Origin of the sequence: Streptomyces sp. NPDC005794 (assembly GCF_042871445.1) — a bacterium.
In the GTDB taxonomy this organism is placed as follows: domain Bacteria; phylum Actinomycetota; class Actinomycetes; order Streptomycetales; family Streptomycetaceae; genus Streptomyces.
On record NZ_JBIAIN010000026.1, the window covers coordinates 56,018 to 112,592 of the forward strand.

Consider the following 56,575-nt stretch of genomic DNA (forward strand, 5'->3'; position numbering starts at 1 on the left):
CCCGTGGCGATGTAGAGGTTGCCCTTCGAGTCCCAGGCCATGCCGCCGCCCGCGTGGCAGCAGCTGTGGATCTGGACCGGCCAGTCCAGCAGCACCTTCTCGGACGCCAGGTCCAGCTTGTTCGTGGTCCGGTCGAAGGTGAAGCGCGAGACCTGGCGCACCGCCATCCGCTTGTCGCGGTCGATCTTCGCGTGCGGGGTGTAGTGCAGATACACCCAGCCGTTGGCGGCGAAGCCGGGGTCCAGCTCGATCCCGAGCAGGCCCTCCTCCACCTTGTTCAGCTCGTCGCCGCCGCCTTTGTTGCCGAAGACGCTCAGCTTGCCGGCGAGGGTGACCTTCTTGGTCGCGGGGTCGTATACATGGACTTCGCCCTCGCCCTTGCCGACGTTCGGGTCGTTCCAGTCGGTGACGACCGGCACGCTGCTGTCCGCGCCGCCGCGTCCGATGTAGAAGACCCGCCCGTCCTTCGCGGTCACCAGGCCGTGCGGCTCGCCGATCTGGTCGTTCTGCCCGGGCTGATTGGGCTGGGTGAGCCGCTCGGCCGTGTAGGCGGAGTCGATGGTGGCCTCGCAGTCGGCCTGCGAGAGACGGCTCGTCCAGGCCAGCGCACCGCGCAGATGGTCGCGGAAGTCGGTCTCGGCGTAGCTGGCGGCCGTACCGCCCATGGCGGTGTAGAAGGACCGGCCGCCGTCGTAGTCACGGCACCAGGAGACCGGATGGTCCCAGCCGTTGGCACTCTTGCCCGGCGTGTAGGTGAGCTCCCGGACGCGGGCCACGGTGTGCACCTCGCCCGACGGGTTGTCCTTCCAGTTCAGCCACTTGTCCGGGCGCTTCCACTCCAGCGGGAGGTTCTTCGTCGCGGGGTGCTGCCGGTCGCCGATCTCCACGGTGGCGCGCTGGACGCCCGTGGGGCTGTCCGCAGCCGGACGGGCGCCGACGAGACCGGTGAACCAGTCGGAGTACGGTTCGGCGCGCGCCGCGTCGTGGACGCCGAGGAAGCCGCCGCCGGCCTCCATGTACGCCTCCAGACCTGCTTCCTGCTCCGGGTCGAGCACATCGCCGCCGCCGGTCAGGAAAACGACCGCGTTGTACTTACCGAGCTGCTTGCCGTTGGTGAAGACCGCGGCGTCGTCGGTGGCGACGGTCCTGAAGCGCCCGGCCTCAGGGCCACTGAGGCCGATCTTCTCGATGGCCGCGATGCCCGCGTCCACGGTCGGCGGCTCCTCGCCGGCCGAGGCGTGGAACACCAGCACCCTGACATCGGCCCCGCCTGGGGGCGTGGGCAGGGACAACGTTGTCGCCATCCGCTCCTTCAGCCCCGGATCCGGATAGGGGCTGGCGGTGGCCGCGTTGCCGCCGAGCAGGGACGCGGTCAGGGCGCCCGCCGCCACGGCCGCCGCGAGACCGCGGCGTGATCTGGACCTGTGATGTGGTGTGCGCTGCATGTGGTCACCCACCCTTTTTGGTCACTTCTCCGGTCACTTCTCGTCACCGCACCGCTGTGTTCACTGCGACAGCGCATGAAGCTAGACCTCTTTTCGCGACTCGCCAATAGGTATGGCAGCAATCGAACGAACTTTGTCCTGAGTGTGGATAAACTCTCGGCCCCCGTCTACCGTGTGGGCCGTCCAGGGGAGCAGCGCGTCAGTTCCCCTCTCGCAGTGGGGAGTTCGACATGGACCGAAGGACCTTCAACCGCAGGATGCTGGTGGGCGGCGGGGTTGCGGCGGCCACCGGAGTGACATCGATGTCACTCGGCGCGGTGCAGGCCACCTCCGCGGAGAACCCGGCGAAGACGGCCCCCGCGGGCGGAGCCGTGCGTCATCTGAAGCTGTACGCGGAGAAGCTGGCGGACGGTGAGTTCGGTTACGGCTTCGAGAAGGGCAAGGCGTCGATCCCCGGGCCGCTCATCGAGATCACCGAGGGCGACACGCTGCACATCGAATTCGAGAACACCACGGACGTCGACGCCAGCCTCCATGTCCACGGTGTCGACTACGACATCGCGAGTGACGGAACCCGTATGAACCGCAGCCATGTCGAACCCGGCGGAACCCGCACGTACACCTGGCGGACCCATGTCCCGGGCCGTCGCAAGGACGGCACCTGGCAGGCGGGCAGCGCCGGCTACTGGCACTACCACGACCACGTCGTGGGCACGGACCACGGCACGGGGGGCATCCGCAAGGGCCTCTACGGGCCGCTCGTCGTCCGGCGCAAGGGGGACGTGCTGCCGGACCGGACGATCACCATCGTCTTCAACGACATGACGATCAACAACAAGGCGGCCGACGAGAGCCCGAACTTCGAGGCCACGGTGGGCGACCGGGTCGAGGTCGTCATGATCACGCACGGTGAGTACTACCACACGTTCCACATCCACGGGCACCGCTGGGCGGACAACAGGACGGGGCTGCTCACCGGGCCCGACGACCCGAGCCGCGTGGTCGACACGAAGATCTGCGGCCCCGCCGACTCCTTCGGCTTCCAGATCATCGCGGGCGAACACGTGGGAGCCGGCGCCTGGATGTACCACTGCCACGTCCAGAGCCACTCCGACATGGGGATGGCCGGTCTGCTGCTCGTCGCCAAGGCGGACGGCACGGTTCCGGGGTACGGCCCGCCGCACCACGCGGCAGGCGAGGCGGAGGGGCACGCACACTGAGGCGGCGCCGGCCGGATCGTCGGTGAGCCGAGGCCGCTCCGCCTCGAGCGGGGCGGGTCACGGCACGGCGCGGACTGCGGTGGTGGGTGCCTGGTGCCAGACTCGGAGACATGCGGCATCTCCGTGTCCGACCAGACGAGCGAGCCGACGCGACTCGCTGAAGGAGCACACCATGCTCGACCCGGCTTTCGTTACCGGCGCCCCCAACTGGATCGACCTCGGCACCCCCGACATCGAGGCGGCCACCACCTTCTACGGCGGTCTCCTCGGCTGGGAGCTGGTGCCCGGCGGTCCCGAGACCGGTGGCTACGGGATGTACCAGCTGCGGGGCAAGACCGTCGCAGGGGTCATGACGGTGCCGGAGGACCAGGGGCGGCCCGCCTGGTCCGTCTACTTCCAGACCCCCGACGCCGACGCCACCGCACGTACGGTCGAGCAGGCCGGAGGCACCGCGGCGTTCCCTCCGATGGACGTCCTCGACTACGGGCGCATGGGCGGTTTCACGGACAGCACCGGCGCGTACTTCGGCGTCTGGCAGCCCGGGACGAACACGGGCCTCGGTATGATCATGGAACCGGGCGCGCTGATCTGGGCCGAGCTGTACACCCCGGACGTCCCGGCGGCGGCCGCGTTCTTCCACACCGTCTTCGGATGGCGGACCGATGACATGCTGTATCCCGGTGGTTCCTACACGATGATCCGCCCCGGCGGGAGCGACGACGCCGACTCCTCCTTCGGCGGGATCGTGCCCCTGGACGAGGTGCCGAGCCAGGCCGAAGCCGGGCCGCACTGGCTTCCGTACTTCGCCGTGGACGACACCGACGCGACGGTCGCCGGTGTGGAACGGCTGGGAGGCAGGGTGACCATGGCCGCCACGGACGTGCCGGAGGTCGGCCGGATCGCCACGTTCGCGGATCCCGCCGGAGCGGCGTTCGCGGTGATCAAGCCGGCTCCGATGGAGTAGGGCGAGTCGCGCGTCCGGGCCGGCAGGACCCACCGGCCCGGACGTTGAATCATCGTTGATCACTTGTTTATCGGGACAGGGCACCGTGTGACCCATGCCGATCAACACCATGACCGACGAGCTCGCCTGGCAGGAGACCGCGTTGTGTGCGCAGGCCGGGCCCGAGTTCTTCTTCCCGGCGCCGGGCAGTTCCACCCGGGAGGCCAAGCAGCTGTGCAACGCCTGCGAGGGCCGGGTGGCCTGCCTGGAGTTCGCACTCGCCAACGACGAGCGCTTCGGTGTCTGGGGCGGGCTCTCCGAGAAGGAGCGCGAACGGCTACGCAGAGGGCGGCACGGCCGCCGCTGACCAGCCGTCCTTCTCGTCGCCGCCCTCGGCAGCCGTGTCCGCCGCTGCCGTCGCGGCGTCGCGGATGTCGCGGATGCCGTGCCTCGGACGCAGAGTGGCGGGGGGGGGGGGGGGGGGGGGGGGGGCGGGGGCCCGGGGGGGGGGGGGGGGGCCGCGGGCGGGGGGGGGGGGGGGGGGGCGGGGGGGGGGGGGGGGGGGGGGGGGGGGGGGGGGCGCCCCCCGGCCGCGGCCCCCCCCGCCACTCTCCGCGGGTCGGGGAGCGGATCCCGAGCCTTACCGGGCGGACTGCGGGCGGATCAGCCCTGGGCGGCCCGGGCCGCCATGCGCGCCTTGCGGGTGGCCAGCTTCTCGTCGAACTTCGAGGCCTCGCTGTCCAGGCCGTTCATGTACAGCCCGAGCTCGTCCTGCGCCTTGAGGCCCTCCGGGCCCAGGCCGTCGATCTCGAGGACCTTCAGGTACCGCAGGACGGGCTGGATCACGTCGTCGTGGTGGATCCGCATGTTGTAGATCTCGCCGATCGCCATCTGCGCGGCGGCCCGCTCGAAGCCGGGCATGCCGTGTCCGGGCATCCGGAAGTTGACGACGACGTCGCGCACGGACTGCATCGTGAGGTCCGGGGCCAGGTCGAAGGCCGCGCCCAGCAGGTTGCGGTAGAAGACCATGTGCAGGTTCTCGTCGGTCGCGATCCGGGCCAGCATCCGGTCGCAGACGGGGTCGCCCGACTGGTGGCCGGTGTTGCGGTGGGAGACGCGGGTCGCGAGCTCCTGGAAGGCGACGTACGCCACGGAGTGCAGCATGGAATGCCGGTTGTCGGACTCGAAGCCCTCCGCCATGTGCGCCATGCGGAACTGCTCCAGCTTGTCCGGGTCCACGGCGCGCGAGGTGAGCAGGTAGTCGCGCATCACGATGCCGTGCCGGCCCTCCTCCGCGGTCCAGCGGTGCACCCAGGTGCCCCAGGCGCCGTCGCGCCCGAAGAGGGAGGCGATCTCGTGGTGGTAGCTGGGAAGGTTGTCCTCGGTCAGCAGGTTCACGACGAGGGCGATGCGGCCGATGTCGGTGACCTTGGACTGGCTGGTCTCCCACGCCTCCCCGTCCTCGAAGAGGCCGGGGAAGTTACGGCCGTCGGAGAACGGCACGTACTCGTGGGGCATCCAGTCCTTGGCGACCTTGAGATGGCGGTTGAGTTCCTTCTCCACCACCTCTTCCAGCGCGTACAGCAGCTGGGCGTCTGTCCACGCCTTCGAACTGCCGATGTGGGGAGAGGCGATCGTCACGGGGGCTCCTGGGGACGGGAGAATTACCTACGGCTTCGTAGGTTACGTGACCGTAGGTTAAGGCGGCGGTAAGGCCGAAGCCAAGCCGGGCCCTCGCAGTCCGTGCTCACCCACCGTTATTCATGCAGGTCAAATGGGTTTACGAGGGGACAGGTCGGGCATCATCGTCCCCGATTCCCGGCAGCCGGCCGGGCGCGATGTCCCGGAGTCCGTCCGCGTCCAGCAGCAGCCACCGGGTGATCCCCAGTGACTTCAGGAACGGTACGTCGTGGCTCGCCACGATCAGCGCGCCCTCGTACGCCTCCAGCGCCGACGCCAGGCGGCGTACGCCGGGCATGTCGAGGCTGTTCGTCGGCTCGTCCAGCATCAGCAGCCGGGGAGCCGGTTCGGCGAGCAGCAGCGCCGCCAGCGCGGCCCGGAAGCGCTCCCCGCCCGAGAGCGTGCCGGCCGGGCGGTCCGCCCCCGCACCCTTGAAGAGGAAGTGCGCCAGCTTCGCCCGGATTCCGTTGCCCGTGGCTCCCGGTGCGACGCGTGCCACGTTGTCGACGAGGGACAGCGCGTCGTCGAGGACGTCGAGACGCTGCGGCAGGAAGCCCACCGGCACCTGGGCGGTCGCCTCACCGGACACCGGGTCCAGCTCACCCGCGATCGTGCGCAACAGCGTCGTCTTCCCCGCGCCGTTGCGGCCGACCAGCGCGATCCGCTCCGGACCGCGCAGATCCCACTCGCCCCGCACCCGGGCCCCGTAGGCCAGTTCGAGATCCCTGAGCACCAGCACACCACGGCCCGGATGCACCCGGGTGTGCGGCAGCTCGATCCGGATCGCCTCGTCGTCCCGCACCGCCTCGACCGCCTCGTCGAGGCGCTCCTCCGCGTCCGCCAGCCGTTCGGTGTGCATGACGCGGTGCTTGCCGGCCGATTCCTGGGCGGTCTGCTTGCGCTGGCCCATCACGGCCTTCGGCTCGCGCTTGGTGTCCCACATCTTCTGCCCGTACCGCTTGCGCCGGGACAGCTTGACGTGTGCGTCGGCGAGTTCGCGCTTCTGCCGCCGTACGTCGGCCTCCGCGACCCGCACCATCCGCTCGGCGGCCTCCTGCTCCACGGCCAGCGCCTCCTCGTAGGCCGACAGGCTGCCGCCGTACCAGGTGACGGCGCCGTCGCGGAGATCCGCGATCCGGTCCACCCGCTCCAGCAGCTCCCGGTCGTGACTGACCACGACCAGCACGCCCGTCCAGGCTTCCACGGCGTCGTACAGCCGCCCGCGGGCGTACAGGTCGAGGTTGTTGGTCGGCTCGTCCAGCAGCAGGACGGAGGGGCGTGCCAGCAGCAGCGCCGCCAGGCGCAGCAGCACACACTCGCCGCCGGACAGCTCGCCGATGGTCCGGTCGAGACCGATACCGGTCAGGCCCAGCTGGTCGAGCACGGCGCGGGCACGTTCCTCGACGTCCCAGTCGTCCCCGACCGCGGTGAAGTGCTCCTCGGCGGCGTCGCCCGCCTCGATGGCGTGGAGCGCCGCCCGCGCCGCGGCGACACCCAGCGCCTCGTCGACCCGCAGCGCGGTGTCCAGGACGAGGTTCTGGGGGAGGTGGCCGACGTCGCCGGCCGTCCTGATGTGTCCAGCCGTCGGGGTGAGTTCACCGGCGATCAGCCGCAACAGGGTCGATTTACCGCACCCGTTGAGCCCGATCAACCCGGTCCGGCCGGGACCCACGGCCAGTTGGAAGCCGTCGAAGGCCTCGCTCCCGTCGGGCCAGGCGAACGAGAGGTCGGAGCAGAGGATATGCGTGGTGGATGCAGGCACAAGGGCCTCCCTATTGCGTCGAGGAATCACGAAGAACGGCTCGGACACCGGGGTCACGCAGGGGCACGCGCGTCAGGGCACGCGGCGCCGTGTGCGGACACCTCAGATGTGGAGCAACGTCCTTCTCCGATCGACGACGACAGGGACACCGCAGACGTTACGAGCGGTCCCGCCGCCACGCAACCGAATTCGGCTCGTCCCGAGTCCAGGAGGTCACGCGCAAGAGGTGCTCAGGACGGCCCGTCCAGCAGATCCGTCAGATCGCCGTCCAGATCCATGAAGCGGTACTCGTCTCCCACCGGGACCAGCTCCTGCGCCCGCTGCAGGAAGCGGCGCAGCTCGGACGTGCGGACATGCACCATCGCGATGCCCTCGACGGCGTGGAACTCCAGCACCGTACGGTCGTACCCGAACGGCCGGACCCGGACGTCGCCGACGCCGGCCGGCGCGTCCATGCCGGTGGCGAGCAGCTCACGGGAGAACTCCCAGGACACCTCGGTGCCTTCGAGGGTCGCCGGGCCCGGGAACGCCATGCGGACGGCGAAAGGGTCCTGGCGGTCGTAGTGCAGAGTGGCGGGCAGGGTCTCCATACGCGGCGCGGACGCGACCATACGGGCCTGCACTGACTGCTCGATAACGCTGGACAAGACCTGCTCCCTCTCGCCTCGGACGAACGGTTCCCGGCATTGGAGTAGACGACGGAACGCCTCCATCCGTGCACCGGCGTACGGCGTGAGCTGCGTCACCGACCCCCCGCTTTCTCTGATCAACTGCCCCGTTTCGCGTGGCGCACCCTGGACGGGTGTCCACCGGTGGGTTAGCTTCCGGCGCCATGAGGGCCATGAGGAAGATGAGACGGCTGCTGGCACCGGTGCTGTGCGGCGCGGCGTTGACCGCCGTGCCGGCCGCACCGTCGGCGCAGGCCACGGCGGGCGGGCCCGAGCACCGGGAGCCGCGCTGGACGCTCACCGTGACGGGAACGGACGCGCGCTTCCGCGGCCTTGCGGCCGTCGGCCGCGACGCCGCCTGGGTCGCGGGCTCCGGGGGCGCGGTCCTGCGAACCACGGACGGGGGACGCCACTGGAGCGATGTCTCGCCGGCCGGCGCGGCCGGGCTGGAGTTCCGTGACATCGAGGCGTTCGACCGGCGGCGTGCGGTGGCGCTGGCCATCGGCGAGGGCGAGGCATCCCGGGTCTTCCGTACCGAGGACGGGGGCGCGTCCTGGACCGAGGCCTTCCGCAACCCGGACGCCCGGGCCTTCTACGACTGTCTGACCTTCCTCGACAGCCGTCACGGGCTCGCGATGAGTGACCCGGTGGACGGGAAGTTCCGCATCCTGTCGACCTCGGACGGTGGGCGGAACTGGCGGGTGCTGCCCGATGCCGGGATGCCCGCCGCGCAGCCGGGCGAGGCCGGGTTCGCGGCGAGTGGACAGTGCCTCGTGAGCGCGGGCGGCCAGGACGTCTGGCTCGCCACCGGCGGTGCGGCGACCGCCCGGGTGCTGCACTCCGGCGACCGCGGCCTGACATGGACGGCAGCGGCGTCGCGGATCCCGGCGGGGGATCCGGCGCGCGGCGTGTTCGGCCTCGCGTTCCGGGACCGTACGCACGGCATCGCGGTCGGCGGCGACTACCGGGCGGACCAGGCGTCGACGGACGCCGCGTCCGTCACCGGCGACGGCGGCCGGAGCTGGCGGGGCGCGGCCACCCCGCCCGCTGCCTACCGGTCCGGGGTCGCCTGGCTGCCGCACGGCCGGCGGTCGGCGCTCGCCGTGGGGCCGAGCGGAACCGACGTCACCCGGGACGGCGGGCGCACCTGGCGGACCGTGGACACCGGTTCGTACGACACGGTCGACTGCGTGCCGGACGGCGGCTGCTGGGCCGCGGGCGAGAAGGGACGGGTCGCGCGGCTGGGGTAGCGGCGGCCCGGTCGCGGCAACAGCGTGCCGCCGCATCCTTCAGAGACGCGCGGCGGTGCGGACGAGGCCGGCGACGGCCACGGACCGGCTCTGCGGCGGCCAGGCGATGACGGTCGTGATCGACGGCGCGTCCAGCACGGGCACCGCGGCCAGGTCGCTCCCGAGCTGAGCCCTGCACGACTCGGGCGCGATCATGACAGCACGGCCCAGCGCGACCAGCTGGAGCAACTGCGTGTGGTCACGAACCTCCGGACCGCTACCGTCCGGATACGTCCCGTCCGCACGCGGCCACCGCGGCATCGGCAGCCCGGCCAGGGCGGAGACCTCCGCCATGTGCACGCCGGACCGCCCGGCCAGGTCGTGCCAGGCCGGCAGGACCGCGATCTGCCCCTCCGTGGACACGTCCTCCGTGTCGAACCCGGCCGCCGTGTCGAACGGCCGGTGCAGCAGGGCCACATCGGCCCGGCCGTCCCGCAGCAGCTGTTCCTGCTCCCCGATCCCGCACAGCAGCAGATCCACGGCCACCGCATCGGGCTCCGCCGCGTAGGCGTCCAGCAGCTTCGCCAGGAACTCGCTCGACGCACCCGCCTTCGTCGCGAGCACGACACCGGCCTGGCCGGGCGCGGCGGGCGCGGCCCGACGGGTACGGCGCTCCGCCGCTTCCACCGCGTCCAACGCCGCCCGCGCCTCCCGCAGCAGCACCGCCCCGGCCTCCGTCAGCGTGACCGCGCGGCTGCTCCGCTCCAGCAGCACCGCCCCCAGACGACGCTCCAGCTTGCCGATCGCCCGTGACAGCGGCGGCTGCGCCATCCCCAGCCGCTCCGCCGCCCTGCCGAAGTGCAGTTCCTCGGCGACAGCGACGAAATACCGCAACTCGCGTGTCTCCATGCCCGCAGCGTACCGGGGTCCACGAGGCGCCCACCTGGTACCGATACCCGTACGGTATCGCCGCCCACCTGATCGGTGTTGGCGGACTTCGACCGCGCCCGAACACGATGGACGCATGAGTGGACAGAAAACCGCGCTGGTGACCGGCGCGAACAAGGGAATCGGGTACGAGATCGCGGCCGGGCTCGGTGCCCTCGGGTGGAAGGTCGGGGTCGGCGCCCGGAACGAGGAGAGGCGCGAGACAGCCGTGAAGAGGCTGCGCGAGGCCGGCGTGGACGTGTTCGGCGTACCGCTCGACGTGACCGACGACGCGAGTGTGGCCGCCGCCGCCGGGCTGACCGAGGCAGCAGCCGGCGGCCTCGACGTGCTCGTCAACAACGCCGGGATCACCGGCGGCGGACCGCAGGAGCCCAGCACGGTCGACCTGGCGAGGCTGCGGGCGGCCGTGGACACCAACGTCTTCGGTGTCATCCGCGTGACCAACGCGATGCTGCCGATGCTGCGCCGCTCGGCGTCGCCGCGGATCGTGAACGTGTCCAGCAGCGTCGGCTCGCTCACCCTGCAGACCACGTCCGGCGCGGAGACGGGGCCGGTCGCCGTCGCCTACGCGCCGTCGAAGTCGTTCCTCAACGCCGTCATGATCCAGTACGCCAAGGAACTGAGCGACACGAACATCCTGATCAACGCCGCCTGCCCCGGCTTCGTGGCGACCGATCTCAACGGTTTCCGCGGCGTCCGCACCCCGGAGCAGGGCGCGGCGACCCCGATCCGGCTCGCGACCCTGCCCGACGACGGCCCGAGCGGCAGGTTCTTCGACGACGAGGGAGAGGTGCCGTGGTGACGGGCCTGCACGGCCGTGTGCCGACCCGTCGCGCATCTTCGTGACCGGCGGGTCCGGCTGGCGGGCTGCCTAAACTGGGTGTCATGACGACGTTCCGGATGCCCGCCGACGAGTCCGAAGCCCGCGCCGTCCAGGACGCGTTGCGCTCGCGGGTGGTCCTGGACGAGCCGGGGCCGACGCCGGGGACCGGCCGGGTCACCGGGGTCGACGTCGCCTACGACGACGAGCGGGATCTCGTCGTCGCGGCGGCCGTCGTCCTGGACGCGGCGACCCTGGAGGTGGTGGCCGAGTCCACCGCCGAAGGCCGCGTGACGTTTCCTTACGTCCCCGGGCTCCTCGCCTTCCGGGAGATCCCGGCCGTCCTGGCCGCGCTGGAAGGTCTGTCGGTGGACCCGGGGCTCGTCGTCTGCGACGGCTACGGGCGGGCACACCCGCGCAGGTTCGGGCTCGCCAGCCATCTCGGTGTCCTCACCGGCCTGCCGGTCATCGGGGTGGCGAAGAACCCCTTCACCTTCCGTTACGAGCAACCCGGGCCACGGCGCGGCGACTTCACCCCGCTCATGGACGGGGACGAGGAAGTCGGGCGGGCCCTGCGGACGCAGGAGGCCACGAAGCCCGTCTTCGTCTCCGTCGGGCACCGCACCGGCCTCGACAACGCCTGCGCCCATACGCTCGCGCTGGCCCGCGACTTCCGTCAGCCGGAGAGCACACGCAGGGCCGACGCCCTGTGCCGGTCCGCTCTCCGGGAAGCGGCCGGCTGACCGAGGCCCCGGCTCGGGATCCGCTCGGGATCTGTTGCCAACTGAGTACATGTACGGATGTTCTTCGTCGAATATCAGGGGCAGGCTGGTACACATGATCGACCACCACGCACCCCAGATGAGCACCGGAACCGTACGTCTCTCCCAGCGCGGCGTCGCCGTGGGCATGACCTTGGGCGTTCTCGCAGGAGTCGCCTGGGCCGTCTCCATGGTCGTCACGCTGGCATCCTGGATGTTCTGACCGGGCGCGGGCCGCTTCCTCCCTGGGCTCAGCGCACCGCCGCGACCCGGAAGCGCAGCCCGGCTGCCTGCAGCCGCTCCAGCAGCGCATCGCCCATCGCCACGGCCGTCGTGACCTGACCCGATGTCGCCGGCAGGTCGTCGAGGGCGAGCGCGAGAGCCGCTTCGGCCAGCATCTTCGCCGTCTCGTCGTAGCCGGGGTCGCCGCCCGACACCTCCGTGTAGACCCTCCGGCCGCCGCCCTCCCCGATGAAGCGCACCGTGAACCAGGAGCGCTTCCTGCGTTGTTCGCCGGGGCCCGTGCCCGGTTCGACCCGGGCCGACAGCCAGTTCCGTACGGCGGGCACCTGGGCGGCCCCCGTCAGCAGGCCCGCCGCCGCCGTGCCGCCCAGGGCCACCGGCAGGTGCTTCACCGAGGCGAAATGCCGGTAGCGGAAGTCCGGGCCGTAGCGCTCCAGCACTCGCGCGGACCGCTGCACGACGCGGGGGTCCAGGGTCGGCAGCGGCAGGGCCCAGGTGCCGGTCTCCGGACTGAAGTGCGGTGCTCCCTGCGGGGCACGGGCCCGGCGGCCGACCAGGCGCGGCTCGTGCAGACGCCGCTCGTGTGCGGCCCGCGTCATCTGCGGCCCGCGGCCCATCGCGGTGAGCGCCGAGGCGAACGTCCCGCCGGAGAAGACCGCGTTGGTGCGGACGTAGCCGTCGACGGTCAGCGGGACGCCTTCGGGGAGCTGTTGGACGGTGAACCAGACGCCGAGGTCGTGCGGTACGGAGTCGAAGCCGCAGGCGTGCACGAGGCGGGCTCCCGTCTCACGGGCCCGGCCGTCGTGCTCCAGGTACATCCGGTCGACGAACTCCGCCTCCCCGGTGAGATCGGTGTAGTCGGTGCCGGCCTCCGCGCAGGCGGCGACCAGCTTCTCGCCGTACCAGACGTACGGTCCGACCGTCGACGCCACCACGTGCGAGGACTCGGCGAGCCCGCGCAGGGCGTCGGCGTCGTCCGCGTCCGCCGTCAGCAGGGGGAGGTCCGCGCAGCGCGGGTTCCGCGCGGCGAGGCGCTCGCGGAGCTGCTCCAGCTTGCCGCGGCTGCGGCCGGCCAGGGCCCAGCGGCAGCCGTCCGGAGCGTGTGCGGCGAGATATTCGGCCGTGAGGGCCCCCACGAAGCCGGTGGCTCCGAAAAGGATGACGTCATAAGGGCGTTCCGCCCCGTTCTGCCTGTTCATGAGTGCCTCCGCAGGGGCCGGCGCCGATGTAGCAGGCAGAGGGTAGCGGAGCCGTTCGTGGTGCCGTGCGGCCGGGCGGGCCTCGGTGAGAGAGGATCCCGAGGAAGGAGCTAAGCGCTTGCTCGGCCAAAAGGGTTGTGCGGAGCGCGGTCCGTTCTTAGCATCATCGATGTTACATCAGTTGTGTCATACCGCTGGGGGCTTGATGGCAACGACAGGACACGGGTCGCAGGGCCCGCTGACCGGAGTGCGCGTCGTCGAACTGGCGGGCATCGGCCCGGGACCGTTCGCCGCGATGCTCCTCGCCGACCTCGGCGCCGACGTGGTGCGCGTCGACCGGCCCGGGGGTTCGGTGATCGGCGTCGAACCCGCCTTCGACCTCACCAACCGCAACAAGCGGTCGGTCCTCGTGGATCTGAAGGCCGGGGACGGAGCCGGGCAGGTCCTCGACCTCGTCGAGCGCGCCGACGTCCTGATCGAGGGCAACCGGCCGGGCGTCGCCGAACGCCTCGGCGTCGGTCCCGACGCCTGCCTGGCACGCAATCCGCGGCTCGTCTACGGACGGATGACCGGTTGGGGCCAGGACGGGCCGCTGGCCGAGCGGGCAGGACATGACATCGGTTACCTCGCGCTCACCGGCACCTTGTCCATGATCGGAAGATCCGGCGAACCGCCCACGGTGCCCGCCAACCTGGTCGGCGACTACGCGGGCGGCTCGCTCTACCTCGTCGTCGGTGTGCTCGCCGCCCTCCAGCACGCCCGTACGCCCGGCGGGACCGGGCAGGTCGTCGACGCGGCCATCGTCGACGGCGCGGCCCACCTCGCCACGATGATCCACGGCATGCTGGCGGCCGGCAGCTGGCAGGACCGGCGCGGCTCCAACCTCCTCGACGGCGGCTGCCCCTTCTACGGCTCCTACGAGACCTCCGACGGTCAGTACATGGCGGTCGGGGCCCTGGAGCCGCGCTTCTACGAGGAGTTCACCGGGCTCCTCGGCATCGGGGACGAGGCCCCCGACCGCAACGACTTCGGGCGCTGGGAGGAGCTGCGCACCCTGGTCGCCAGCCGGTTCAGCACCCGTACGCGCGCCGAGTGGACCGAGGTCTTCGAGGGGACGGACGCCTGCGTGGCACCCGTCCTCTCGCTCCGGGAATCGCCCCGACACCCCCACCTCGCCGCCCGCTCCACCTATGTGGAGCACAGCGGCCTCACCCAGCCCGCGCCCGCTCCCCGCTTCTCCGCGACGCCCGTCTCCGTACGCACCGGACCCGCTCTGCCCGGCGCGGACACCGAGGCCGTCGCCGCGGACTGGGACCTGCCGGGCCTGCTGACCACCGGGAAGGAAAAGACCGGCTGATGGAACTCTCCCTGCCGCTGAACTACGCGGGCGATCCGCGCGCCGCCTGCGACGAGGTCGCTGAGCTCGAGTCCGCCGGGCTCGACGCCGTCTGGGTCGCCGAGGCGTACGGCTTCGACTCGCCCACCCTCATGGGCTACCTCGCCGCCCGCACCGAGCGCCTGAAGATCGGCGCGGCGATCCTCAACGTCTACTCCCGCACCCCCGCTCTCATCGCCCAGACCGGCGCCGGGCTGGACGCCGTGTCCGGCGGCCGGGCCCTGCTCGGCCTCGGCGCCTCGGGCCCGCAGGTCGTGGAGGGCTGGCACGGCAAGCCGTACGACAAGCCGCTCGGCCGGACCCGCGAGACCGTCGAGCTCTGCCGCCGGATCTGGCGCCGCGAGGTCATCGACCACCACGGCATCACCGACATGCCCCTGCCGAAGGAGAAGGGCGGCAAGCTGGGCAAGCCGCTGAAGATCCTCACCCGGCCGGTGCGCGACACCATCCCCCTCTACGTCGCTTCCCTCGGCCCCGCCAACGTCCGGCTGACCGCCGAGATCGCCGACGGCTGGCTGCCCACCCTCTACATCCCGGAGAAGGCCCAGCAGGTCTGGGGCACGGCACTGGCCGAGGGTGCGGCGAAGCGCGACCCGGCGCTCGGCCCGCTGCAGACCGTCGCGGGCGGCCTGCTGGCCATCGGCGAGGACGCGGCGGCCGTCAGGGACCTCGCCCGTCCGCAGATCGCGCTGTACGTCGGCGGCATGGGTGCGCCCGGCAAGAACTTCTACAACGACCTCGCGGTCGCCTACGGCTACGAGAAGGAGGCCGCCATCATCCAGGAGCTCTACCTCTCCGGGAAGAAGAAGGAGGCCGAGGCCGCCGTCCCGGACGAGTTCTGCGAGCTCATGACGCTCTGCGGCCCCGAGGGCTACGTACGCGACCGCATCGAGGTCTTCCGCGAGGCCGGGGTCACCATGCTCAACGTCACGCCCGTCGGCCCCGAGCCGGCGCGGCTGATCTCCACCGTCAAGAACTGGCTCCAGGGGGCTTGAAGTGCAGCGGAAGATCTTCACCGAAGAGCACGACGCGTTCCGCGAGACCGTCCGCACCTTCCTGGCCAAGGAGGTCCTCCCGCACTACGAGCAGTGGGAGAAGGACGGCATCGTCTCGCGCGAGGCCTGGCTCGCGGCCGGCCGGCAGGGGCTGCTCGGCCTCGCCGTCCCCGAGGAGTACGGCGGCGGCGGTAACGCCGACTTCCGCTACAGTGCCGTCCTCGCCGAGGAGTTCACCCGGGCCGGGGTCTCCGGGCTTGCGGTCGGCCTGCACAACGACATCATCGGCCCCTACCTCACCGGGCTCGCCACCGAGGAACAGAAGCGCCGCTGGCTGCCCGGCTTCTGCAGCGGCGAGACCATCACCGCCATCGCCATGACGGAACCCGGCGCGGGCTCCGACCTCCAGGGCATCCGTACAGGTGCGGAGGACAAGGGAGACCACTGGCTCCTCAACGGCTCGAAGACCTTCATCTCCAACGGCATCCTCGCCGACCTGGTGATCGTCGTCGCCAGGACCTCCCCGGAGGGCGGCGCGAAGGGCCTCTCGCTGCTCGTCGTCGAGCGCGGCGCCGAAGGCTTCGAGCGGGGCCGCAACCTCGACAAGATCGGCCAGAAGTCCCAGGACACCGCCGAGCTGTTCTTCAACGACGTACGCGTCCCCAAGGAGAACCTCCTCGGTGAGCTCGACGGCGCGTTCATCCACCTCATGACCAATCTGGCCCAGGAGCGCATGGGCATAGCGGTCGCCGGGATCGCGGCCGCCGAATACCTCCTGGAGATCACCACCCAGTACGTCAAGGAGCGCGAGGCCTTCGGGCGACCGCTCTCCAAGCTCCAGCACATCCGCTTCGAGATCGCCGAGATGGCCACCGAGTGCGCCGTCACCCGGGCCTTCCTCGACCGGTGCGTCGTCGACCACTCCGAGGGGACGCTCGACGCCGTCCACGCCTCGATGGCCAAGTGGTGGGCCACCGAGCTGCAGAAGCGGGTCGCCGACCGCTGCCTCCAACTCCACGGTGGATACGGCTACATGACGGAGTACCGCGTGGCCAAGGCCTTCACCGACGGCCGTATCCAGACCATCTACGGCGGCACGACCGAGATCATGAAGGAGATCATCGGCCGCTCGCTGCTCGCCTGACCTCCCCGCCCCGCACCGAACCCGAAAGGCAGCTGCCTTGAGTACCGAAGCATTCATCTACGACGCGATCCGCACACCGCGCGGCCGCGGCAAGGCCAACGGCGCCCTGCACGGCACCAAGCCGATCGACCTCGTCGTCGGCCTCATCCACGAGATCCGCGACCGGTTCCCCGGCCTCGATCCCGCTGCCATCGACGACATCGTCCTCGGTGTCGTCAGCCCGCTCGGTGACCAGGGCTCCGACATCGCCCGTATCGCCGCGATCGCAGCCGGGCTCCCGGACTCCGTCGCGGGCCTGCAGGAGAACCGCTTCTGCGCATCCGGCCTGGAGGCCGTCAACCTGGCTGCGGCCAAGGTGCGTTCGGGCTGGGAGGACCTCGTCCTGGCCGGTGGCGTCGAATCGATGTCCAGGGTGCCCATGGGTTCCGACGGCGGTGCCTGGGCCATGGACCCGATGACCAGCTTCGAGACCGGCTTCGCCCCGCAGGGCATCGGAGCCGACCTCATCGCCACCATCGAGGGCTTCTCGCGGCGCGACGTCGACGAGTACGCCGCCCTGTCCCAGGAGCGCGCCGCCATCGCCTGGAAGGAGGAGCGCTTCGCCCGCTCCGTCGTCCCCGTCAAGGACCGCAACGGCCTGCTCGTCCTCGACCACGACGAGCACATGCGCCCCGGGACCACCGCGGACTCGCTCGCCTCCCTGAAGCCCTCGTTCGCCGCGATCGGCGAGATGGGCGGCTTCGACGCCGTGGCCCTCCAGAAGTACCACTGGGTCGAGAAGATCGACCACGTCCACCACGCGGGCAACTCCTCCGGGATCGTCGACGGCGCCGCCCTCGTCGCGATCGGCTCCAAGGAGACCGGCGAGCGCTACGGACTCACCCCGCGCGCCCGGATCGTCTCCGCCGCCGTGTCCGGCTCCGAGCCGACCATCATGCTCACCGGACCCGCCCCCGCCACCCGCAAGGCGCTGGCCAAGGCCGGGCTCACCATCGACGACATCGACCTCGTCGAGATCAACGAGGCCTTCGCCGGAGTCGTCCTGCGCTTCGCCAGGGACATGGGTCTGAGCCTCGACAAGGTCAACGTCAACGGCGGTGCCATCGCACTCGGCCACCCGCTCGGTGCGACCGGCGCGATGATCCTCGGCACACTCATCGACGAACTGGAGCGGCAGGACAAGCGCTACGGCCTCGCCACCCTCTGCGTCGGCGGCGGCATGGGCATCGCCACCGTCGTCGAGCGTCTCTGACCCGTCCCGTCCCCGGCCCCTCTTACGGAGAAGAACACCCATGACCGAGAGCACGACCATCCGCTGGGAACAGGACGAGACCGGCGTCGTCACCCTCGTACTCGACGACCCCAACCAGTCCGCCAACACGATGAACCAGGGCTTCAAGGAGTCCATCGCGGCCGTCGCCGACCGCGCGGAGGCCGAGAAGGACTCCATCCGGGGCATCATCTACACCTCCGCGAAGAAGACCTTCTTCGCGGGCGGCGACCTCAAGGACATGATCAAGATCGGTCCGGAGAACGCGCAGGCGGCGTTCGACGCCGGAACGGCCATCAAGAACGCGCTGCGCCGCATCGAGACCCTGGGCAAGCCGGTCGTCGCCGCGATCAACGGCGCGGCACTCGGCGGCGGATACGAGATCGCGCTCGCAGCCCACCACCGGGTCGCCCTGGACGCCCCCGGCTCCCGTATCGGCCTGCCCGAGGTCACCCTCGGTCTGCTGCCCGCCGGCGGCGGTGTCACCCGGACCGTGCGGCTGATGGGCATCACCGACGCGCTGCTGAAGGTCCTCCTGCAGGGCACCCAGTACACCCCCCGGCGGGCGCTGGACAACGGCCTCGTCCATGAGGTCGCGGCCACCCGTGAGGAGATGCTCGAGAAGGCCCGCGCCTTCATCGACGCCCACCCGGAGTCGCAGCAGCCCTGGGACGTCAAGGGCTACCGGATTCCCGGCGGCACCCCGTCGAACCCGAAGTTCGCGGCCAACCTGCCGGCCTTCCCGGCGAATCTGAAGAAGCAGCTCGCGGGCGCGCCCATGCCCGCGCCCCGCAACATCATGGCCGCGGCGGTCGAGGGGTCGCAGGTCGACTTCGAGACCGCGCAGACCATCGAGGCGCGCTACTTCACCGAGCTGGTCACCGGCCAGGTCGCGAAGAACATGATCCAGGCGTTCTTCTTCGACCTCCAGGCCGTCAACTCCGGCGCCAGCCGCCCGGGGGGCGTCGAGGAGCGCCAGGTGCGCAAGGTGGCCGTCCTCGGCGCCGGGATGATGGGCGCGGGCATCGCCTACTCCTGCGCCCGCGCCGGCATCGACGTCGTCCTCAAGGACGTCTCCGCCGAGGCGGCTGCCAAGGGCAAGGCGTACAGCGAGAAGCTCCTCGCCAAGGCGCTCTCCCGGGGCCGTACGACCGAGGAGAAGCGGGACGAGCTGCTGGCGCGCATCACTCCGACCGGTGACCCGGCCGACCTCGCGGGCTGTGACGCCGTGATCGAGGCGGTCTTCGAGGACACCGCGCTCAAGCACAAGGTGTTCCAGGAGATCCAGGACATCGTCGACCCCGACGCGCTGCTCTGCTCCAACACCTCGACGCTGCCCATCACCGCCCTCGCTGAAGGGGTCACGCGCCCGGCCGACTTCATCGGGCTGCACTTCTTCTCACCCGTGGACAAGATGCCGCTCGTCGAGATCATCAAGGGCGAGAAGACCGGCGACGAGGCCCTGGCACGCGCTTTCGACCTGGTGCGCAGGATCAAGAAGACCCCGATCGTCGTCAACGACTCGCGGGGCTTCTTCACCTCGCGCGTCATCGGCCACTTCATCAACGAGGGCGTCGCGATGGTCGGCGAGGGTGTCGAACCCGCGTCGGTCGAACAGGCGGCGGCGCAGGCCGGCTACCCGGCCAAGGTGCTCTCCCTCATGGACGAGCTGACGCTCACCCTGCCCCGCAAGATCCGCAACGAGACCCGGCGCGCCGTCGAGGAGGCGGGTGGCACCTGGGCCACGCACCCGGCGGACGAGGTCATCGACCGGATGGTCGACGCGTTCGGACGGCCCGGGCGCAGCGGGGGAGCGGGCTTCTACGAGTACGGCGAGGACGGCAAGCGCGGTGCGCTCTGGACGGGGCTGCGTGAGCACTTCACGAAGCCCGGAACCGACGTGCCCTTCGAGGACATGAAGGAGCGGATGCTCTTCTCCGAGGCACTGGACAGCGTCCGCTGCCTGGAGGAGAACGTGCTCATGACCGTCGTCGACGCCAACATCGGCTCCATCATGGGCATCGGCTTCCCGGCCTGGACCGGCGGCGTGCTCCAGTACATCAACGGGTACGAGGGGGGCCTGCCCGGCTTCGTGGCACGGGCACAGCAGCTCGCGGAGCGCTACGGCGACCGCTTCCTGCCGTCGCCGCTGCTGGTGGAGAAGGCGGAGAAGGGCGAGACCTTCCACGACTGAGGGCGTCCCTCGCGGGCCGTGTTCACGCTTCCTCGCTCGTGGTGAACGCGGCCCGCAGTTCCTCCTTCAACGACCGCTGGAAGGCGGTCAGCAGCGCCTGGAGCACCATCGGCTGCATATGGGCCGACAGCGACTTCATCGCCTTCACGTGTTCCGGGTCCGACTCCCGCTCCCGGTAGGGGTTCCACACCTCGTCCCGGAACAGCCGGGTCAGCTCGTGGGCTGCCGAGCGGGTGTGCTCCAGCAGCACCGTGCGCGCGGCCAGGATGGTCTCGTGGGCGATGGGCACGTCCAGGAGCTCCACCCCGAGCCGCAGCAGACCCGGATCCACCCGGAAGGGCCCCTCGGACTTCCCGGGACGCTCCAGCACCCCCATGGCCGCCAGCCGGTCCACGTCCTGCCCGCTGAGGGCTCTGCCCGCCCGTCGCTCCAGCTCGGCGCGTTCCATGTCCTCCGCCGAGTCCGGTGCCCAGGACGCCACCAGGGCGCGGTGGATCGCCAGGTCCTGCGCGCTCAGGTCGGGCGGCAACTGCTGGAGATAGCGTTCGATGGCGGCCAGCGTCATGCCCTGATGCTGGAGTTCCTCGATGAGGGCCAGTCGGGAGAGATGGTCCGGCCCGTAGTGCCCGACGCGACGGGGCCCGATCACGGGAGGCGGCAGCAGGCCCTTGGTGCTGTAGAAGCGCACGGTGCGCACGGTGACTCCCGCACGCGCCGCCAGTTCGTCGACGGTCAGCGTCGGCTCGTCGGCCCCGGTCGCCATGGCTGCTCCTTGTCGCGGACAGGCCCGTCCTGACGGGCCTGGGTCGATCAGGTGCAACAGTATTGCTGTCGCACCACTGTTGTGAAAGTGCCCGGGGGTGACGAGCAGGTCTGCGTCCGTCGTTCGCGCAGCGAAGCGGATGCCCGCCGCCAGAACGTGGCCCTCACGGAAGCGGGACGGGAGGCACCGTGAGGGCACGTGCGGGACGGCGAACTCCGGCCGGCGACGGCACTGCGCCAGAGGCTGCCGCCGGCTGGGCGCGGCGTCCTGCAGATCCCCGCCGACCTGCTGGAACACGTGGCGGCTGTGGAAACGGCCGTGGACGGCCACACCGGTCACGAGGGTTTGTCCCGGGAATCGCGCGCCGGCCCGTGGCCTGCTGCGCAGGGGCCGTGCACCGGGGGGCTTGTACCAACCAGGTGCAACAGTATTGCTGTCTCACCAGTGGTGTGAAAGTCTCCGGCACCATCGAAGCGCGTCATCCCTCCGGCGCGGGCCCCGTGCGGTCCGGCCGACGGCGACAGGAGACGGCCGTGACCACGATCCTGCGAGTTCCCACCGAGACCGACCGGCTCACCCTGCCGGCGCTGTTGGCGCGTAACGCCGAAGACCATGGGGACCTGCCCGCCCTCTCGTGGCGGAGCCCGGACAACGGCGACGCATGGACCACTCTGACCTGGCGGGAGGTGCGCCGCGAGACCGCGGTGCTCGCCGCCGGATACGCCGCCCACGGTGTCGCACGCGGCCAACAGGTCCTGATGATGATGGGCAACCGCCCCGAACACTGGCTCAGCGACCTGGCCCTCACACACCTCGGTGCCGTACCGGTCACGGTGTACGGCACCGCTGCCCCCGGGCAGATCGCCCACATCGCCCGGCACAGCGGCGCCCGGCTGGCGGTCGTCGAGGGCGCGCGGGAACGCGAACTCTGGGAGCCTCTCCTCGCGGACGCCACCGTCCCCCTGGAGGTGCTCATCGTGGTGGAGCCGGAGGGCGCCGGTGACCGCCCCGCGTACGCCTCCCTGTACGCGACCGGACAACAGGGTTACGACGAGAAGGAGTTCGAAGCGGCCTGGCGCGTCCCGGGCGCCGAGGACCTGCTCACGGTCGTCTACACCTCGGGCACGACCGGCGATCCCAAGGCCGTGCCCCTCACCCACCGCAGCGTGGTCGTCAACGCGCTGGCCCTGGACCGGGTGGTGGAACTGCCGGACCATGTCGCGCACATCTGCTATCTGCCGTTCGCCCACATCGCCGAGCGGATGCTCGGGATCTACCTGCCGGTCTTCCGTGCCTCGCACGTCCACCTCTGCGCCGAGACCGCGGCGGTCGCCGCGACCGCCCGCGCCCTGCACCCCGCCCAGTTCTTCGGCGTCCCCCGCGTGTGGGAGAAGCTCGCCGCCTCCGTCAAGGCCGCGCTCGCCACCCTGCCCGAGGAGCAGCGGGCCGCGATCGAGGCGGCCGGGGACACGGCCCGCGAGCATGTGGCCTTCCGCGAGCGGGGCGAACAGCCTCCCGCGGAGCTCGAGACCGCCTACCGCCACGCCAAGGAGACGGTCCTGGACCCGGTGCTCTCCCTCGCCGGCTTCGAGCGACTGGTGTGGACGGCCAGCGCCTCCGCGCCCATGCCACTGGACGTGGTGCGCTTCTGGGCCGGTTTCGGCATGGTCGTGATGGACGCCTGGGGACTCACCGAGACCGTCGGGGTGTGCACCACCAACAGCCCGTCCGGATTCCGCCTCGGCTCGGTCGGCAGGCCGCTGGACGGACTGGAGCTGAGGATCGCCGACGACGGCGAGATCCTGGTCCGGGGCGAGACCGTGTTCCGGGGCTATCTGCGCGCCGACGGCACCGTGGAACGGGCTCTGGACGAGGACGGCTGGTTCGCGACCGGCGACATCGGACGCCTGGACGAGGCAGGTTTCCTCTGGCTCACCGACCGCAAGAAGGAAATGATCATCACCTCGACCGGGAAGAACGTGTCTCCGGCACTGGTGGAGAACACCCTCAAGGAACACCCGCTGATCGGCCAGGCGTTCGTCCACGGCGACGGGCACTCCTACCTGGTGGCGCTCCTCGTCCTGGACGCGGAGACGGCACCCGCCTGGGCCTCGGCCCGGGGCATCGAGGGCGGCGAGGACATGGCCGCGCTCGCCGCCCACCCCGCCGTTCGCGCGGAGGTGGACCGCGCCGTCCAGGCCGCCAACGCCCGGCTGAACCGCACCGAGCAGGTCAAACACCACCGGCTGCTGGCCGGGGAATGGGGCCCCGGCACCGGCGAGCTGACCCCCTCGCTGAAGCTGCGCCGCCGTGTCATCCGCGAGCAGTACGCACAGGTGCTGGACGCCCTCTACGAGGAGAGCGGCACCTGACCGGGGGCCGCCTGTCAGTGGGGGAACGTACGGTGAGGGCATGTCGAGGATCACCTACGTACAGGGCGACGCCACCAGCCCTCAGGGCAAGGGCGTCAAGCTGATCGTGCACGTCTGCAACGACCTGGGCGGCTGGGGCAAGGGCTTCGTCCTCGCCCTGTCCCGTCGCTGGCCCGAGCCGGAAGCCGCCTACCGTCGCTGGCACCGTGAGCGCGCGGGTAACGACTTCGGGCTGGGGGCCGCGCAGTTCGCTCAGGTCGAGCAGTACGTCTGGGTGGCGAACGTGGTGGGCCAGCGGGGGACACGCACCGGCAGCAAGGGAGTGCCGGTGCGTTACGAGGCGATCGACGCCGGTCTGGACAAGGTGGCCGCCAAGGCTGCCGAGCTGGGGGCCTCCGTCCACATGCCGCGGATCGGCTGCGGGCTGGCGGGCGGCGCCTGGCCCAAGGTCGAACCCCTCATCACCGAACGGCTGGTGAGCCGTGGCATCGAGGTGACGGTGTACGACTTCGGCTGAGCGCCGCCGCCCCTGCCGGGTGCTCTACAGGCCGTAGCTCTTGCCGATGATGTCGCGCTGGATCTCACTCGTGCCGCCGTACACCGTCGACACCACCGCCGCCCGCAGATGGCGCTCCATGTCGTACTCGGTGGCGTAGCCGTAGCCGCCCATCATCTGCATGCCCTCCAGCGCCGCGTGCTTCGCAGTCTCGGTGGCCTTGAGCTTCGCCATGGACGCCTCGCGGGGGAACAGCTTCTCCGGTTCGGCGTCGCAGGCCGCCGCCACGTCGAAGACCAGCAGCCGTGCGCACTCGATCTCGGTGGCCAGGTCGGCCAGCCGGTGCCGCAGGGCCTGGAAGGAGCCGACCGGGCGGCCGAACTGCTCGCGTCCCCGCACATACGCCACGGTGTCGTCCAGGATCCGCTCCGCCAGACCCAGCATGTTCGCCGCCAGGAAGAGCCGCTCCGCGTCGAGGCCCGCCATCAGCTGGGTCCAGGCGTGGTCCGCCGAGCCCACCACGGCGTCGGCCGGCAGCCTGACATCGGTGAAGAAGACGTCGTTGACCTCACGCCCGCCCATCGTCTCGATCGGCCGTATCCCGACGCCCGGTGTCCCGGCCGGGACATGGAACATGGTCAGCCCTTGGTGTTTCGAGCCGCTCGCCTCGGTCCGGGCCACCAGCAGGATGTGCTCGGCCAGATGCGCGTTGGAGATCCATGTCTTGTGACCGTTGACCACCCAGCCGCCGTCCGGTGTGCGTTCGGCCTTGCACCGCAGCGCGGCCACGTCGGATCCGGCCTCCGGCTCCGACATCGCGACGGACAGCACCTGGCCGGCCACCGCGCCACCGATCGCCGCCTCGCACTGGGCCTCGCTGCCGAATCGCTCGTACGCCTTCGCCGTGATCACCGAGGTGATGAAGCCGCCCGCCGGCACGAGGCCGCGCGCCGTCTCCCGCAGAAAGAGGCAGGCATCCGTCATCCCGCCTCCCGCGCCCCCGTAGGCCTCCGGCAGGCACACACCGAGCCAGCCGAGCTCCGCCAGCCGGGCGTAGAGCGACGGGGCGTGCGGGCCGCCCGTCTCCGCGGCCAGCGCGTCGCGCTGCTCGCGCGTGCCGCACTCGCGCCGGGCGAAGTCGCGCAGGGCCGTGACGAATGCCCGCTGCTCGGAGGAGAGCGACCGCGGGAGGGCGTGGACGGTGGACATGGACTACCTCCGGAGGCGGGTTACAAAGGAATGAATGAGGTAACACTGTTGCGTTGTCGATATGGTTGAGTGGTTGCACAGAACGGGGAGGGCTCATGGCGGCACCGGGTGACAACGAGACACTGCTGACCAGGGCGCTCGGTGAGACGCCGCCGTCGGACGCGCTGACCGAACAGATCCTGGACGCGGCGCGCGAGCAGTTCATGACCTTCGGGTTGCGTCGCTCGACCGTCGACGACGTGGCCAAGCGCGCCAAGGTCTCGCGGGTCACCGTGTACCGGCGGATCGGCAACAAGGACAGCCTGGTCTCCGCCTGCCTGCTGCGGGAGTACCGCAGATTCGTCGTGGACGTGGACGAGGCGGTGGCCGCCCTGCCCACCATGGAGGACCGCCTCGTCGCCGGCTTCGTCGCCGTCCTCAAGCACATCCGTGAACACCCGCTGGTAGGCGGGCTGCTGAGGCTGGAGCCGGAGATCATGCTCCCCTTCCTCACGCTGGAGAGCGGCCCGGCCTTCCTCGCGATGCGCGGATATCTGACCGATCGGCTCCGCCACGCCCAGCGCGCCGAAGGGCGGCCGGAGACGGACCCGACACCGGTCGCCGAACTGATGGTGCGGATCACCGTCTCCTTCCTCCTCAATCCGGTGAGCTGCTTCGAACTGGACGACGACGAGCAGGTGCGCGGCTTCGCCCGCCGCTGTCTGGTGCCGTTGCTCAACGCCACGTGACCGACCTCAGAACCGGGCGTGCAGCTTCCTGCCCAGCTCGACCGCCCGGGCCGCCTTCTCCCGAGGCGTCGCGAACGACGTCAGGTCCGCCACCGGTGCGAACCGCCGCACGGTGACCGAATGCGGCGCAGCGAAGCCCCGCAGCCCTTCCTCGCCGTGGATCCGCCCGTACCCCGACTCGCCCGCACCGCCGAACGGCAGTGAGGGAATCGCGGCGAAGCCGAGTATCGAATTCACCGACACGGCGCCGGAGCCGAGGCGCTCGGCCAGCGCGAGCCCCGCCGCACGGGAGCGGGTGAAGACGGCGGCGCCCAGGGAGTACGCCGACGCGTTGGCCCGTTCCACGGCCTCGTCCATGTCGCGCACCGGGTTCACCACGACGACCGGGCCGAAGGTCTCCTCGGTCATGGCCGGTGAATCCTCCGGCACATCCGACATCACCACCGGCCCGAGCACGTGGGCCCGAAGGGCGTCGGGTCCGCCCAGCCTGGCCGTGCCGCCGTCCAGCAGGGCCTGTTTCACATGGCGTTCCACCACGCCGAGCTGAGCGGGCAGTGTGAGCGGGCCGTAGGCCTCACCGGGCGCAAGCGCCCGCGCCCGGCTCACGATGCGCGCGCACAGTGCTTCGTGCACCGAGGCCACCGCGTACACCCGCTCCACGCCCGCACAGGTCTGTCCGGCGTTACCCATGGCGCCCCACACGATCGCGTCTGCCGCCGCGTCCAGATCGGCGTCCGCCGCCACCAGCACCGCGTCCTTGCCCCCGCACTCGGCGAGCAGCGGTGTGAGGGTGGCCGCGCAGGCCGCCGCGACCTTGCGGGCGGTGCCGGGCGAGCCCGTGAAGGCGACCTTGTCCACACCGGACGGCCCGTCCGCTCCGGCCAGCGCGGCCCCGGTGGAACCCGGGCCCGTGACCGCCCGCAGCAGATCCGCGTGGTCCGGCACGGCTTCTCCGAAGCTCCGGGCCAGCAGGACCCCCACTCCTGGCGTGAGTTCGGACGGCTTGAACACCACGGCGTTGCCTGCCGCGAGGGCGTAACCGATCGACCCCATCGGCGTGTAGAGCGGATAGTTCCACGGCCCGATCACCCCGATCACGCCGAGCGGCCGGTAGGACAGCAGCGCCCGCTGATGGATCGACAGCAGACCGGAGGACACCCGCCGCCGGCCCAGCACCCGGTGGGCATTGCGTGCCGCCCAGTCCAGATGGACCACTGTCAGCAGCACTTCGGAGCGGGCGTCGCGCACCGGCTTCCCGGTCTCGGCGGCGATCACCTCGGCGAACTCGTCCGCGCGAAGGGCGAGCCGGCGCTTCCACCGCAGCAGTGCCGCGCGCCGCTCCCGCGCTCCGAGCGAGGCCCAGCCGCGGCCGGCGCTCCTGGCCCGTGCCACCGCGGCGCGGATGTCCTCGATGCCGTGCGCCGCACGGTTCGTTCCGGTCGTCATGACTTCTCCAGGGGCAGAGGTTCCAGCGGTCGGCCCTGCGCCCAGTGCGGACCGAGATCGTCGAGCTGGTATCCGAAGGGGTAGCTGCGTGGCCGGGGGCGGGAGGGCAGCCACCGGGGCCGGGCGGGCAGCAGCCGTACGCCGCGTGACCGGGCGCGCACGAGACGCACGGCGGCCGCCCGCACCCACCGTGGCTGCGCGGGGAAGCCCAGCGCGCGTAACAGCGGCTCGTCCAGCAGGGCGAGCGAGAACCTGGCCACCAGGGGGCGCAGCGGGGCCGGGTACCAGGCGGCCATGACCCGGAAGGTGGCGTTGGCGACCCGGCGGTTCGCCGGGTCGTACGCGAACATCCGGTCCTCGTAGGAGTCGAGCAGCTTCTCGAACCCCTCGTAGGTGTCGGGAACGTCGTCGATGCCCATCATGGCGGCCATCCGCCGCCCCACTTCCGCCAGCGCTCCCGTCTCCTGCGCGCACAGGGGCCGCCACCCGAACCGGTCGATCCAGCGTTTGGGGCCGACGACCGTGGTGGCCAGCACATAGAGGTAGTCCTCGTTCGGGATGCGGTACTTGCCGTGGATCCGGTTGAGATGCCGGGCCGCGGCCCGGGCGCGCTCCGAGTCGAAGCCGTCGGCCGCCATCTCGTATCCGAAGAGGACGGTGTCGTCGTAGCGCTTCTGACCGTTGCGCTCGAACTCCTGGGTGCGGTCGAGCAGTACGGAGATCCTCGGGACCCCGTAGTCACGCAGGAAGGCGACACTGATGCCCTGCCGGTAGTCCCACGGGAACTCGTACTGGGACATCAGCCGGAGTATCTCCGCGCAGTCGCGGGCGGGATCCATCCGGCGTATCTCGCGCAGTCGGCTGTAGCGGCTCATGGCGTGCGCCCTCCTCTGTCTCTGTGAACACGGCCGGTTTCAGGTGCGGGGGCCGGCCGTGAGGCCGGTGTGGCTCAACTCGCTTGCTGCGTCAGGCATGTGACGTCCCCTCTCGCCCCGAGAGTCAAAGTTACAAATACTATTGACTTGTTTCACGAGGCGCGTCAACACTGCTGACACGGATTCGAAGAAGGGAGCCCGCATGGACACGCACAAGGGTGCCGAGCCACCCTCCGCCGCAAGGGCACCACTCCGTGGCAGTGCCGCATGGCGCTACTTCGGGGACATCCGGAACTTCCTGATCGCCCCCCAGCTGCTGCTGCTCCAGGTCGCCCACCCTGTCGTGGGCGCGGGCGTCGAGGACCACTCGGACTTCCGTGCCGCTCCGTGGCAGCGACTGTGGCGCACGGTGTCGTCGCTGCACACCGTGATCTACGGGGGGCAGGCCGCCGCGACCGCCGAGGGCGAGCGCCTCCTGCGCGTCCACGCCCCGTTGAAGGGCACCGACAGCCAGGGCCGTCGCTACCACGCGCTCAACCCGGAGGCGTACCACTGGGTCCACGCCACCCTGGTCCGCGGTGGGTACGACGGGCACCGGATCTTCGGTACGGGGCTCAGCGCCGAGGAGACCGAGGAGTACTACCGGGGCATGCGCGACGTCGGACGGATCTGGGGGCTCAAGGACCACCACCTGCCGCCCGACTGGGCCTCCTTCTGCGCGTACTACGACGAGACGGTCGGTGAACGGCTGGAGCTCAACCAGTCGGTCCTGGACGTCCTGACCGAACTGCGCCGCCCGCAGAAACCACCGGTCCGCCGGCTCCCCGAAGCCCTCTGGCGCCCCGTCGGCGCCAAGGCCGCGCACTACGTCCTGCTGGTCACCGTCGGCACCCTGCCCCCGGCGCTCCGCGAGCGCCTCGACCTGGAGTGGAGCCCTCGCGAGGAACGCGCCCTGCGCCGTTTCGTCCGGCTGGTGCGGGTGCTCGTGAAGCTGGTCCCGCCACCCCTGCGGCTCGCCGGCGCGCTCGCGATCGCATACTGGAACACACACGGGCCCGGCACCGATCCGAGCGCCCGCCGGCCCTTGGGAGCACCCGCATGACCAGCGCAGGAGAGCCCGCACCGCCCCCGCCGGGCGGCGTCCTGTGGAGCCTCGCCGGCGACATCCGCGGACTGCTGATGCTGCCCGCCGCGCTCACCCTCCAGGTCGCCCACCCCGCCGTCGGCGCCGGCGTCGACGACCACTCGGTCTTCCGTACGGACCCCTGGGGGCGCGGAGAGCGTTCCCTGAGGTCCCTCCAGCTCTGGGTGTACGGGGGAGAGGCCGCCGCGGAGGAGGGGCGCAGGCTCAGGAAGCTGCACCGCACGATCCAGGGCACCGACACCCGGGGCCGCCGCTACCACGCGCTCACACCCGCGAACTACGCGTGGGTGCACGCCACCGGCTTCCCCGTCTATCGGCACGCGTCGCGCTATCTGGTCCGCCCGCTCACCGGGCCGCAGGAACGCGCCCTGTACCGCGAGTGGCTCCAGGTCGGCCGGGTCCTGGGCATCCAGGACCGGGACATGCCGCAGACGATCGAGGAATTCTGGCCGTACTACCGCAAGATGCTGGCCGACGAGGTGGAGGCCACCGTCGTCGTCCGGGAACTGGTCGCCACGGACATTCCCGTACCGCCGCCGGACCGGGGGCCCCTCGGGCTGCGGCTGCTGCTGAGAGCGCTGTGGCCCTTGCTGTTCCCGCCGCTGGCGCGGTTCCGCAGCTTCATCACCGTCGGCCTGATGCCGCCCGACGCCCGCGAGGCCATCGGGCTGGACTGGACCCCCGAGCAGGAACGGCGCCTGCGGCGCTTCGGTGCCGTGGTCCGGCGGATCGTGCCGCTGCTCCCGGAGCGGCTGCGCTATCTGCCGCTCGCCAGGTCGGCGCGGGCCGAGTGGCGGGCCGGCCGAAGGCGGTCGGGCTGATCCTCCACGGTTCCGCGGCCCACCGGCCGGGTCGCGGGCCCGCCCCGCCCGGCGGGGGTCTCAGGCCGAGGCGCGGTGGACCAGTTCGGTCGGAGTGATCACGGACTCGGGCCAGGCCGCCGTGTCGCTGTTCAGCCGTTCCATCAGCAGCCGCACCATCAGCCGCCCCATGCCCTCGACGTCCTGACGGACCGTCGTCAGCGGTGGTACGGCGGCCTCCGCCACCGACGCCATGTCGTCGAACCCGACCACGGCCACGTCCTCCGGCACCCGGACGCCCCGCTCCCGCAGCACCCGCAGGGCGCCCGACGCCATCAGGTCGTTGGACACGAAGACGGCGTCGAGATCGGGACGGGTGTCCAACAAGCTCTCCATGGCCCGGGCCCCGCCCTCCGTGGTGAAGTCACCGACCGCGACGAGCTCCCGTCCCGCGTCCGGCAGCACGTCGTGGTACCCGTCGATCCGGTCGAGTGCCGACACCTGGTCACGGGGTCCGGCGATGTGTGCGATGCGCCGCCGGCCGAGCGAGACCAGATGCCGTACGGCCTCGCGGGCGCCGCCCCGGTTGTCGCAGTCGACGTATGGCACCTGCGGCGCGTCCTCGCCGGCCGCCGGGTGATCCGGGCGGCCCCCGTAGACCGTGGGGACCTGGAACCGCCGGAGGATCGCCGGCAGTTCGTCGTCCGTGTGCAGCGAGAAGGCCAGCACGCCGTCCACATGCCCCCCTGCCAGATAGCGGGTGACCCGGTCGAAGTCCCCGCTGCCCTCCACCAGGAGCAGGACCAGCTGTGCGTCGTGGGCGTTGAGTTCGCGGCTGATCCCGCGGATCTGGCGGGAGAAGAACGGGTCGGAGAAGATCCGGAACTCGGGCTCGTCGATGACCACGGCCACGGCGCCGTTGCGCCGGGTGACCAGCGTCCGCGCCGCATGGTTCGGGATGTAGCCGAGCTCGTCGACCGCCCTGCGCACCTGGTCCACGAGTGGCTGCCGCACACCCGCACCGCCGTTGACGACACGGGACGCCGTCGCCCTTGACACCCCGGCACGGGCGGCCACGGCCTCCAGGGTGGGCCGGGCGGCACGCTTCGGATCGAGGGTTGGGTCGGGCAAGAGTCGCTCCTCGTACACGCGCGTCCCGGCTGGGAGCGGCTGGAACTGGCGGGTTCGGCACGAACGCCGTCAGCCTAACCGCCTGGTCCGGGCGATCGGACAGATGATCGCACCACGATCATGCGACATATCGGTGCACAAAAGGTCAAGCCGGAACGGCTTGTTGATCCGTCGAGATGCACACCGCGTGTGGTACTGCCTACGGAGAGCGAAATTTCGCACTGCGTGAAAGGTGCCATTTGTGTCACACGACGAGCAGGATCCGGGCGGTCGGGGAGACTACCTCCCGGTCACGGCCGATCTACCCGCCGAGCCGCATCACGGCCGGCGCCCCACGACCGACCGGGTGGTCTTCGGCGTCACGGCGGTGCTCACCGTCGCCTTCGTGGTCTGGGGTTCCACGGCCACCGACTCGTTGGAGAACGTCTCCAGCACGCTGCTCAACGGGCTGATCCACAACGGTGGCTGGGCCTTCATGCTGGCGGCCTCCGGGTTCGTGGTCTTCGCCCTCTGGCTCGCGATCAGCCGTTACGGGAAGATCTCGCTCGGACAGGAGGGTGAGGAGCCCGAGTTCCGTACGGTCTCCTGGGTCGCGATGATGTTCAGCGCCGGCATGGGAATCGGCCTGATGTTCTACGGCGTCAGTGAGCCGCTGGCCCACTTCGTCGATCCGCCGCCCGGCACCCATCCCACGGTCGCCGCCGAGGCCTTGCAGACGGCGATGGCCACCACCCTCTTCCACTGGACCCTGCACCCCTGGGCGATCTACGCCGTCGTCGGCCTCGCCATCGCGTACAGCGCCTACCGCCGGCACAGAAGGCAGACGATCAGCTCTGTCTTCGTGCCGCTCATCGGTGAGACGCGCGCCCACGGAACCCTCGGCCGGATCATCGACATCCTCGCCATCTTCGCGACCCTGTTCGGCTCGGCGGCCTCGCTCGGTCTCGGCGCGCTCCAGATCGGCAGTGGTTTCCAGGAACTCAACTGGATGGAGAAGACAGGCACCGGCCTTCTGGTCGCGATCATCGCGGTGCTGACGGTCGCCTTCGTCGCCTCGGCCGTGTCCGGAGTCGAGAAGGGCATCCAGTGGCTGTCCAACATCAACATGGTGCTCGCCCTGATCCTGGTGATCTTCGTCTTCATCGCGGGGCCCACCATCATCGTGCTCGACCTGCTGCCCACCTCCATCGCCGCGTACTTCGGTGACCTCGCCCAGCTCGCCGGGCGCACCGAGGCCACCGGAAAGGGGGCAGTGGCCGACTGGCTCGCCAGCTGGACGGTCTTCTACTGGGCGTGGTGGATCTCGTGGACGCCCTTCGTCGGCATGTTCATCGCCAGGATCAGCCGGGGCCGGACGATCCGTCAGTTCGTCGGCGGTGTGATCCTGGTGCCCAGCACGGTCAGCCTGGTCTGGTTCGCCGTCTTCGGCGGATCGGCGATCCGGCTGGAGGAGGCGGGGGAACTCAAGGGCGTCGGCGACACCCCGGAGGCACAGCTCTTCGGCGTGCTCCAGCAGTTCCCGGTCGCGACCCTCATGAGCATCCTGGTGATGGTCCTGGTCGGCATCTTCTTCGTCTCGGGCGCAGACGCCGCATCGATCGTGATGGGAACGCTCTCCCAGAAGGGCGTCCTCGAACCCGCCAAGTGGGTCGTGATCTTCTGGGGCGTCGTCACCGGAGCCGTCGCGGCCGTCATGCTGCTCATCGGCAACGGCCAGGGCGACGCGCTGGCAGGACTGCAGAATCTGACCATCCTGGTGGCCGCGCCCTTCACCCTCGTCATGATCGGCATGTGCGTGTCCCTCATGAGGGACCTGAGGCACGACCCGATGATCGTCCGCAGGGAGTTCGGCGTGGAGGCCGTCGAAACCGCGGTCATCCAGGGGCACGCCAAGTACGACGGGGACTTCGAGATCCGGATCGGTCCCGGGCCGGCGGAGGTCACCTCCGACGAGCGGCACAAGCACGAGCCGCCCGCCTGATCCGGCTCGCTCCTGTGCCTCCTCACGCTCCTCGCCCGGGTCAGGGGCCGCGGCTCAGCCCACCAGCTGGGCCGCGGCCCGCGCACAGCCCCGGGCCACCGGCACCCCGGCCCCGCCGTGCCCGTAGTTGTGCACCAGTCCGCTGCCCGGCAGCTCCTCGGCCTCGACGTGCACCCCCGCGTCCCGGGCCGGCCGCAGCCCCACCGCGGTGGCCGATGACACGCGCTCCCGCGATCTCAGGCCGTATCCGCGCGCACCGTGCCACGATCTCCCCGGCCGTACGCGGATCGGGCTCCGTGCGCGAATCGTCCACCTCCGCCGTGCCGCCCAGGACCAGCCCGCCCGGCTGCGGGAACATGTACGTCGTCGCGCTGGACGCCGGATCCACCAGGGTGAACCACTTGTCGATCCCCGGGTTCTCCACCACCACCACATGGCCCCGGACCGGCCGCACCCCGGCGACCATGCGCACACCGGTCTCCACGGGGGGTGGCCAGCTCTTCGTACACCCGCAGCGTCTCGAGCGACCACGCTCCGACCAGCGCCTCGGGCTCGATCCGGTACGGCCACCGGAGCGCACCGGCCACGGCCGACGTCGTGGCCGAGGCCGGCTCGCCGGACCAGACCTGTCTCGCGCCCGCCGGGAAGCGGAACGGGCCAGGGTCGCACCCGTGGTCCGGCGGAGAGACGGCCGCCGGAGGTTCGTTAGGATCGGGACCCTGATGACTGCCACTCTCGTCGCCAAGGAACTCGCCGCCGGGCACGGCGACCGCACCCTCTTCGCCGGACTCGACCTCGTCGTCGCGCCCGGTGACGTGATCGGTCTCGTCGGAGCCAACGGCGCCGGCAAATCCTCGCTGCTCCGCCTGCTCGCCGGGCTCGACCGGCCGGAGGAGGGCGAGCTCCGGCTCTCCCCGCCCACCGCCACCGTCGGACACCTCCCCCAGGAGCCCGAGCGCCGGGCGGGGGAGTCGGTACGGGAGTTCCTCGCCCGCCGCACCGGGGTCGCCGAGGCCCAGGCCGCGATGGACGCCGCGACCCAGGCACTGGTCGACGGGGCGCCCGGCGCCGATGACGCGTACTCCGACACCCTGGAGCGCTGGCTCGCCCTGGGCGGTGCCGACCTGGACGAGCGGGCCGAGGAGGTGGCCGCCGACCTCGGGCTCACCATCGGCCTCGACCTGCCGATGACCGCGCTCTCCGGCGGCCAGGCGGCCCGCGCCGGCCTGGCCTCGCTCCTGCTCTCGCGCTACGACGTCTTCCTGCTCGACGAACCCACCAACGACCTGGACCTCGACGGTCTGGAGCGCCTGGAGCGCTTCGTGTCGGGACTGCGTGCCGGTACCGTCGTCGTCAGCCATGACCGCGAGTTCCTGATGCGCACCGTCACCAAGGTCCTGGAACTCGATCTCGCCCAGCAGGAGATCAACCTCTACGGCGGCGGCTACGCCTCCTACCTGGAGGAGCGCGAGCGCGCCCGCGCACACGCACGCGAGGAGTTCGAGGAGTACGCCGACAAGCGCTCCTCGCTCGAGGGCCGCGCCCAGATGCAGCGGGGCTGGATGGACAAGGGTGTCAAGAACGCCCGACGCAAGGCCACCGACAACGACAAGATCGGCCGCAAGTTCCGCAGCGAGGCCAGCGAGAAGCAGGCCGCGAAGGCCAAGCAGACCCAGCGCATGATCGAGCGCCTCGACGTCGTCGAGGAACCCCGCAAGGAGTGGGAGCTGCGGATGGAGATCGCCTCCGCGCCGCGCTCCGGATCGGTCGTCGCCACCCTCCGCGACGCCGCCGTCGTCCGCGGGGACTTCTCCTTCGGGCCGGCCACCCTGCAGATCGACTGGGCCGACCGGGTCGCCATCACCGGGGCCAACGGGGCGGGCAAGTCCACCCTGCTGGCCGCCCTCCTCGGCCGTCTCCCCCTCGACGCGGGCCACGTCTCGCTCGGCTCGGGCGTGGTGGTGGGCGAGGTCGACCAGGCCCGCCAGCTGTTCCACGGCACGGAGAGTCTGCTGGACGCCTTCTGCGCGGCCGTCCCCGACACCGAGCCGGCCGAGGTGCGCACCCTGCTCGCCAAGTTCGGCCTGCGCGCCGACCACGTGCTGCGCCCCGCCACGACCCTCTCCCCGGGCGAACGCACCCGGGCGGGCCTCGCGCTCCTGCAGGGCAGGGGCGTCAACCTGCTGGTGCTGGACGAGCCGACGAACCACCTGGACCTGCCGGCGATCGAGCAGCTGGAGTCGGCGCTGGACGCGTACACCGGGACGTTGCTGCTGGTCACGCACGACCGGCGGATGCTCGATGCCGTCCACACGACCCGCCGCGTCGAGGTCGCTGACGGCAAGGTCACCGAGAGCGGCTGACGCGTAGGCCCCGCCCGTCCCGTCGTACGGGAGGAGCGGGGCCGGTCCGCCGGGGCTGCCTCAGCCGACGTAGCTGATGCCGGACGAGGCGCAGACGCAGTGGGTTGCCGTCGCCGTTGTGCTGGAACACCGTGTCCTCAGCCGGCTTGATCGTCGGGGGCCGGCCCTCGTCCTGACCGCCGCTGCCCAGATCACCGGCGAACGATCAGGAACAGCGACGGGTGGCAGGAGGAGCCTCCTGCCACCCGTCCGCCGCGGTCTCATGTCAGCGCTTGCGGCCGCCCGAGTCGGAACCGCCCAGTCCGGCCCGCCGCAACGCGTCCGCCATCGCACTGTTGGCCGGAGCGGCCGCCGGACGCGGGGCACTGCCCTGGCCCCCGCCCCCGCGCCGGTCACCGCCCTGGCCGCCGGCCTGACGGGCTCCCTGGACACCGCCCTGTCCCTGGCCCTGTCGCTGACGCGGCGGGCGTTCTCCGCCGTTTTGCCCCTGCCCGCTCCTCTCGCGCCGGGGCCCCTGCCCGCCGCTCTGGGCCGCCCCGGCCTCGTCGTCCAGCCGCAGCGTCAGCGAGACACGCTTGCGCGGGATGTCGACGTCCATGACCTTCACCTTCACGATGTCGCCCGGCTTCACGACATCCCGCGGGTCCTTGACGAACGTCCGCGACATCGCCGACACATGGACGAGACCGTCCTGGTGGACGCCGATGTCCACGAACGCGCCGAACGCCGCCACATTCGTGACGACACCCTCCAGCACCATCCCGGGGGCCAGGTCGCCGAGCTTCTCGACGCCCTCCTTGAACGTGGCCGTCCGGAACGCCGGACGCGGGTCCCGGCCCGGCTTCTCCAGCTCCTTCAAGATGTCCGTCACCGTCGGCAGACCGAACTTCTCGTCCACGAATTCGTCGGGCCGCAGCGACCGCAGGACGTCCGTGTTGCCGACCAGCGAGGCGACATCGCCGCCCGTCCGCTTCACCATCGTCCGCACCACGGGGTAGGCCTCCGGGTGCACACTCGACGCGTCCAAGGGATCGTCACCACCCCGGATCCGGAGGAAGCCCGCGCACTGCTCGTACGCCTTCGGGCCCAACCGCGCCACATCCTTGAGCGCGCGGCGGGAGCGGAACGGGCCGTTCGCGTCCCGGTGGGCCACGATGTTCTCGGCCAGTCCGGATCCGATGCCGGACACCCGTGAGAGCAGCGGCGCCGACGCGGTGTTGACGTCGACCCCGACGCCGTTCACGCAGTCCTCGACCACCGCGTCCAGCGAGCGCGACAGCTTCACCTCGGACAGGTCGTGCTGGTACTGGCCGACGCCGATCGACTTCGGATCGATCTTCACCAGCTCGGCCAGCGGGTCCTGCAGCCGGCGCGCGATCGAGACCGCGCCGCGCAACGACACGTCCATGTCCGGGAGTTCCTGCGAGGCGAAGGCCGACGCCGAGTACACGGAGGCGCCTGCCTCCGAGACCATCACCTTGGTGAGCTTCAGCTCCGGGTGCTTGTCGCACAGGTCTCCCGCGAGCTTGTCGGTCTCGCGGGACGCCGTGCCGTTGCCGATCGCGATCAGGTCGACCTGGTGTTCCTTGGCGAGACGCTCCAGCGTCGCCAGCGACCGGTCCCACTGGTTCGCGGGCACATGCGGGTGGATGACATCCGTGGCGACGACCTTGCCGGTCGCGTCCACGACGGCGACCTTCACGCCCGTGCGGAAACCGGGGTCGAGGCCCAGGGTCGCCCGGGTACCCGCCGGCGCGGCGAGCAGCAGATCGCGCAGGTTCGAGGCGAAGACCCGTACGGCCTCGTCCTCCGCCGCGGTGCGCAGCCGGAGCCGCAGGTCGATCCCGAGGTGCACGAGGACCCGGGTCCGCCAGGCCCAGCGGACCGTGTCACCCAGCCATTTGTCCCCCGGCCGGCCGCGGTCGGCCACGCCGAACCGGCGGGCGATCATGTTCTCGTACGCCGAGGGGCCCGGCTGCTCCGACGGTTCCTCCGGCTCCAGGACCAGGTCGAGCACGCCCTCCTTCTCGCCCCGGAGCATCGCGAGGATCCGGTGCGAGGGCAGTGCGGTGAACGGTTCGGCGAAGTCGAAGTAGTCGGCGAACTTCGCGCCCGCCTCCTCCTTGCCGTCCCGTACCTTCGCGACTGCCCTGCCGCGCGACCACATGCGTTCGCGCAGTTCGCCGGTCAGATCGGCGTCCTCCGAGAAGCGCTCGGTCAGGATCGCCCGGGCGCCTTCCAGCGCCGCCGCCGGGTCCGCCACACCCTTCTCGGTGTCGACGAACGCGGCGGCCGCCGCGAGCGGATCCACGGACGTGTCGCCGAGCAGCCCGTCGGCCAGTGGCTCCAGGCCCGCTTCGCGCGCGATCTGTGCCTTCGTCCGGCGCTTCGGCTTGAACGGCAGGTAGATGTCCTCCAGCCGCGCCTTGGTGTCGGCCGCCCGGATCTGTGCCTCCAGGGTGGCGTCGAGCTTGCCCTGTTCACGTACGGACTCGAGGACCGCCGAGCGGCGGTCCTCGAGTTCCCGCAGATACCGCAGCCTCTCCTCGAGCGTGCGCAGCTGCGCATCGTCGAGCATCTCGGTCGCTTCCTTGCGGTAGCGCGCGATGAACGGCACGGTCGACCCGCCGTCGAGCAAGTCGACGGCCGCCTTCACCTGACGCTCACGTACGCCGAGCTCCTCGGCGATCCTGCCTTCGATGGACGTCGTCACGGTTTTCCCGACTCGCCTTCTCGTACTGGCTGTGCTGGCTGTGCTGGCTGGGGTCGTCCACACCCGGGTGGGCCCCTTCGCCTGCATTGTGCCGGGTGGCCGGGGGCCGTGTCGCGTGACCTGGTCGATCACGGCCCCGACGTCCTGTCGAACGGTGCGGTCAGGCGCGCCGGGCCCCGCCGCTGCGCGACGCGCCACCGAAAAGGCCTGCCAGGAGCCGGAAGGGCAGAGTCACCACGGTGGCCACGGCCGATCCGACGGTACTCAGAGCGTTTGCGATCGCACGGAACACGGTGTGCCTCCTTCGTAGGGTGTGTCTACCGCCTGGCCGGTTCCACCCGTCGTAAACGTGTGCGGGGCTCAGCCCTTGCCGACCAGATCGTCGGGGAACGCCCCGGCGGAGGCCGCCGCGAACAGGAATCCGCGGCTCAGTTCGGTGAGCCGCTCCACACCCGCGGTGCCCAGGTGCTCGTACGGTGCGGCGTCCATGCGGTCCGTCGCCTCCTCCAGCTCCGCCCTGAGCGCGGTGCCCGCGTCGGTCAGCTCGCCCTCCGCGTCCAGTACGCCCCGGCCACGCAGCCGCTCCACCGCCGCGTCCCAGTCCGCGCGCTGCCAGCCGCGGGTGGACAGGATCCAGCGCGGCGCCATGCCCTTGCCGGTGGCGGTGTGGCTGACCAGGGCCTCCAGCGGGTCGAGACCGGCCGTGAGCAGCGCGGCCAGGTGCCCGTCCCCGCGGTGCTCGCGCAGCAGCGTCGCCGCGTGCCAGTACGCGAGATGCGGCTGGTCCGGCACCTCCAGGTACGCGTGCGCGGCGTACAGCGGGCGGGCGTGGCGGGTACAGGCCTCGGCGGCGCGCAGAGCCAGCCCGGCCGCCTCCGCCATCTCCGGGGAGGCGAGGGCCTCCTCGCCGAGCACCCGGCGGAGCGTCGAGTCGGCGGCCCGCAGGCGGGCGTCGAGCGCCGCCTGAGGGGTGATGTCCGACCAGACGGCGGGCAGATGGCGGGCCACCAGCTCGTGGTTGAAGTTGTAGAAGGTCGCGGTGACCGTGCCCGCCCCGGCGGCGCCCAGGGCCGCGCCGCGCGCGGCGAAGTAGACGCGGCTCGCGTCGTCGATGCCGAGCTCCCCGAACTCCTTGCCGAGGTCGGGGGAGAAGTAGACACAGGAGTGCAGCGGGTTGAGCGCGTTGTGGCAGCGGCGTCCGGCGCGCGGGGGGAGAGAACTCATGCCCGTACGTTACCGACTGGTTGGTACGCGGGGTAGTCCCAGGGCGGCCGCCGACGGACCGTGGGGCCCGCATGGCAGGAAAGGTGGGCAACTCGTCATTGCGGACATCCGTCCACCCGCCCAGGATGGCGGACATGAAGCAGCGATCCGTACTCGTCGTCCTCTTCGGTGGCGTCCAGAGCCTCGATGTGAGCGGCCCGATGGAGGTCTTCGCCGGCGCCTCCCGCTTCCCCGGCGTCTCGTACGAGCTGCGCACCGCCTCGCTCGACGGGGCCCCGGTCCGCTGCTCCAGCGGCCTCACACTCGTCCCCGACGGCACCCTCGCGGACGCCCCGGTGCCCGATCTGCTGCTCGTACCGGGAGGCGCCGGTACGAGGACGCCCGACCCGGAGCTGGTCCGCTGGCTCCGCACGCACGCCCCACAGGCCCGGGACCTGGTGTCGGTGTGCACCGGCGCCCTTCTCCTCGCCGAGGCGGGCCAGCTCGACGGCCACCGGGTGACCACCCACTGGTCGGTGTGCGAGACGCTCGCCCGCGCGTATCCGGCGGTGCGCGTGGACCCCGACCCGATCTTCGTACGCGACGGACGCCTGGCGACGTCGGCGGGTGTCACCGCCGGCATCGACCTCGCGCTCGCCCTGGTAGAGGAGGAACACGGGCGGGACGTGGCGCTCGACGTCGCCCGCCGTCTCGTCGTGTTTCTGCGGCGCCCCGGCAACCAGGCCCAGTTCAGCGCCCAGCTCACCGCGCAGACCGCCGTCCGCGCGCCCCTCCGTGAGGTCCAGCACTGGATCACCGAGCATCCGGACGCCGACCTCTCGGTGGAGGCGCTCGCGGCCCGCGCCAGGCTCTCGCCCCGCCACTTCGCCCGCGCCTTCCAGGCCGAGACCGGCCTGACTCCAGGGCGGTACGTCGAGCGCGTACGCCTCGAGCAGGCCCGCCGGCTGCTGGAGGACACGGCCGACGGCGTCACCGGCATCTCCCGTGCCAGCGGCTACGGCACACCGGAAGCGATGCGCCGTGCCTTCGTCAAAGCCCTCGGGACGGCGCCCGCGGAATACCGGCGCCGCTTCCGCTCCCAGCCCGTCACCACCTGACACCACCAGCGGAAGGATCCATCCATGCAGATCGCCATCGCGCTCTTCGACCGCTTCACCGCCCTCGACGCCGTGGGCCCGTACGAGATGCTCAGCCGGGCTCCCGGCGCCGAGACCGTCTTCGTCGCCGAGCGGCCCGGCGCCGTGCGCAACGACTCCGGCAGCCTCTCGCTCGTCGCCGACCGTGCGCTCGCCGACGTGCCCGCCCCCGACGTGGTGATCGTCCCGGGAGGCCCCGGACAGCGCGACCAGATGGAGAACGAGGCGCTGCTCGGCTGGCTGCGGGCGGTGGATGCCGGCAGCACCTGGACGACCTCGGTGTGCACCGGCTCCCTGCTGCTCGGAGCCGCCGGACTGCTCACCGGCCGGCGTGCCACCTCGCACTGGCTCGCCCTCGACCTCCTGAAGACCTTCGGGGCCGAAGCGACGGGCGAGCGGGTGGTCGTCGACGGCAAGTACGTCACGGCCGCCGGGGTCTCCTCCGGCATCGACATGGGCCTCACCCTGCTCGGCAGGATCGCGGGTGACGAACACGCCCAGGCCATCCAGCTGCTGACCGAGTACGACCCCCAGCCGCCCTACGACGCCGGGTCGCCGGACAAGGCCCCGGCGGCCCTGGTCGAGGAGTGGAGGGCCAAGAGCGGTTCATCCTGACGCAGGCGCGGCCCCGGCACTCCCCGGCGTCCAGGTGAAACGGGGCGTGCGACGCTCCAGGAAGGCGGCGACCCCCTCGGCGGTGTCGCCGCTGTCGCGCGCCTGCCGCGACCAGTACGCGTCCCGGTCCTCGCGGCCGTCGGCGAACTCCTTCGCAGCGGCCTGGGTCAGCTGCGAGCGCGAGGCCAGGACCCGGGCGAACGCGTGTACCCGGCCCTCCAGCCCGCCCTCCGGCAGGATCTCGTCCACCAGCCCTGTGCGCAGCGCCCGTTCCGTTCCGATCAGCTCCCCGGAGAACAGCAGGAACTTCGCGGCGGCCGGGCCCACGAGCGTGACCAGCCGGCGCGTCGACGAGGAGGGATAGACGATGCCGAGCTTGGCCGGGGTGACGCCGAAGGAAGTGCCCTCCTCGGCGAACCGCATATCGCAGGCGGCCGCGAGCTGGCTGCCGCCGCCCACGCAGTAGCCGCGCACGGCGGCCAGCGTCGGCCGGGGGAATGCCGCCAGGGCCTCCTCGGCCTGGACGGCCAGGGCCTGCGGCCGCCCGCCCGTGTCGCGGAGGGAGGCGATGTCCGCGCCGGCGCAGAAGGTGTCACCGGCGCCGGTGAGCACGAGGACACGTACGCCGGGGTCGGCCGCCAGCTCCTCCAGCAGTACGGGCAGCGCCTGCCACATGTCAGCGGTCATGGCGTTGCGTTTGGCGGGGTTGGCGATGACAACGGTGGCGACGCCGTCCATGACCGCGTGCTCCAGCCGTGGCTCCGTCCGTGTCGCCTGCTCCCTGAGATCCATGCGCCGGATGCTACCCGTTGCGGCAAGGGGCCTTCGGGCTGCCGCTGGGGGTGCTTGTGCGACGGACTCGGAGCGATCGCGATCGGCAGGGGCGGGCGACGGGTCGTCAGCCCGGTGACGGACCAGATGACGCCCGAAGAAGGCGAGAAGTAGTCCAATCACCTGACGCTGTCATAATCACCCGGTCAAATTACTTCTGAGAGTGACCACTTGTGGTCAGCGCTGCGATCCGGACCACGCTCTTCCCGACACTCATTACTCGATGGTCAGTGGCATGCGAGTCGAGAGCGGGTGGCGGTCCATGGAGAGCCGTGGGAGAGTTCCGGCCCATCCCGTGTCGTACGAGGGGGTGTGGCGCTTCACCGCCCCCGCCGTCGACGTCTCGGTGCCGCAGGCCCGGCACGCCGTACGGGACCTGATCGAGAGACAGGGCGTGCCCGTCGAGGACGACATCCTCCAGGGGCTGCTGCTGATCGTGTCGGAGCTGGTCACCAACGCGGTCCGTCACGCGGCGCTGCTCTCGCCCGAGCTGGCGGTCGAGGTGGCCGTCGGGGCGGAGTGGATCAGGGTCTCCGTCGAGGACAACCACCCCTACCGGCCGACGGCGCTGGTCACCGACTACGCGCAGACCGGCGGCCGGGGGCTGCTCCTGGTGCGTGAGATCACCACCGAGGCGGGCGGTACCTGCGACGTCGAGCACACCGCCGGCGGCGGGAAGATCATCTGGGCGGCGCTGCCCCTGAAGACGCAGCTCTGACCGCCCCCCGCGCGGCGCGTTTCACCAGCCCGCGGACGTTCCCGTCAGCTCCCTGATCGCGGGCCGTGCGGCATCGAGCACGGTCATGAACCACGCCGAGAACGGTGCGTCCGCATGCCGCTGCGCGAGCTCGCCGGCGGTCACGAAGGCCGTCTCACCGACCTCCTCCTCGTCCGGCCGCAGGCGCTCCTGCACCATGCCGACGAACAGGTGGTTGAATTCCTGCTCCACCAGGCCCGACATCGGATCGGGGTGGTTGTAGCGGACCGTGCCCGCTGCGGCGAGCAGCGAGGGCGAGACCCCCAGCTCCTCGTACGTCCGCCGGGCGGCCGCCGCGAACGGCGCCTCTCCCGGGTACGGGTGACCGCAGCAGGTGTTCGACCACACGCCGGGGGAGTGGTACTTGCCGAGCGCGCGGCGCTGCAGCAGCAGCCGTCCCTGCTCGTCGAAGAGGAAGACGGAGAACGCCCGGTGCAGCTGGCCCGGAGCCTGGTGAGCGGCGAGCTTCTCCGCCGTGCCGATGGTGGTGCCGTTCTCGTCGACCAGTTCGAGCATGATCGCGTCTGCTGTGCCGTTCGACGAGCTGTGCGCCGCGGTGGCTGGTGTGGTCGGCATACCCATCCTTCGCTTTGGTACCCGGCCTCGTGCGCCGGACCCCTCGAGTGCGGTCAAGTCTGCCGTACAGAAGCCCCTTGTCCGCACTGCGGGTGCTGGCATGTCCGTCCCGTCCCGCCCCGGAGGGCGGGACGGGACGGACGCCGCGTCAGACGCCGAAGGCCGCCGGGTAGTGGATCACACCCTTGGGCACCGCCACGGAATCGTCGAGGACCAGTGCCATCATCGCCTCGTCGGGGACCTCGAAGCCCGGCCTTATCCCGAACCGCGACGCCGGTTCGAAGCCGAAGGCCGGGTAGTACTCAGGGTGCCCGAGCACCAGGACGAGCGACTCCCCCCGCAGTCGCGCGGCGTCCAGCGCAGCCCGGACCACCGCCCGGCCGGCGCCCCTGCGCTGGTGATCCGGTGAGGTGGCCACCGGAGCCAGTGCGAGCGCCGGGGCGTCCCCGACCCGGCACCGGGTCAGCAGGGCATGGGCCGCGACGGAGCCGTCCGTGGCCTCGGCCACGTACGACAGACCGGGCAGCCATGCTCCGGAGTCCGTGCGCAGGGCGTCGACCAGATCGGCCTCGGCCCGGGTGGGGAAGGCGGCCGCGACGACCCCGTGCACCGCGTCGCGGTCGGCGGCCGTCTCAGGACGGGTACGCCAGAGGGGATCGAAGGGGCGCAGCACATAGCCGGCGTAGCCGTACTCCGCGCCGTGGCGGCGACGTACATCCAGCTCCTCGCGGGTGGCCGCGAGCGCCTCCGGCATGCCGGGAACCGACGGGTCCGCGGCTGCAACCCGTTCGGCCAGCGGGACGTAGTACTCGTCCCAGTCGCTGTCGGGCTGCACCAGTGCCCCGAGGACATGGAAGCCCGCCTCCACGGCCGCCGCGGTGTTCTCCACGACGGGCCGCAGCGAGGCATGGGGGTCCCAGAAGGCTCGCGCCCCGGCCGACGGGGAGCCCGTGGTCCAGACGCAGTCGGTGATCACCATCGTGCCGCCGGGGGCGAGCAGCCGCCGCCAGTCCCGCAGCGCGGTGTCGAACCCGATGATGTACGCGGAACCCTCGGCCCAGACCAGGTCGTAGGACCCGTCGTCGAAGCCGGGCCCGACCAGGTCGGCCATGTCCGCCCGGACGGTACGGATCCGGTCACCGAGCCCGCGGGCCTCTGCGGCCTCGGTGAGCTCGTCGAGGAACGGCTGGTGCAGATCGACCGCCGTCACCTCCGCGCCCGCCTCGGCGGCGAGCAACAGGGCCGCCCGGCCCGGACCGCAGCCCAGGTCCAGGACGCGGGGACGGTCCGGCAGCGAGCCCACCATGGTGAGCAGCCGCCGAGTGGTGGCATCGGAACCAGGGCTCTGCCGGGGAAGCCGGTGGTGCAGTTCGAAGAAAGCGTTGTACGTGTGGTCGGTCAAGACGGGAACCCTTGGGTGAGAGGGCCCCGGCCGTCGCCGCGCGATGCGGAGCGGTCAGCCGGTGACCCGGGAGATGAGGCAGGACCGATTGCTGCGCCGGGCAGCCGTCGTCGCGACAGACATCAACCTCAGCTCCTTCACTTCCACCGGACTCCGGGCTCGGAGACACGGCGCAAACCCTAGCACCGGGGGCCGACGGGTTTTCCGTTGCTCAGTGGCAGAGCCGCGCCTCGTGCTCGGCGTGCCCGCTGGGCTCCAGCTGGAAGGTGCAGTGCTCGACGTCGAAGTGGTGGCCGAGACAACCCTGCAGCTCGTGCAGGAGCTTCTCGTGGCCGATCGAGTCCAGCATCTCCTGGTGCACGACCACATGGGCGGACAGGACGGGCATGCCCGAGGTGATCGTCCAGGCATGCAGGTCATGGACGTCCAGCACGCCGGGCAGGGCTGTGATGTGGGCGCGCACCTCATCCATGTCGACCCCCTTGGGCGCCGACTCCAGCAGCACGTCGAGCGTCTCCCGCAGGAGTTTGACGGTACGGGGCACGATCATGAGGCCGATCAGCAGCGAGGCGACGGGGTCGGCGGCCTGCCAGCCGGTGGCCATGATGATGCCCGCCGACACGAGTACCGTCACCGAACCGAGCGTGTCCGCGACGACCTCGAGATAGGCCCCCCGCACATTGAGACTGTCCTGCTGCCCGCGCATCAGCAGGGACAGGGAGACCACGTTGGCCACGAGGCCGACGGCGGCGAACGCGATGGCCAGGCCGCCCTTGGTCTCGGCCGGGGTGATGAAGCGGTCCACGGCCTCGAAGACCAGATAACCGCCGACGCCGAGGAGCAGCAGACAGTTGGCCAGCGCGGCGAGGATCTCGGCACGGGCGTAACCGAAGGTGCGGTTGGGGCCTGCGGGTCTGTTGGCGAAGTGGATGGCCAGCAGGGCCATGCCCAGCCCCAGCGCGTCGGTCGCCATGTGGGCGGCGTCCGCGATCAGGGCGAGCGAGTCGGCGAGCAGCCCCCCGACGATCTCCATGACCATGACGCCGAGCGTGATGCCCAGGGCGACCCGGAGACGTCCCTGGTACGCGGCGGCTGCCGTCCCCGTCGGAAGCGGGCCTCCGTGCGCATGCCCGTGATCGTGGCCAGCCCCCATGCCAACGCCTCCGCAACCCGTCGTATCCCTCGGACAACCCGGACGCATCGCGCGCCCGATGCGGCCAGTGAACTACGGGGGAGGGGGCGCGGGCAACACGGCACTGAACACCGTTGTCATATGCTCTGACCTGCGGAAACGATCGCAGGTCAGAGCCGTGTGCGGGTGCTGCCGCTCACTGCGCGGCGCGGGCCTCCGGGTGGCGCAGGCACCAGCCCTCCCAGGCCGACTCCACCATCTCGCGCATGCCGCGGCGTGCGGTCCAGCCCAACTCCTCGGTCATCCGGGCGGCCGACGCGACCGCCCGGGCCGCGTCACCCGGCCTGCGCGGCTCGACCACGGGCTCCGTGCGCAGCCCGGTGACCTCACCCACCAGCTCGGCGAGCCGGCGCACCGATACGCCCTCGCCCCGCCCGATGTTCACGGTGAGGTCCCCGCCGTCCGGGGCCGTGTCCAGATGCCTGGCGACGGCGAGGTGCGCCTCCGCCAGGTCGGCGACATGGATGTAGTCGCGTACACAGGTGCCGTCCGGTGTCGGATAGTCGTCACCGAAGATCCGCGGCGCGTCGCCGCGCGTCAGCCGGTCGAAGAACATCGGTACGACGTTGAAGACACCCGTGTCGGTGAGCCGGGGCTCGGCGGTCCCCGCCACGTTGAAGTACCGCAGGCAGGCCGTGGAGATGCCGTGGGCCCGCCCCGTCGCGCGCACCAGCCACTCCCCGGCGAGCTTGGTCTCGCCGTACGGATTGATCGGCGCGCACGGCGTCTCCTCCGTGATGAGCTCCACATCCGGGACGCCGTACACCGCCGCCGACGAGGAGAAGAGGAAGCGCCGCACGCCGGCCGCGACCACGGCCTCCAGCAGCACGGTGAGCCCGGTCACGTTCTCGCGGTAGTAGTGCAGGGGCCTCTCGACGGACTCGCCGACCTGCTTCTTCGCCGCGAAATGAACCACACCCGTGACGGCGTGCTCCGTCAGGACCCGGTCGAGCACCGCGCGGTCCGAGGCCGAACCCCGCACCAGCGTGACGTCGCCGGGCAGCCGCTCCTCGATGCCTGTCGACATGTCGTCCAGGACGACGATCCGTTCCCCGGCCTCGGTCATGGCCTTCGCCACATGTGCCCCGATGTAACCGGCCCCGCCTGTGATCAACCACGTCATGCAGGTCAGCTTAGACCGGCCGGTAAGCGGGGGCGGAGGAAGGCGAGGGACCGGGTGCGTGCCGCTGTGAGGCGGTGGATCGAAGCGACGCGGAGGCCCGCGACGCCGCCCCGTCCACCGTCCGGGTCCATGCGTCGCCCGGACGCGGTTTGTGGGGCGGGGCATTGATCGACGATGATGATCACGAACGGCGCCGCATGATGACCTATTCGCCCGAACGGAGCACAAACGGGTGGTGAACTCGGCCTTCCGTTCATCCGATAGCCTCAGCCGACGTGCCGCCGGCCCCTCCGGGCCGCATGTCGTGCCGTTCCCGTCAGCACCAAGGAGTGAGTTCGTCTGTCGACCGCCATCCTCACCGGTGCGCCGGTACCCGGATCGTCGCTCGAGGACGATCTGCGGTCACTCGGCTTTGACGTGACTGCCGCAGCCGACGCCTCCGAGGCCGCCGAGCTGCTCGCCGCAGTCCCCGCGAGCAAGCGCGTCGCGCTCGTGGACCCCCGTTTCGTCGGCCACGTCCACGCCCTCAGGCTCGGACTCACCGACCCCCGCTTCGCCGCCGCGTCGATCCCCGGAGCGGTCACCGCGCAGCCCGAGGCCCGCCCCGCGCTGCTCCGCGCCCTGCGCGGGGCCGTGGCCGCCGTCGGTGCCGGGAGCCCCGTCGCGCCCCCCGGTGCCGAACCGGTCACCGAGGACCGCACGGTGCCCGGCCGGCTGGCCGTGGCCCTGGACGCGGAGGGCACAGCCGTGCAGCGCCCCGAGCTCGGTTCGCTCACGGCCGCGGTGCCCACCGGACCCGAGGAGCGGACCGGCGCACGGACCGCCGTGGCCGCCGTCGACGACGAGGCCGTACGGCTGCGCAGCGCGGTGAAGGCCCACGACGGATTCTTCACCACGTACTTCATCAGCCCGTACTCCCGCTACATCGCCCGCTGGTGCGCCCGCCGGGGCCTCACTCCGAACCAGGTCACCACCGCCTCGCTGATCACCGCGCTGATCGCGGCGGGCAGCGCGGCGACCGGCACCCGCGGCGGTTACGTCGCGGCCGGAGTGCTCCTGCTCCTCTCCTTCGTCCTGGACTGCACCGACGGGCAGCTCGCCCGCTACTCGCTGCAGTACTCGACGATGGGCGCCTGGCTGGACGCCACCTTCGACCGGGCCAAGGAGTACGCGTACTACGCGGGTCTCGCCCTCGGCGCCGCCCGCGGCGGTGACGACGTGTGGGTCCTCGCGCTCGGCGCGATGGTCCTCCAGGCCTGCCGCCATGTCGTCGACTTCTCGTTCAACGAGGCCAACCACGACGCGGTGTCCAACACGAGCCCCACCGCCGCGCTCTCCGACAAGCTCGACAGCGTCGGCTGGACGGTCTGGCTGCGCCGGATGATAGTGCTGCCCATCGGCGAACGCTGGGCCATGATCGCTGTGCTCACCGCCGTGACCACGCCCCGGATCGTCTTCTACGCCCTGCTCATCGGCTGCGCCCTGGCCGCCTGCTACACGACGGCCGGCCGGCTGCTCCGCTCGCTGACCCGCAAGGCGCAGCGCACCGACCGCGCAGCCGGGGCACTGGCCGACCTCGCCGACTCGGGTCCGCTCGCCCAGGCCGTCGCCGCCGTGCTCCGCCGCCCGGGCGGCGGCTTCACCGCCCCGCTCCTGGCGCTCGCCGGGGCACTGGTGATGGTCGCCGCAGCGCTGTTCGCTCCCTACGGCGGCTGGCTGACCGTGGGCGCCGCAGCGGTGTACGCGGCTGTCTCCGGGCTCGCCGTCTCACGGCGGCTCAAGGGCGCGCTCGACTGGCTCGTCCCTCCGGTCTTCCGGGCCGCCGAGTACTGCACGATCCTGGTGCTGGCCGCCCGCAGTGACGTACCGCACGCCGTTCCCGCGGCATTCGGCCTGGTTTCTGCTGTCGCCTACCATCACTACGACACGGTGTACCGCATCCGGGGCGGCACCGGAGCGCCGCCCCAGTGGCTGGTGCGCACCATCGGCGGGCACGAGGGCCGGACCCTGGTCGTGGCCGTTCTCGCCGCCGTACTGACCCACGGTTCAGGTCTCACCACGGCTCTGGCCGCACTCGCGGCCGCCGTGGCCCTGGTGGTGCTCGTGGAGTCCATCCGCTTCTGGGTGTCGTCCTCGGCCCCCGCCGTACACGACGAAGGAGAACTCGCATGATCGGCCTCGTACTGGCTGCCGGTGCCGGACGCCGTCTGCGTCCGTACACGGACACGCTGCCCAAGGCCCTGGTGCCGGTGGACGGCGAGAAGACGGTCCTGGACCTGACGCTGGCCAACTTCGCGGAGGTCGGACTCACCGAGGTCGCGGTCGTCGTCGGCTACCGCAAGGAGGCGGTCTACGCCCGCAAGGCCGAGTTCGAGGCGAAGTACGGCGTGACGCTGACGCTCATCGACAACGACAAGGCCGAGGAGTGGAACAACGCCTACTCCCTCTGGTGCGCGCGTGAGGTCCTGAAGAAGGGCGTCATCCTCGCCAACGGCGACACCGTGCACCCGGTCTCCGTCGAGAAGACCCTCCTGAACGCGCGCGGCAAGGGTCAGAAGATCATCCTCGCCCTCGACACGGTGAAGACCCTCGCCGACGAGGAGATGAAGGTCATCACCGAGGGCGACAAGGGCGTCCGGCGGATCACCAAGCTGATGGACCCGGCCACCGCGACCGGCGAGTACATCGGCGTCACGCTGATCGAGCCCGACGCCGCCGAGGAGCTCGCCGACGCCCTGAAGGTCACCTTCGAGCGCGACCCGGACCTCTACTACGAGGACGGCTACCAGGAGCTCGTGAACCGTGGCTTCACGGTCGACGTCGCGCCCATCGGCGAGGTGACGTGGGTCGAGATCGACAACCACGACGACCTCGCCAGGGGCAGGGAGATCGCGTGCCTGTACTGACCCGCCTCATTCCGTCCCCGGTCGTCGTCGACATCCGGCGCGGCGCGATGGACGATCTGGCCGGTCTCCTTGCCGACCAGCGGATCTCCGCCTCGGGCAAGCTCGCCATCGCGATCAGCGGTGGTTCCGGGCGCGCCCTGCGCGACAGGCTCGCTCCGGTGCTGCCGGGTGCCGACTGGTACCCCGTCGCCGACGGCACGATCGACTCCGCGGTGCGGCTCGCCGACGGCATCAAGGGCAACCGCTACGACGCCGTGGTCGGCCTCGGCGGCGGCAAGATCATCGACGTCGCGAAGTACGCCGCCGCCCGGGTGGGCATGCCCATGGTCGCCGTCGCGACGAACCTGTCCCACGACGGGCTCTGCTCGCCGGTCGCGACTCTGGACAACGACAACGGACGGGGCTCCTACGGGGTCCCCACCCCGATCGCCGTGGTCATCGACCTCGACGTCATCCGTGAGGCGCCCGCACGCTACGTCCGCTCGGGCATCGGCGACGCGGTCTCCAACATCTCGTGTGTCGCCGACTGGGAGCTCGCCCACGAGGTCCAGGGTGAGGAGATCGACGGGCTCGCCGCGGCCATGGCCCGGCAGGCCGGCGAGGCCGTGCTGCGCCATCCCGGCGGGGTCGGTGACGACGCCTTCCTGAAGGTGCTGGCCGAGGGGCTCGTGCTGACGGGCATCTCGATGTCGGTCGCCGGGGACTCCCGGCCCGCCTCGGGTGCCTGCCACGAGATCAACCACGCCTTCGACCTGCTGTACCCGAAGCGGGCGGCCAGCCACGGTGAGCAGGTCGGCCTCGGCGCCTGCTTCGCCATGCACCTGCGGGGCGCGCACGAGGAGTCCGTCCAGATGGCGTCCGTACTGCGGCGCCACGAGCTGCCGGTGCTGCCCGACGAGATCGGTTTCACCGTAGAAGAATTCGTGCGGGCCGTGGACTACGCCCCGCAGACGCGCCCGGGACGCTTCACGATCCTGGAGCACCTCAACTTGTCCACCGACCAGATCAGGGACGCGTACGCCGACTATGCAAAAGCCATCCATAGCTGAACTCCGTCCGGTCGTGCACCCTCCGGGTGTGAAGGACCGGCGCAGTGGCGAGCACTGGGCGGGGCGGCTCTACATGCGCGAGATCTCCCTGCGCATCACCCGGCGTCTGGTGACCACGAAGATCACGCCCAACCAGCTGACCTACGTGATGACCGTCGCCGGTGCGCTCGCGGCGCCCGCCCTGCTGGTCCCGGGCATCCCCGGGGCCCTGCTCGGTGTGCTCGCGGTCCAGCTCTACCTGCTGTTCGACTGTGTCGACGGCGAGGTGGCCCGCTGGAAGAAGCAGTACTCGCTGGGCGGGGTCTATCTGGACCGGGTGGCCGCCTACCTGTGCGACGCGGCCGTGCTCGTCGGCTTCGGCCTCCGTGCCGCCGACCTGTGGGGCCCGGGGCGCATCGACTGGCTGTGGGCCTTCCTGGGCACGCTCGCCGCGCTCGGCGCCATCCTGATCAAGGCGGAGACCGACCTCGTCGGCGTCGCCCGCCACCAGGGCGGGCTGCCGCCCGTCAAGGAGGCCGCCTCCGAGCCGCGCTCCTCCGGCATGGCCTTCGCCCGCCGTGCGGCAGGCGCGCTCAAGTTCCACCGGCTGATCCTCGGTATCGAGGCGTCGCTGGTCATCCTGGTGGTGGCCGTACTCGACACGGTCAGGGACGACCTCTTCTTCAGCCGGCTCGCGGTCGCGGTCCTGGCCGGCATCGCCCTTCTCCAGACCGTCCTGCACCTCGTGTCGATCCTGGCGTCCAGCAGGCTGAAGTGAGCTCACCCATGAAACTCGGCGCGGTCATCATCACCATGGGCAACCGCCCCGACGAACTGCGCGCCCTTCTCGATTCGGTCGCCAAGCAGGACGGCGACCGGATCGAGGTGGTCGTCGTCGGCAACGGCGCCCCGGTCCCCGACGTCCCCCCGGGCGTACGGACCGTCGAGCTGCCCGAGAATCTGGGAATTCCGGGCGGGCGCAACGTCGGCATCGAGGCGTTCGGCCCGTCCGGAGCCGATGTGGACGCCCTGCTCTTCCTCGACGACGACGGGCACCTGCCGCACACCGACACCGCCGAGCTCTGCCGGCAGGCGTTCGAGGCGGACCCGAAGCTCGGCATCGTCACCTTCCGCATCGCGGACCCGGACACCGGCGTCACCCAGCGGCGGCACGTGCCGCGGCTGCGGGCCTCCGACCCGATGCGCTCCTCCCGCGTCACGACGTTCCTCGGCGGCGCGAACGCCGTACGCAGCCAGGTGATCGCCGAGGCCGGCCCGCTCCCCGGCGAGTTCTTCTACGCGCACGAGGAGACCGACCTCGCCTGGCGGGCGCTGGACGCCGGCTGGATGATCGAGTACCGCGCGGACATGGTGCTCAACCACCCCACCACCGCCCCCTCGCGGCATGCGGTGTACCACCGCATGGTGGCCCGCAACCGCGTCTGGCTCGCCCGCCGGAATCTGCCCGCACCGCTGGTTCCCCTCTACACCGGGGTCTGGCTGCTCCTCACCCTGGTCCGCCGGCCCTCCCTGCCCGCCCTCAAGGCATGGTTCGGAGGTTTCCGCGAAGGCTGGACCAAGCCCTGCGGACCCCGGCATCCGATGAGGTGGCGTACGGTGTGGCGGCTGACCAGACTGGGACGGCCACCGGTGATCTGAGAGGCTTCTGTCTCTGAGACCATGAGCCGTATTCATTCCGTACGGGGTACCTGTCCGCCTTGGCCGCGCCTGCGACCGGCTGCGCATCGTGAAGACGAGAGTTCTTAACTGTGAGTGACACGACCCATGACGGCGGGATTGCGCTGAGCAGTCCGCCGTCCGCCGACGAGGGACTGAGCGCGTCCCAGCTGGCCGACAAGTACGGCTTGGCGGTGAGCGGCGCCCGGCCCGGGCTGTTCGCGTACATCCGGCAGCTCTGGGGCCGGCGGCATTTCATCCTGGCGTTCTCGAGGGCGAAGCTGACCGCGCAGTACAGCCAGGCCAAGCTCGGCCAGCTGTGGCAGGTGGCCACGCCACTGCTGAACGCCCTCGTCTACTTCCTGATCTTCGGCCTGATCCTGGGGACCAGCAGGGGGATGAGCCATGAGGTCTTCGTCCCGTTCCTGGTGACCGGGGTCTTCGTCTTCACCTTCACGCAGAGCTCGGTCATGGCGGGGGTGCGGTCCATCGCCGGCAACCTCGGCCTGGTCCGGGCCCTGCACTTCCCCCGGGCCTCGCTGCCCGTCTCGTTCTCGCTCCAGCAGCTCCAGCAACTGCTGTACTCCATGATCGTGCTGCTCGCCGTGGCGATGGGATTCGGCAGTTATCCCAGGCTGTCCTGGCTGCTGATCATCCCGGCGCTGGCTCTGCAGTTCGTGTTCAACACCGGCCTGGCGCTGGTGATGGCCCGGCTGGGCAGCAAGACCCCCGACCTCGCCCAGCTGATGCCGTTCGTCATGCGTACCTGGATGTACGCCTCGGGCGTCATGTTCTCCATCCCCGTGATGCTGGAGGACAAGCCGCAGTGGATCGCCGATGTGCTGCAGTACAACCCGGCGGCCATCTACATGGACCTGGTCCGCTTCGCACTGATCGACGGCTACGGCTCCGAGAACCTGCCGGAGCACGTCTGGGCCGTCGGGCTCGCCTGGGCGCTCGTGGTGGGCGTCGTGGGCTTCGTGTACTTCTGGAAGGCAGAGGAACGGTACGGCCGTGGCTGAGGAATCGTCCCAAGGACACATCCCCACCGTGATCGCGGACGACGTGCACATCGTGTACCGGGTCAACGGCACGGGCGGGGGCAAGGGCAGCGCCACCGCGGCACTGAGCCGGATCATGCGCCGCGGGAAGGGCGAACCGCGTGGTGTGCGCAAGGTGCACGCGGTGCGGGGCGTGTCCTTCACCGCCTACCGCGGCCAGGCCATCGGGCTCATCGGCACCAACGGCTCGGGCAAGTCCACGCTGCTGCGGGCCATCGCCGGCCTGCTGCCGACCGAGCACGGCAAGGTGTACACCGACGGTCAGCCGTCGCTGCTCGGCGTCAACGCGGCCCTGATGAGCGACCTGACCGGTGAGCGCAACGTCGTACTCGGCGGTCTCGCGATGGGTATGGGGCGTGAGGAGATCCGCGCGCGCTACCAGGACATCGTGGACTTCTCCGGGATCAACGAGAAGGGCGACTTCATCACGCTGCCGATGCGTACGTACTCCTCGGGCATGGCGGCGCGGCTGCGGTTCTCGATCGCGGCTGCCAAGAACCACGACGTCCTCATGATCGACGAGGCCCTCGCCACCGGTGACCGTAAGTTCCGGGTCCGCTCCGAGGAACGGATCCGCGAGCTGCGCAAGGAAGCGGGCACCGTCTTCCTGGTCAGCCACAACAACAAGACGATCAGGGACACCTGTGACCGGGTGCTGTGGCTGGAGAAGGGCGAGCTCCTGATGGACGGCCCCACCGAAGAGGTGCTGAAGGCCTACGAGCGGGAGACGGGCAAGTAGCCGTCATGTGTGTGGCCCCCGCCGGTGCACAGCGGTGGGGGCCACGCGGTGTGCGGATCCATGGTGGGAGGGTACGCGGGGGCGGTAGATGTCCAGGGGAGGATCTCCTCCCGGCGGATGACGTCAAGTTCCCCGGATCCGGGGAAGGTTGACAACGGCCGATGTGCTGCACGAGGACGTGCCGCACCCCGGCGCGGCCCTGTGAGCTGTACAACGTAAGCTGTGACGGTGCTGATTCGCGGCCATGTGGGGTGATACGCCCCCGGCGCATCGCCCGTTGTGAGTATGTCGCACTCGGCCGGACGAGCGGCGTGTCCGAAAAGGGATGTTTTGGGTCAGCAGTGTAGAACGGGAGATATGACGGCAATGATGGAAAATCTCCAGCTCCGACGTGGTTTTGCCGTCCCCACGTCGGGTGGTACGCAGTGACACGTACCCAGCAGGCGCGCCACGACGCCGCCGCGACCGCCACGCTCGACAAGGCCGCCGAAGAGAACTTCCCCGTGGCCCCCTTCTTCCTGCCCCGCGCCTGGCGCGACGACCTGATGGCCGCCTACGGATTCGCCCGCCTCGTCGACGACATCGGTGACGGCGATCTGGCTCCGGGCGGCGCCGACGCCCGTCACCTCGGCCTCGAACCCGGGCAGAGCGAGGACCGGCTCGCCGCGCTGGATGCCCTCGAAGCCGATCTGCGCCGCGTCTTCGCGTCCACCGGCGACGGTCCGCGCCACCCCCTGATGCGCGCCCTGCGTCCCACCGTGCGGCGCTGCGCGCTCACCCCCGAACCCTTCCTCGGGCTCGTCGAAGCCAACCGGCAGGACCAGAAGGTCCGCCGCTACGCGACCTACGGCGACCTGCTGGCTTACTGCGAGCTGTCCGCCAACCCCGTCGGCCGCCTCGTCCTGCAGATCACCGGCACGGCGAGCCCCGAACGGATCCGCCGCTCCGACGCCGTCTGCACCGCGCTGCAGATCGCCGAGCACCTCCAGGACGTCGCCGAGGACCTCGGCCGTGACCGGATCTATCTGCCGGCCGAGGACATGGCCCGCTTCCATGTCGGCGAACCGGACCTGGCGGTTCCGTCCGCAGGCGCGGCGGTACGCTCCCTGGTCGCATTCGAGGCCGAGCGCGCCCGTGACCTGCTGGCCGAGGGCGTCCCCCTGGTGGGTAGCGTCCACGGCCGGCTGAAGCTGCTGCTCGCCGGATTCGTCGGCGGCGGGCGGGCCGCCCTCGCCGCGATCTCGGCCGCGGGTTTCGACGTACTGCCCGGACCGCCCAAACCCACCTCGCCCAGACTGCTGCGCGAAGTGGGAGACGTCCTGCGAAGAGCGCACAGAGAGGGGTGAGCCGGACCGTGGAGGGACAGACGACGTACATGTCGGCACCGGTACAGGCCGCGTACAGCTACTGCGAGGCCGTCACCGGACAGCAGGCCCGTAATTTCGCGTACGGCATCAGACTGCTGCCGTACGAGAAGCGGCAGGCCATGTCGGCGCTGTACGCCTTCTCCCGTCGGGTCGACGACATCGGCGACGGCGAGCTGGATCCGGAGACCAAGCACACCCGGCTGGAGGACACCCGGGGACTGCTCGGCCGGATCCGGGACAACGCCGTCGACGAGGACGACACCGACCCGGTCGCGGTCGCCCTGGCCGACGCCGCGCGGCGGTTCCCGCTGCCGCTCGGCGGCCTCGACGAGCTCATCGACGGCGTGCTGATGGACGTACGTGGCGCGACCTACGAGACCTGGGACGACCTGAAGACGTACTGCCGCTGTGTCGCGGGTGCCATCGGGCGCCTCAGCCTGGGCGTCTTCGGGACGGAAGCGGGTGCGCCCGGCGCCGAACGGGCCGCGGAGTACGCCGACACCCTCGGCCTGGCGCTCCAGCTCACCAACATCCTGCGTGACGTCCGCGAGGACGCCGGCAACGGACGTACCTACCTGCCCGCCGACGACCTCGCCAAATTCGGCTGCTCCGCCGGGTTCCACCGGGCCACTCCGCCCCCCGGGTCCGACTTCGCGGGCCTGGTGCACTTCGAGGTCCGACGCGCCCGGGCGCTCTTCGCCGAGGGCTACCGGCTGCTGCCCATGCTGGACCGGCGCAGCGGTGCCTGCGTGGCCGCCATGGCCGGGATCTACCGCCGGCTCCTCGACCGGATCGAACGCGATCCCGAGGCCGTTCTTCGCGGCAGGGTCTCGCTGCCCGGCCACGAGAAGGCGTACGTTGCGGTGCGTGGGCTGTCGGGTCTCGACGCGCGGTACATCTCACGGCGGACGGCCAGGGGGAGGGTCTGATGACCGGTCCGATCCGACGTGCGGGGCGGGCAACTCCAGGCCGCCGCGGTGCGTCCCTGTCCGCGACGTCGACC

At 71.0% G+C, this 56,575-nt stretch carries 50 protein-coding genes and 1 pseudogene (1 of these 51 only partly in view); 31 read left to right on the forward strand and 20 right to left on the reverse strand.

Annotated elements, in window-relative coordinates; all coding sequences use genetic code 11:
* Window positions 1–1,445, reverse strand: partial view of a ThuA domain-containing protein gene (locus ACFYQ5_RS31735; protein ID WP_389202565.1) — the 5' portion only. The gene continues 1,054 nt to the left of window position 1, outside the view; only the first 1,445 of its 2,499 coding nucleotides appear in the window; the start codon lies at window positions 1,443–1,445; its stop codon lies off the left edge, out of view.
* A 230-nt stretch (window positions 1,446–1,675) separates the two neighbouring features.
* On the opposite strand from ACFYQ5_RS31735, the gene ACFYQ5_RS31740 reads away from it, so the two are divergent.
* The 3 genes from ACFYQ5_RS31740 to ACFYQ5_RS31750 all read left to right on the forward strand — a co-directional run bounded on the left by ACFYQ5_RS31740 (window position 1,676) and on the right by ACFYQ5_RS31750 (window position 3,975).
* Complete coding sequence (locus tag ACFYQ5_RS31740; RefSeq protein WP_389202567.1) at window positions 1,676–2,665, forward strand: multicopper oxidase domain-containing protein; 990 nt, start codon at window positions 1,676–1,678, stop codon at window positions 2,663–2,665.
* Between the two features lie 172 nt (window positions 2,666–2,837).
* Window positions 2,838–3,629, forward strand: coding sequence for a VOC family protein (locus ACFYQ5_RS31745; protein WP_389202568.1), 792 nt, complete (start codon window positions 2,838–2,840; stop codon window positions 3,627–3,629).
* Window positions 3,630–3,723: 94 nt separating this feature from the next.
* The gene (locus ACFYQ5_RS31750; protein WP_389202569.1) at window positions 3,724–3,975 is read left to right on the forward strand and encodes a WhiB family transcriptional regulator; all 252 of its coding nucleotides are present in this window, start codon (window positions 3,724–3,726) and stop codon (window positions 3,973–3,975) included.
* Between the two features lie 296 nt (window positions 3,976–4,271).
* Here ACFYQ5_RS31750 and ACFYQ5_RS31755 read toward each other — a convergent pair whose 3' ends face one another.
* From ACFYQ5_RS31755 to ACFYQ5_RS31765, 3 genes are all read right to left on the reverse strand, one after another.
* On the reverse strand, window positions 4,272–5,249 hold the full coding sequence (locus ACFYQ5_RS31755; protein ID WP_389202571.1) for an acyl-ACP desaturase: 978 nt from the start codon (window positions 5,247–5,249) through the stop codon (window positions 4,272–4,274).
* Window positions 5,250–5,388: 139 nt separating this feature from the next.
* A complete protein-coding gene (locus tag ACFYQ5_RS31760) occupies window positions 5,389–7,050 on the reverse strand; it encodes an ABC-F family ATP-binding cassette domain-containing protein (protein ID WP_389202572.1) in 1,662 nt (553 codons plus the stop codon).
* A gap of 230 nt (window positions 7,051–7,280) precedes the next feature.
* Window positions 7,281–7,697 carry an SsgA family sporulation/cell division regulator gene (locus ACFYQ5_RS31765; protein ID WP_389202573.1) on the reverse strand — a complete coding sequence of 139 codons (417 nt, stop codon included), beginning with the start codon at window positions 7,695–7,697 and terminating at the stop codon, window positions 7,281–7,283.
* A 185-nt stretch (window positions 7,698–7,882) separates the two neighbouring features.
* Here ACFYQ5_RS31765 and ACFYQ5_RS31770 point away from each other — a divergent pair, with 185 nt between their 5' ends.
* A complete protein-coding gene (locus ACFYQ5_RS31770) occupies window positions 7,883–8,968 on the forward strand; it encodes a WD40/YVTN/BNR-like repeat-containing protein (RefSeq protein WP_389202574.1) in 1,086 nt (361 codons plus the stop codon).
* Between the two features lie 39 nt (window positions 8,969–9,007).
* Here the strand turns inward: ACFYQ5_RS31770 and ACFYQ5_RS31775 are convergent, their stop codons facing one another.
* A complete protein-coding gene (locus ACFYQ5_RS31775) occupies window positions 9,008–9,856 on the reverse strand; it encodes a LysR family transcriptional regulator (RefSeq protein WP_389202575.1) in 849 nt (282 codons plus the stop codon).
* Window positions 9,857–9,971: 115 nt separating this feature from the next.
* Here ACFYQ5_RS31775 and ACFYQ5_RS31780 point away from each other — a divergent pair, with 115 nt between their 5' ends.
* The 3 genes from ACFYQ5_RS31780 to mmpA all read left to right on the forward strand — a co-directional run bounded on the left by ACFYQ5_RS31780 (window position 9,972) and on the right by mmpA (window position 11,699).
* Window positions 9,972–10,697 (forward strand): SDR family oxidoreductase, encoded by a 726-nt coding sequence (locus tag ACFYQ5_RS31780; RefSeq protein ID WP_389202577.1) that lies wholly within the window; start codon window positions 9,972–9,974, stop codon window positions 10,695–10,697.
* An 83-nt stretch (window positions 10,698–10,780) separates the two neighbouring features.
* Window positions 10,781–11,458: an endonuclease V gene (locus tag ACFYQ5_RS31785; protein ID WP_389202578.1), complete on the forward strand. Its 678-nt coding sequence runs from the start codon at window positions 10,781–10,783 to the stop codon at window positions 11,456–11,458.
* A 94-nt stretch (window positions 11,459–11,552) separates the two neighbouring features.
* The gene (gene mmpA, locus ACFYQ5_RS31790; protein WP_389202579.1) at window positions 11,553–11,699 is read left to right on the forward strand and encodes a morphogenic membrane protein MmpA; all 147 of its coding nucleotides are present in this window, start codon (window positions 11,553–11,555) and stop codon (window positions 11,697–11,699) included.
* 28 nt (window positions 11,700–11,727) lie between these two features.
* On the opposite strand, the gene ACFYQ5_RS31795 is transcribed toward mmpA, so the two are convergent.
* The gene (locus ACFYQ5_RS31795; protein ID WP_389202581.1) at window positions 11,728–12,918 is read right to left on the reverse strand and encodes a saccharopine dehydrogenase family protein; all 1,191 of its coding nucleotides are present in this window, start codon (window positions 12,916–12,918) and stop codon (window positions 11,728–11,730) included.
* A gap of 205 nt (window positions 12,919–13,123) precedes the next feature.
* On the opposite strand from ACFYQ5_RS31795, the gene ACFYQ5_RS31800 reads away from it, so the two are divergent.
* Genes ACFYQ5_RS31800 through ACFYQ5_RS31820 form a run of 5 tightly spaced genes read left to right on the forward strand, consistent with a single transcriptional unit; the run spans window position 13,124 to window position 19,917 of the window.
* Window positions 13,124–14,275, forward strand: coding sequence for a CaiB/BaiF CoA transferase family protein (locus ACFYQ5_RS31800; RefSeq protein WP_389202583.1), 1,152 nt, complete (start codon window positions 13,124–13,126; stop codon window positions 14,273–14,275).
* The gene (locus tag ACFYQ5_RS31805) at window positions 14,275–15,309 is read left to right on the forward strand and encodes an LLM class F420-dependent oxidoreductase (RefSeq protein ID WP_389202584.1); all 1,035 of its coding nucleotides are present in this window, start codon (window positions 14,275–14,277) and stop codon (window positions 15,307–15,309) included. The genes ACFYQ5_RS31800 and ACFYQ5_RS31805 overlap by 1 nt, the downstream gene beginning before the upstream one ends.
* A gap of 1 nt (window position 15,310) precedes the next feature.
* Window positions 15,311–16,453 carry an acyl-CoA dehydrogenase family protein gene (locus ACFYQ5_RS31810; protein WP_389202586.1) on the forward strand — a complete coding sequence of 381 codons (1,143 nt, stop codon included), beginning with the start codon at window positions 15,311–15,313 and terminating at the stop codon, window positions 16,451–16,453.
* Window positions 16,454–16,490: 37 nt separating this feature from the next.
* A complete protein-coding gene (locus tag ACFYQ5_RS31815; RefSeq protein WP_389202587.1) occupies window positions 16,491–17,705 on the forward strand; it encodes an acetyl-CoA C-acetyltransferase in 1,215 nt (404 codons plus the stop codon).
* Between the two features lie 40 nt (window positions 17,706–17,745).
* Window positions 17,746–19,917: a 3-hydroxyacyl-CoA dehydrogenase NAD-binding domain-containing protein gene (locus ACFYQ5_RS31820; RefSeq protein WP_389202588.1), complete on the forward strand. Its 2,172-nt coding sequence runs from the start codon at window positions 17,746–17,748 to the stop codon at window positions 19,915–19,917.
* 22 nt (window positions 19,918–19,939) lie between these two features.
* On the opposite strand, the gene ACFYQ5_RS31825 is transcribed toward ACFYQ5_RS31820, so the two are convergent.
* Window positions 19,940–20,680, reverse strand: coding sequence for a MerR family transcriptional regulator (locus ACFYQ5_RS31825; protein ID WP_389202590.1), 741 nt, complete (start codon window positions 20,678–20,680; stop codon window positions 19,940–19,942).
* A gap of 533 nt (window positions 20,681–21,213) precedes the next feature.
* On the opposite strand from ACFYQ5_RS31825, the gene ACFYQ5_RS31830 reads away from it, so the two are divergent.
* Window positions 21,214–23,052, forward strand: a complete 1,839-nt coding sequence (locus tag ACFYQ5_RS31830) for an AMP-dependent synthetase/ligase (RefSeq protein ID WP_389202592.1) — start codon at window positions 21,214–21,216, stop codon at window positions 23,050–23,052.
* Between the two features lie 40 nt (window positions 23,053–23,092).
* Window positions 23,093–23,569 (forward strand): macro domain-containing protein, encoded by a 477-nt coding sequence (locus tag ACFYQ5_RS31835; protein WP_389202593.1) that lies wholly within the window; start codon window positions 23,093–23,095, stop codon window positions 23,567–23,569.
* Window positions 23,570–23,593: 24 nt separating this feature from the next.
* Here ACFYQ5_RS31835 and ACFYQ5_RS31840 read toward each other — a convergent pair whose 3' ends face one another.
* Window positions 23,594–24,757 carry an acyl-CoA dehydrogenase family protein gene (locus ACFYQ5_RS31840; RefSeq protein WP_389202595.1) on the reverse strand — a complete coding sequence of 388 codons (1,164 nt, stop codon included), beginning with the start codon at window positions 24,755–24,757 and terminating at the stop codon, window positions 23,594–23,596.
* A gap of 95 nt (window positions 24,758–24,852) precedes the next feature.
* Here ACFYQ5_RS31840 and ACFYQ5_RS31845 point away from each other — a divergent pair, with 95 nt between their 5' ends.
* The gene (locus ACFYQ5_RS31845) at window positions 24,853–25,485 is read left to right on the forward strand and encodes a TetR/AcrR family transcriptional regulator (RefSeq protein ID WP_389202596.1); all 633 of its coding nucleotides are present in this window, start codon (window positions 24,853–24,855) and stop codon (window positions 25,483–25,485) included.
* Window positions 25,486–25,491: 6 nt separating this feature from the next.
* Here the strand turns inward: ACFYQ5_RS31845 and ACFYQ5_RS31850 are convergent, their stop codons facing one another.
* Together ACFYQ5_RS31850 and ACFYQ5_RS31855 are read right to left on the reverse strand one after the other, a co-directional pair.
* Window positions 25,492–26,931 (reverse strand): aldehyde dehydrogenase family protein, encoded by a 1,440-nt coding sequence (locus ACFYQ5_RS31850; protein ID WP_389202598.1) that lies wholly within the window; start codon window positions 26,929–26,931, stop codon window positions 25,492–25,494.
* Window positions 26,928–27,806 carry an oxygenase MpaB family protein gene (locus ACFYQ5_RS31855; protein WP_389202599.1) on the reverse strand — a complete coding sequence of 293 codons (879 nt, stop codon included), beginning with the start codon at window positions 27,804–27,806 and terminating at the stop codon, window positions 26,928–26,930. Before ACFYQ5_RS31855 ends, ACFYQ5_RS31850 begins: the two co-directional genes overlap by 4 nt.
* A 202-nt stretch (window positions 27,807–28,008) precedes the next feature.
* Between ACFYQ5_RS31855 and ACFYQ5_RS31860 the strand changes: the two genes are divergently transcribed.
* Window positions 28,009–28,908, forward strand: a complete 900-nt coding sequence (locus ACFYQ5_RS31860; RefSeq protein ID WP_389202601.1) for an oxygenase MpaB family protein — start codon at window positions 28,009–28,011, stop codon at window positions 28,906–28,908.
* A complete protein-coding gene (locus tag ACFYQ5_RS31865) occupies window positions 28,905–29,771 on the forward strand; it encodes an oxygenase MpaB family protein (protein ID WP_389202603.1) in 867 nt (288 codons plus the stop codon). The genes ACFYQ5_RS31860 and ACFYQ5_RS31865 overlap by 4 nt, the downstream gene beginning before the upstream one ends.
* Before the next feature lie 60 nt (window positions 29,772–29,831).
* On the opposite strand, the gene ACFYQ5_RS31870 is transcribed toward ACFYQ5_RS31865, so the two are convergent.
* Window positions 29,832–30,881 carry a LacI family DNA-binding transcriptional regulator gene (locus ACFYQ5_RS31870; protein ID WP_389202605.1) on the reverse strand — a complete coding sequence of 350 codons (1,050 nt, stop codon included), beginning with the start codon at window positions 30,879–30,881 and terminating at the stop codon, window positions 29,832–29,834.
* 241 nt (window positions 30,882–31,122) lie between these two features.
* Between ACFYQ5_RS31870 and ACFYQ5_RS31875 the strand changes: the two genes are divergently transcribed.
* Window positions 31,123–32,862 carry a BCCT family transporter gene (locus ACFYQ5_RS31875; RefSeq protein WP_389202606.1) on the forward strand — a complete coding sequence of 580 codons (1,740 nt, stop codon included), beginning with the start codon at window positions 31,123–31,125 and terminating at the stop codon, window positions 32,860–32,862.
* A gap of 54 nt (window positions 32,863–32,916) precedes the next feature.
* On the opposite strand, the pseudogene ACFYQ5_RS31880 reads toward ACFYQ5_RS31875, so the two are convergent.
* Window positions 32,917–33,491: pseudogene (locus ACFYQ5_RS31880) on the reverse strand (FAD-dependent oxidoreductase); the annotation flags it as partial.
* Between the two features lie 93 nt (window positions 33,492–33,584).
* Here ACFYQ5_RS31880 and ACFYQ5_RS31885 point away from each other — a divergent pair.
* Window positions 33,585–35,225: an ABC-F family ATP-binding cassette domain-containing protein gene (locus ACFYQ5_RS31885; RefSeq protein WP_389202607.1), complete on the forward strand. Its 1,641-nt coding sequence runs from the start codon at window positions 33,585–33,587 to the stop codon at window positions 35,223–35,225.
* A 265-nt stretch (window positions 35,226–35,490) separates the two neighbouring features.
* On the opposite strand, the gene ACFYQ5_RS31890 is transcribed toward ACFYQ5_RS31885, so the two are convergent.
* From ACFYQ5_RS31890 to ACFYQ5_RS31900, 3 genes are all read right to left on the reverse strand, one after another.
* The gene (locus ACFYQ5_RS31890; protein WP_389202608.1) at window positions 35,491–37,938 is read right to left on the reverse strand and encodes a Tex family protein; all 2,448 of its coding nucleotides are present in this window, start codon (window positions 37,936–37,938) and stop codon (window positions 35,491–35,493) included.
* A gap of 160 nt (window positions 37,939–38,098) precedes the next feature.
* Window positions 38,099–38,230, reverse strand: coding sequence for an LPFR motif small protein (locus ACFYQ5_RS31895; protein ID WP_389202609.1), 132 nt, complete (start codon window positions 38,228–38,230; stop codon window positions 38,099–38,101).
* 68 nt (window positions 38,231–38,298) lie between these two features.
* Window positions 38,299–39,162: a hypothetical protein gene (locus tag ACFYQ5_RS31900; RefSeq protein WP_389202611.1), complete on the reverse strand. Its 864-nt coding sequence runs from the start codon at window positions 39,160–39,162 to the stop codon at window positions 38,299–38,301.
* 134 nt (window positions 39,163–39,296) lie between these two features.
* On the opposite strand from ACFYQ5_RS31900, the gene ACFYQ5_RS31905 reads away from it, so the two are divergent.
* Window positions 39,297–40,259: a GlxA family transcriptional regulator gene (locus ACFYQ5_RS31905; RefSeq protein WP_389202613.1), complete on the forward strand. Its 963-nt coding sequence runs from the start codon at window positions 39,297–39,299 to the stop codon at window positions 40,257–40,259.
* Window positions 40,260–40,283: 24 nt separating this feature from the next.
* Entirely contained in the window at window positions 40,284–40,913 is a 630-nt protein-coding gene (locus ACFYQ5_RS31910; RefSeq protein WP_389202614.1) for a DJ-1/PfpI family protein, read from the forward strand.
* Here ACFYQ5_RS31910 and ACFYQ5_RS31915 read toward each other — a convergent pair.
* Window positions 40,905–41,705: an enoyl-CoA hydratase/isomerase family protein gene (locus tag ACFYQ5_RS31915; protein WP_389202616.1), complete on the reverse strand. Its 801-nt coding sequence runs from the start codon at window positions 41,703–41,705 to the stop codon at window positions 40,905–40,907. The genes ACFYQ5_RS31910 and ACFYQ5_RS31915 overlap by 9 nt on opposite strands.
* 301 nt (window positions 41,706–42,006) lie before the next feature.
* Here ACFYQ5_RS31915 and ACFYQ5_RS31920 point away from each other — a divergent pair, with 301 nt between their 5' ends.
* Entirely contained in the window at window positions 42,007–42,462 is a 456-nt protein-coding gene (locus tag ACFYQ5_RS31920; RefSeq protein WP_389202654.1) for an ATP-binding protein, read from the forward strand.
* A gap of 21 nt (window positions 42,463–42,483) precedes the next feature.
* Here the strand turns inward: ACFYQ5_RS31920 and idi are convergent, their stop codons facing one another.
* The 4 genes from idi to galE form a co-directional block, all read right to left on the reverse strand.
* Entirely contained in the window at window positions 42,484–43,077 is a 594-nt protein-coding gene (idi, locus tag ACFYQ5_RS31925; protein ID WP_389202617.1) for an isopentenyl-diphosphate Delta-isomerase, read from the reverse strand.
* A gap of 148 nt (window positions 43,078–43,225) precedes the next feature.
* Window positions 43,226–44,479 carry a GNAT family N-acetyltransferase gene (locus ACFYQ5_RS31930; protein ID WP_389202618.1) on the reverse strand — a complete coding sequence of 418 codons (1,254 nt, stop codon included), beginning with the start codon at window positions 44,477–44,479 and terminating at the stop codon, window positions 43,226–43,228.
* A gap of 211 nt (window positions 44,480–44,690) precedes the next feature.
* The gene (locus ACFYQ5_RS31935) at window positions 44,691–45,632 is read right to left on the reverse strand and encodes a cation diffusion facilitator family transporter (RefSeq protein ID WP_389202620.1); all 942 of its coding nucleotides are present in this window, start codon (window positions 45,630–45,632) and stop codon (window positions 44,691–44,693) included.
* Window positions 45,633–45,807: 175 nt separating this feature from the next.
* The gene (galE, locus tag ACFYQ5_RS31940) at window positions 45,808–46,794 is read right to left on the reverse strand and encodes a UDP-glucose 4-epimerase GalE (RefSeq protein WP_389202622.1); all 987 of its coding nucleotides are present in this window, start codon (window positions 46,792–46,794) and stop codon (window positions 45,808–45,810) included.
* 417 nt (window positions 46,795–47,211) lie between these two features.
* On the opposite strand from galE, the gene ACFYQ5_RS31945 reads away from it, so the two are divergent.
* The 9 genes from ACFYQ5_RS31945 (at window position 47,212) to hpnD (ending at window position 56,501) form a co-directional block, all read left to right on the forward strand.
* Complete coding sequence (locus tag ACFYQ5_RS31945) at window positions 47,212–48,966, forward strand: DUF5941 domain-containing protein (RefSeq protein WP_389202624.1); 1,755 nt, start codon at window positions 47,212–47,214, stop codon at window positions 48,964–48,966.
* Complete coding sequence (locus tag ACFYQ5_RS31950; RefSeq protein WP_389202626.1) at window positions 48,963–49,700, forward strand: sugar phosphate nucleotidyltransferase; 738 nt, start codon at window positions 48,963–48,965, stop codon at window positions 49,698–49,700. Before ACFYQ5_RS31945 ends, ACFYQ5_RS31950 begins: the two co-directional genes overlap by 4 nt.
* A complete protein-coding gene (locus tag ACFYQ5_RS31955; RefSeq protein ID WP_389202628.1) occupies window positions 49,688–50,749 on the forward strand; it encodes an iron-containing alcohol dehydrogenase family protein in 1,062 nt (353 codons plus the stop codon). Before ACFYQ5_RS31950 ends, ACFYQ5_RS31955 begins: the two co-directional genes overlap by 13 nt.
* Window positions 50,727–51,506, forward strand: a complete 780-nt coding sequence (locus ACFYQ5_RS31960; RefSeq protein ID WP_389202630.1) for a CDP-alcohol phosphatidyltransferase family protein — start codon at window positions 50,727–50,729, stop codon at window positions 51,504–51,506. Before ACFYQ5_RS31955 ends, ACFYQ5_RS31960 begins: the two co-directional genes overlap by 23 nt.
* A gap of 8 nt (window positions 51,507–51,514) precedes the next feature.
* Window positions 51,515–52,387: a glycosyltransferase family 2 protein gene (locus tag ACFYQ5_RS31965; RefSeq protein WP_389202632.1), complete on the forward strand. Its 873-nt coding sequence runs from the start codon at window positions 51,515–51,517 to the stop codon at window positions 52,385–52,387.
* A 110-nt stretch (window positions 52,388–52,497) separates the two neighbouring features.
* Window positions 52,498–53,427, forward strand: coding sequence for an ABC transporter permease (locus tag ACFYQ5_RS31970; protein ID WP_389202634.1), 930 nt, complete (start codon window positions 52,498–52,500; stop codon window positions 53,425–53,427).
* Window positions 53,420–54,205, forward strand: a complete 786-nt coding sequence (locus ACFYQ5_RS31975) for an ABC transporter ATP-binding protein (protein WP_389202636.1) — start codon at window positions 53,420–53,422, stop codon at window positions 54,203–54,205. The genes ACFYQ5_RS31970 and ACFYQ5_RS31975 overlap by 8 nt, the downstream gene beginning before the upstream one ends.
* A 425-nt stretch (window positions 54,206–54,630) precedes the next feature.
* On the forward strand, window positions 54,631–55,551 hold the full coding sequence (gene hpnC, locus ACFYQ5_RS31980; RefSeq protein ID WP_389202638.1) for a squalene synthase HpnC: 921 nt from the start codon (window positions 54,631–54,633) through the stop codon (window positions 55,549–55,551).
* Window positions 55,552–55,580: 29 nt separating this feature from the next.
* A complete protein-coding gene (hpnD, locus tag ACFYQ5_RS31985) occupies window positions 55,581–56,501 on the forward strand; it encodes a presqualene diphosphate synthase HpnD (RefSeq protein ID WP_389202640.1) in 921 nt (306 codons plus the stop codon).
* Window positions 56,502–56,575 lie beyond the last annotated feature (74 nt).

Coding starts and splice junctions, on each gene's coding strand:
- ACFYQ5_RS31950 (WP_389202626.1), top strand. CDS start 48,963: ATGATCGGCCTCGTACTGGCTGCCGGTGCCGGACGCCGTCTGCGTCCG.
- ACFYQ5_RS31905 (WP_389202613.1), top strand. CDS start 39,297: ATGAAGCAGCGATCCGTACTCGTCGTCCTCTTCGGTGGCGTCCAGAGC.
- mmpA (WP_389202579.1), top strand. CDS start 11,553: ATGATCGACCACCACGCACCCCAGATGAGCACCGGAACCGTACGTCTC.
- ACFYQ5_RS31865 (WP_389202603.1), top strand. CDS start 28,905: ATGACCAGCGCAGGAGAGCCCGCACCGCCCCCGCCGGGCGGCGTCCTG.
- ACFYQ5_RS31750 (WP_389202569.1), top strand. CDS start 3,724: ATGCCGATCAACACCATGACCGACGAGCTCGCCTGGCAGGAGACCGCG.
- ACFYQ5_RS31820 (WP_389202588.1), top strand. CDS start 17,746: ATGACCGAGAGCACGACCATCCGCTGGGAACAGGACGAGACCGGCGTC.
- galE (WP_389202622.1), bottom strand. CDS start 46,794: ATGACGTGGTTGATCACAGGCGGGGCCGGTTACATCGGGGCACATGTG.
- ACFYQ5_RS31900 (WP_389202611.1), bottom strand. CDS start 39,162: ATGAGTTCTCTCCCCCCGCGCGCCGGACGCCGCTGCCACAACGCGCTC.
- ACFYQ5_RS31835 (WP_389202593.1), top strand. CDS start 23,093: ATGTCGAGGATCACCTACGTACAGGGCGACGCCACCAGCCCTCAGGGC.
- ACFYQ5_RS31860 (WP_389202601.1), top strand. CDS start 28,009: ATGGACACGCACAAGGGTGCCGAGCCACCCTCCGCCGCAAGGGCACCA.
- ACFYQ5_RS31825 (WP_389202590.1), bottom strand. CDS start 20,680: ATGGCGACCGGGGCCGACGAGCCGACGCTGACCGTCGACGAACTGGCG.
- ACFYQ5_RS31775 (WP_389202575.1), bottom strand. CDS start 9,856: ATGGAGACACGCGAGTTGCGGTATTTCGTCGCTGTCGCCGAGGAACTG.
- ACFYQ5_RS31800 (WP_389202583.1), top strand. CDS start 13,124: ATGGCAACGACAGGACACGGGTCGCAGGGCCCGCTGACCGGAGTGCGC.
- ACFYQ5_RS31885 (WP_389202607.1), top strand. CDS start 33,585: ATGACTGCCACTCTCGTCGCCAAGGAACTCGCCGCCGGGCACGGCGAC.
- ACFYQ5_RS31745 (WP_389202568.1), top strand. CDS start 2,838: ATGCTCGACCCGGCTTTCGTTACCGGCGCCCCCAACTGGATCGACCTC.
- ACFYQ5_RS31740 (WP_389202567.1), top strand. CDS start 1,676: ATGGACCGAAGGACCTTCAACCGCAGGATGCTGGTGGGCGGCGGGGTT.
- ACFYQ5_RS31910 (WP_389202614.1), top strand. CDS start 40,284: ATGCAGATCGCCATCGCGCTCTTCGACCGCTTCACCGCCCTCGACGCC.
- ACFYQ5_RS31850 (WP_389202598.1), bottom strand. CDS start 26,931: ATGACGACCGGAACGAACCGTGCGGCGCACGGCATCGAGGACATCCGC.
- ACFYQ5_RS31840 (WP_389202595.1), bottom strand. CDS start 24,757: ATGTCCACCGTCCACGCCCTCCCGCGGTCGCTCTCCTCCGAGCAGCGG.
- ACFYQ5_RS31935 (WP_389202620.1), bottom strand. CDS start 45,632: ATGGGGGCTGGCCACGATCACGGGCATGCGCACGGAGGCCCGCTTCCG.
- hpnD (WP_389202640.1), top strand. CDS start 55,581: ATGTCGGCACCGGTACAGGCCGCGTACAGCTACTGCGAGGCCGTCACC.
- ACFYQ5_RS31770 (WP_389202574.1), top strand. CDS start 7,883: ATGAGGGCCATGAGGAAGATGAGACGGCTGCTGGCACCGGTGCTGTGC.
- ACFYQ5_RS31795 (WP_389202581.1), bottom strand. CDS start 12,918: ATGAACAGGCAGAACGGGGCGGAACGCCCTTATGACGTCATCCTTTTC.
- ACFYQ5_RS31915 (WP_389202616.1), bottom strand. CDS start 41,705: ATGGATCTCAGGGAGCAGGCGACACGGACGGAGCCACGGCTGGAGCAC.
- ACFYQ5_RS31960 (WP_389202630.1), top strand. CDS start 50,727: ATGCAAAAGCCATCCATAGCTGAACTCCGTCCGGTCGTGCACCCTCCG.
- ACFYQ5_RS31920 (WP_389202654.1), top strand. CDS start 42,007: ATGGAGAGCCGTGGGAGAGTTCCGGCCCATCCCGTGTCGTACGAGGGG.
- idi (WP_389202617.1), bottom strand. CDS start 43,077: ATGCCGACCACACCAGCCACCGCGGCGCACAGCTCGTCGAACGGCACA.
- ACFYQ5_RS31845 (WP_389202596.1), top strand. CDS start 24,853: ATGGCGGCACCGGGTGACAACGAGACACTGCTGACCAGGGCGCTCGGT.
- ACFYQ5_RS31855 (WP_389202599.1), bottom strand. CDS start 27,806: ATGAGCCGCTACAGCCGACTGCGCGAGATACGCCGGATGGATCCCGCC.
- ACFYQ5_RS31805 (WP_389202584.1), top strand. CDS start 14,275: ATGGAACTCTCCCTGCCGCTGAACTACGCGGGCGATCCGCGCGCCGCC.
- ACFYQ5_RS31965 (WP_389202632.1), top strand. CDS start 51,515: ATGAAACTCGGCGCGGTCATCATCACCATGGGCAACCGCCCCGACGAA.
- ACFYQ5_RS31785 (WP_389202578.1), top strand. CDS start 10,781: ATGACGACGTTCCGGATGCCCGCCGACGAGTCCGAAGCCCGCGCCGTC.
- ACFYQ5_RS31780 (WP_389202577.1), top strand. CDS start 9,972: ATGAGTGGACAGAAAACCGCGCTGGTGACCGGCGCGAACAAGGGAATC.